Genomic DNA, 57671 nt, shown 5'->3' on the forward strand with positions numbered 1-57671 from the left:
CTGGGCGGCCGCCGTGGCGGATCCCCAGAGGAAGCCCTCGGGCCACTCGTAGGTGTTCGGATCGAGTGCTGCCATCAGCCCTTCACTGCTCCCTGCATGATTCCGGAGATCAGCTGCTTGCCGGCCGCGATGAACAGCAGGAGCAGCGGAATGGTGGCGAGCACGGCGCCCGCCAGCACGATCGAGTAGTTGATGTAGTAGCCGGACTGCAGCTGGCTGAGCGCCGTCTGCAGCGTCGGGTTCGTCGGGTTGAGCACGATCAGCGGCCACAGGTAGTCGGTCCACGCGGCCATGAAGGTGAAGAGCCCGAGGATCGCCATGGCCGGACGGGCGGCCGGCAGCGCCACGTTGAGAAACGTGCGGAACTGGTTGGCGCCGTCGACCCGGGCCGCCTCGATGAGCTCGTCCGGGATGACCTCGACGAGGTACTGGCGCATGAAGAACACGCCGAACGCGGTCACGAGCGACGGGACGATCACCGCGCCGAGCTCGCCGGTCCAGCCGAACTGCCGCATGAGGATGAACAGCGGGATGATGCCGAGCTGCGTCGGGATCGCCATCGTCGCGATGACGAAGATCATGAGCCCGTCCCGGCCGCGGAAGCGGAGCTTCGCGAAGGCGTAGCCGGCCAGCGTCGAGAACAGCACCACCGAGATCGTGATGATGCTGGAGACCACGAAGCTGTTCCAGAGCGCCAGCCAGAACGGGATGGCGTCCATCGCCTCGGCGGCGTTCGCCCAGAAGTTGCCGCCCGGGATGAGCGGCAGCGTCTCGCCGCGTGTGGCGTTCGTGCCGCTCGCGACCACGAACGACCACCACAGCGGGTAGGCGAAGCCGAGCAGGGTCGCGACGAGGAGGCCGTAGGCGAGGAACCCGGGACGGGAGCCGACGCCGGTGTTCGGCCGGTTCCGGCGCCCGCGCGCCGGCTGCAGCGGGAACGCCCGTGCATCGGTGGTGGACAGGCTCATGCCGATACTCCTTCTCGCTTCGCGAGCATACGAGCGGTCTTCTTGTTGAGGGCCCTGCCCTCGGCGGAGGCGATCTGCTTCGAGATGAGGAAGTTGATGAGGCCGATGCCGACGATCAGCAGGAAGAGCAGCCACGCGATCGCGGAGGCCCGCCCGAAGTCCTGGCGGAAGAAGGCCATCTCCCACAGGTAGAGCACGGTGGTCTGGAACTGGCGGTCGGAGCCGCCGACGCCGCCCGCGGTCGAGACGTCGAACAGGCGCGGCTCGGCGAAGATCTGCAGGCCGCCGATCGTCGCGGTGATGATGACGAAGATGAGCGTCGGCCGGATGCTCGGGATGGTGATCGAGAAGAACCGGCGGATGCCGCCCGCGCCGTCGATCGCGGCCGACTCATGGAGGTCGCGCGGAACCGCCTGCATCGCGGCGAGCAGGATCAGTGCGTTGTACCCGGTCCAGCGCCAGTTCACCATCGTGGCGATCGCGACGTGGCTCGCCCAGGTCTCGCGCTTCCACTCGATCGGCTCGATGCCGAAGACGCCGAGCAGGTTGTTCGCGAGCCCGGACTGCTCCTGGAAGATGTTGGAGAAGATGAGCGCGACCGCGACCGGGGTCACGACGTAGGGCAGCAGCACGCTCATCCGCCAGAACGTCTTGCCCTTGAGGTTGTGGTCGAGGATCGCCGCGAGGATCACGGCCATCGTGATCTGCGGGACCGTCGACAGCACGAAGATGCTGAGGGTGTTGAAGATCGAGTTCCAGAAGAACCGGTCCTGCAGCGTCGTGGCGAAGTTCTCGAGGCCGATGAAGTCGCCCTGACCCTGCAGCAGCTCCCACTCGTGCAGCGACACGACGAACGTGTAGACGAGCGGGAAGAGACCGAGGAGCCCGAAGAGGAGAAAGAACGGGGAGATGTAGGCGTACGGCGACGCCTTGACGTCGAACCAGCTGAGCCGCTGGCCGAACGTCAGCTTGGGCCGGACGATCTCGCGGCCGGCTGCGTCGCCGGCCGACGCCGCGTCAGCCGCCTTGATGGTGGAGGTCATGTCAGATCCCGGTACGGAGTCAGGGGAGGCGCTGGGTGTGGGGGTTGGGGGTGCGGCCCCCGGACGGTCGCCCGGGGGCCGCACCTGCTGGGAGAAGGACGACTAGCCGACGAGGTCGTTCAGCAGCGTCAGCGCCTCCTGCCAGGCCTGCTCCTCGGTCGCCTCGCCCCGCTCGAGCTTCTGCAGCGGCGGGCCGAAGACGTTCTCCTGGATGAGCGAGTCGTCCGGTCCCTTGAACTGCGCGACGACGCCCTGCGAGCGGTCGACGAGGATCTCGCCGATCGGCGCGTCGTTGAAGACCGGGTTCGGCGTGGGGTTCGCGGCGAGCTCCTCCTGCGCCTCGGTCGTGCTCGGGAACGCGCCGGCGGCCTCGAAGGCCGCGAGCTGCTGCTCCGGCTGGGTGAGCCACGACGCGAGCGCGGCCGCCTCCTCCGGGTGCTCGGAGGTGGTCGGAACCGTCAGCCACGACCCGCCCCAGTTGACCGAGCCGCCGGGGAACACGTCGGCGAAGTCCCAGCCGGTCTCGGGTCCGCCGCCGCCGGCCTCGAGCTGCCCCTGGACCACACCGAGCATCCAGCCCGGGCAGACGAAGGTCGCGAAGGTCTGGTCGGTGAACGCCTGGCCGCCGTTCCAGTCCCATGCGGTCTGCGCGGCGGAGAGGCCGTCGGCCGAGGCGTCGGCGATCCAGCCGAAGCGCTCCTGGAGCTCCGCGTTGTCCTCGACGTTCAGCTCGCCGTCCGCGGTGTAGTAGCCCTCCTCGAGCTGGTTCACCATCGAGTTCCACACGAAGCCGTTGTGGTCGTACCAGGCCTTGCCGGTGGCCTGCTTGTACTGGCGGCCGATCTCGAAGAAGCGCTCCCAGCTCGCGTCGTCGCCGCCGAGCAGCTCGGCGACGGCCGCGCGGTCGGTGGGCAGGCCGGCGGCCTGGAAGGCCGGAGCGTTGTAGCAGAGGCCCGCGGGGCCGATGTCGGTGCCGTAGCCGATGATGCGGCCGTCGGGGTCGGTGACCTGCTCGACCTTCCAGTCGAGCCAGTCGCCCTGGCGCTCCTCCATGTCGAAGTCGCGCAGGTCGCTGAACTGGTCGGAGACCTCCATGATCGACCCGAGCCACCCCTCCTCGATCGCGACGACGTCAGAGAGGCCGGAGCCGGCGGCGAGCTTGGTGAACGTGTCGGTCCGCGCGTTGCCGCCGGTGTCGATGTTGTTCGCCTCGATGGTGATGTTCGGGTTCTCGGACTCGTACTGCTCGTACAGCTCCTCGAAGCCCATGGTGCCGAACGTGGTCACGGTCAGGGTGATGTCCCCGCCGCTCTCACCGCCCGTGCCTCCTCCACCGCCGGACGAGCATCCGGTCGCGAGGAGGGCGAATGCAACTGCGCCGGCGACGGCCGTAGCAGCTCTGGTACGTCGTGAAGGAATCACGAATCACTCCCTTGTGTGCGCGGGTGACGGCCCGAGAGCGCTCCCATGGGAGCGCTCCCAAGCTTTGCCCGGTCAAACTACGTGCCGACCGGCGGGGTGTCAAGTCAGTGGGGGGCGTCGAGCTCCGCGACGCGCTCAGCGGACGAGGATCAGGGGGTCGCGGCTCGATCGAGCCGCGTGAGATCCACCGCGTGACGCAGGCCGGAGCCGGACGTCAAGCGCCGCAGCTCGTCGATCATCAGGTCGGCCATCCGGTGGCACTCCGGCCCGAGCGACCCAGCGATGTGCGGCGTGAGGACCACGTTGGGCAGGCTCCGCAGCGGCGAGTCGGCGGGCAGCGGCTCGGGCTCGGTGACGTCGAGCACCGCCTGCAGGTCCGGTCGCGCGGCGAGCACCTCCGCGAGGGCCGTGTGATCCACGATGCCGCCGCGGGCCGTGTTGATGAGCGTCGCCCGCTGCCTCATCGAGGCGAGCAGGGTCCTGCCCACGAGGTGGCGGGTCTCCTCGACCAGGGGGGCGTGGATGCTCACGACGTCGGCGGTGAAGAGCTCGGGCAGATCGACGAGGCGCACCCCGAGCTCGGCGGCCTCCTCCGCGGTCGCGTACGGGTCGTACGCGAGGACCCGCACGTCGGTCGAGCGGAGCCGCTCGGCGACGAGGCGGCCGATCATGCCCAGCGCGAGGAGCCCCACCGTCGAGCGGTACGTTCCCGGGACCGCGTCGAGATCCGCGGTCGCGGATGCGGGGAGGCGGAGGAACCGCCAGCCCCGCTTGAGCGAGAAGAGGATGGTCGCGAGCGTGTATTCCGCCACGGGAATGGCATTCGCGGCCGCCGCGCTCGCCACGGCGATCCCCCGTCGCTCGAGCGCCGGGGTCACGAACCCCCGCACCGCGCCGGCCGCGTACAGCACGGCGCGGAGGCGGGGCGCCCGAGCGCAGAACTCCTCGTCCATGACGGGCGCTCCCCATCCGGACAGGAGGACCTCGACGTCCGCCAGTCGGGCGTCGCCCGCGCTCGCGCGATCGCTCGGCACGAAGGGCGGCTCCTCGCCGCAGAGCTCGGCGATCGCCGCGCGCTGCTCCGGGCCGTAGATCCGGTCGTAGCCCTCCTCACCGAGGACGTACGCGGCGCGGAGCGTCATGCGGCATACGTCACGAGCTTGGGCCGGAGGAACGCCGCGACGGCCTCCGGTCCGCCCTCGGAGCCGTAGCCGCTCTCCTTGACCCCGCCGAAGAAGGTGTCGACGCCGCCGAGGTTGCACGCGTTCACCGACACCATCCCGGCCTCGATCAGTGCGGGGAGCCGGAGCGCTCGCGGCAGCGAGGAGGTGAACAGGTAGGACCCCAGCCCGTACGGCAGCCGGTTCGCGCGCTCGACGACCTCCTCCTCGGTGCTGAAGCGGGAGATGGCCGCGACGGGCCCGAACGGCTCCTCGTTCATGATCACCGCGTCCTCGGGGACGTCGGCGAGGGCGGTCGGCTGCCACCAGTACCCGTCGCCCGGGACGGCCTCGCCGCCCGCGACGATCCGCGCCCCGTGCTCGACGGCGTCCTGGATCAGGTGCTCCATGGCCCGGATGCGCCGGTCCGAGATCAGGGGACCGAGCTGGGTCGACTCCTCCATGGGATCGCCGACGCGGATGCGGGAGGTGAGCTCGGCGAAGCGCTCCACGAACCGGTCGTAGATCGCGTCCTGCACATAGAACCGGCACGGCGATCCGCAGGACTGGCCGTTGTTGTGGAACTTGCTGCCCACGAGCTGCGCGACCACCGCGTCGACGTCCACGTCGTCGAAGACCAGGACCGGAGCGTGACCGCCGAGTTCGAGCATGCAGGGCTTCGCCCCGGCCGCGGCGAGGGAGGCGATGTGCTTCCCGACGCCCGTCGACCCGGTGAAGGACACCATGCGGATCTGCGGGGACGTGATGAGCCGCTCCGAGATGTGGGCGGGGTCGCCGAAGACCACGTTGAGGACCCCAGCCGGAAGCCCCGCGTCGACGAGGGCGCGCGCCACCGCGAGTCCGCTCGTCGGAGCCTCCTCTGCGGGCTTGATGACCATCGTGCAGCCGGCCGCCAGCGCCGCCGCGATCTTCCGGGTGGGCACGGTGAGCGGGTAGTTCCACGGGCTGAACGCCGCCACGGGGCCGACGGGCTCGGAGAGGACGAGCGTCGCCCCGCCGGGCACCGCGCCGGGAACGACCTTGCCGGAGGTCTGCATCGCCTCGCCGGCCAGGAAGTCCATGATCCCGGCGGTGAACAGCACCTCGCCCCGGGACTCGCGGATCGGCTTGCCCTCCTCGAGCGTCATCGGCCGTGCGATCTCCTCCACACGCTCGCGCAGCAGCGCCGCGGCGCGGTGCAGGATGTTCGCCCGGTGCTCGGGAGCGGTGCCGCGCCAGACCGGGAAGGCCCGGGTGGCGGCCGCGACAGCCGCGTCGAGGTCCTCCGTCGTCGCCACCGGCAGGCGCCCGATCTCGCGACCGGTCGACGGGTTGATCACGGGCCGCGACTGCCGGCCCTCCGTCCCGTGCCACTGGCCGTCGATGAGGAGCTCCAATCCGCCGTAGGCGGATTCGGACGAGGCGGGAGCGGGAGACGTCGCGATGCTCACAGGAGTCCTTCCGGGGGTGCCGCACCGGCGAGGGATCTCGGCGTCGGTGCCGTGGGAGCGCTACCACGGCGAGTTTACCGGGCTCGCGCCGTGGGCACACCCCTCCCTTTGGTGCCCCCGCCCGTATCCTTTCCCGGTGCCCCGCCGCCTCGCCGTGCTCGCGATCCTCGGGGCGCTCCTCGCTCCGCTCGCCGGGTGCGCGGCCGGGCCTGCTCCTGCCACACCGACCCGGAGCACCGCTCCGGCAGCGACGCCCACGCCGAGCGCTTCCTCCCACATCCCCGTCGCGACCCCGACCATGGTCCCGCCGCCTCCCGCGTTCGACCGCGCGGCGCTCTCCGTCGACGACCCGTCGAGCCTCTGGGTGGTCGTGAACAAGGCCCGCCCGGTGAGCCCCTTGGACTTCGCGCCGCCGGATCTCGTCGAGGTCCCGGTCGCGCACACGTTCGTCCCCCGGCTGCGCCGGGAGGCGGCCGACGCGGTGGTGCGGCTGTTCCAGGCTGCGAGCGACGAGGCCGGCCTCGCTCTCGCCTCCAACAGCGCCTACCGCTCCTATGAGGCCCAGCAGAGGGTGTACGACTCCTCCGTCGCCTCGAACGGCCAGGCCTTCACGGACCGGCGCACCGCCCGGCCGGGGCACAGCGAGCATCAGACGGGCCTCGCGATCGACATCGGAGCCGTCTCCGGACGGTGCTCCCTTGACCCGTGCTTCGGCACCACCCCCGAGGGGCTGTGGCTGGCCGCCAACGCCTGGCGGTTCGGGTTCCTCCTCCGCTACCCGGCGGACCAGGTGGCCGTCACGGGCTACGACTACGAGCCGTGGCACTTCCGGTACGTGGGCACGCCGCTCGCGGCCGAGCTGCACACCACGGGCACGGCCACCCTCGAGGAGTTCTTCGGGCTTCCCCCGGCTCCCGGCTACCCCTGATGCGGCGCGCTGCCGGGCTTCCCTCCAGGCGGGGCGGGTACCCTGCATGCCCGTGGCCCGCGTCCTCCGCTCCGTTCTCGCCGCCGCCCTCCTGATCCCCGCGCTCGCCGCGTGCTCAGCGGGCGGCACGGCGATTGATTCCGGCAGCGCGCCCGCGGCCCCGGCGGCGTCCTCCGCGTCCCCCGAGGTCAGCGTGGCCGGGGTCTCCCCGCTCGCGGGCCCGGTCTCCGGCGGTACGGCCGTCACGGTGTCGGGGGCAGGACTCGACGCGCTGGCCTCCGTGCGCATCGGTGAGGCGGAGGTTCCGCTCGAGCCGGGCGCGGACGGCACCACCGCAACGTTCACCACCCCGGCGGCCGTCGACTTCGCTCCCGGCGCTCAGCAGCTGGCGCTCCTCGGCCCCGGCGGGAGCCCGGTCCACGAGGCGACGTTCGACTACCAGGTCTCCACACCGGTGGACCGGCAGCTGTCCTACGTGCTCGCGCACTGGCAGAGCTACAACACGGCCGAGTACCAGACGCTCGAGGGCAACGACTGCGTCAACTTCACGAGCCAGAGCCTCGTCGCCCGTGGCTGGACCCAGGACGGCGAGTGGTTCTACGACCCGTCCTCGGTCTACTCGTCCGGCGCGCCGTGGCGCAGCTCCACCGCCTTCCGCGACTGGCTCCGCGATCGTCCCGAGCTCGCCGTCCCCCTCGACGACACCCAGCGGAACCAGGTGGTGCCCGGCGACATCGCGCAGTTCGACTGGGACAACAGCGGCGACCGCGACCACACGGGCGTCGTGACCCGCGTCGAGCACACCGACGCCGGAACGAAGATCTACTTCGCGGGCCACACCCTCGACTCCGACTACCGGGACGTCGACCAGGCGATCACGGTCGACCACCCGGGCGGCACGGCGTACTACTGGCATATCGTCGGCTAGCCGGCCCGCGACCGGCTACTCCTCGCCGACGTCGCCGGTCCGGAACTCCTCGGGTGCGAGCGCGGTGTAGACGACGCCGGTGGACGAGATGCGGGAGTCGACGAGACGGTAGGAGCGCGGCGGTGCGTCCTCGCCGAAGAGGCGCTTCCCCGCGCCCACGGTGACCGGGAACGTGAGCAGCCGGTACTCGTCGATCAGGCCGGCCTCGTGGAGGGTGCGCGCCAGCTGGGCGCTCCCGTGCACCTGCAGCTCGCCGCCCGGCCGCTCCTTCAGTGCGCGGACCTCCTCCACCGGATCGCCGGAGAGCACGGTCGTGTCTCCCCAGTCCGGATCGGTCAGCGTGCGGGAGACGACGAACTTGGGACCCGCATTGAGCGCGGCGGCGACCGCGTCGTCCTCGACCGGCACCTGCGGCCAGTAGCTCCGCATCAGCTCGAACGTCGTGCGGCCGAGCAGCACGGCGTCGCACCGCTGGAACCAGCCGTCGACGACCTCGCCGAACACCTCGTCGACGAACGGCGGAAGCCAGCCGCCCCGCTCGAAGCCGCCCGTCGTGTCCTCGGTCGGTCCGCCCGGAGCCTGCATCACTCCGTCGAGCGTCATGAAGGTGTGGATCGTGAGCCGCATGTCTTCCTCTCCTGTCCGAGCCGGTTCCGGCCCTCACCATCTCGTCGATTCGGAGAGGAGGATTTCGACATCACCCGAGCGCCGTGTCGACGATCCGCTTCGCCTCCGCCTGGACCTCCCGCAGGTGGTCCACTCCCTTGAACGACTCCGCGTAGATCTTGTAGACGTCCTCCGTGCCGCTCGGCCGCGCGGCGAACCACGCGTTCTCGCTGACCACCTTCACCCCGCCGATCGCCGCGCCGTTGCCGGGCGCCGCGCTCAGCTTGGCCACGATCGGCTCGCCCGCGAGCTCCATCGCCGTGATGGCGTCGCCGTCGAGCTTCCCCAGCCGCGCCTTCTGGTCCTTCGTGGCGGCGGCGTCGACGCGCTCGTAGGCGGGAGCGCCGAACTGCTCCGTCAGCTCCGCGTACAGCCGGCTGGGCGTCTTGCCGGTCTTCGCAAGGATCTCGCTCGCGAGCAGCGCGAGGATGATGCCGTCCTTGTCCGTCGTCCACACGGTGCCGTCGAAGCGGAGGAAGCTCGCGCCCGCGGACTCCTCGCCGCCGAACGCGACGGAGCCGTCGACGAGTCCCGGCACGAACCACTTGAACCCGACGGGGACCTCCCAGAGCCTGCGCCCGAGGGATTCCGCGACCCGGTCGATCATCGACGAGGACACGAGCGTCTTGCCGATCGCGGCATCGCTGCGCCAGCCCGGACGGTTGCCGTAGAGGTACTGGATGGCGACGGCCAGGTAGTGGTTCGGGTTCATCAGGCCGGCGTCCGGGGTCACGATGCCGTGCCGGTCGGCGTCCGCGTCGTTACCCGTGAGGATGTCGTAGTCGCCGCTGCGCGCCACGACCGACGCCATGGCCGAGGCGGAGGACGGGTCCATCCGGATCTTCTCGTCCCAGTCCAGGGTCATGAAGCGCCAGGTGGGGTCGATGTTCGGGTTTACGACCTCGAGGTCGATCCCGTAGCGCTCGGCGATCCGCTCCCAGTAGGCGAGGCTCGCTCCGCCGAGCGGGTCGGCCCCGATGCGGATGCCGGACGACTTGATCGCGTCCATGTCGATGATGTTCGCGAGGTCGTCGACGTAGGTGCCGAGGTAGTCGTACGCGCCGACGCCGCTCGGCTCCGCCCGCTTCACGTCGCGCAGCCCGTTCTCGATGATCTCGTTGGCGCGACGGGCGATCCAGCTCGTCGCGTCGCTGTCCGCGGGGCCGCCGTGCGGCGGGTTGTACTTGAAGCCGCCGTCGCGGGGCGGGTTGTGGCTCGGCGTGACCACGATGCCGTCGGCCTGGTCCGAGTTGCCCGCGCGGTTGTAGCGCAGGATCGCGTGCGAGATCGCCGGGGTCGGCGTGTAGCCGTCGTCGGCCGCCGACTTCACCTCGATCTGGTTGCCGACGAGCACCTGGAGCGCGGTCGTCTCGGCCGGGCGGCTGAGCCCATGGGTGTCGCGGCCGATGAAGAGCGGGCCGGTGATGCCCTGCGCTGCTCGGTACTCGACGATCGCCTGCGTCGTCGCCGCGATGTGGTCCTCGTTGAATGCGGTGTCGAAGGAGCTGCCGCGGTGTCCGGACGTGCCGAACACCACGCGCTGCTCCGGCACGGACACGTCGGGGTGCTTCTCGTAGTACGCCTCGACGAGCGACGTCACATCGATGAGGTCGGTTTCCTGGGCCGGGGTGCCCGCACGGTCGGTCATGCCCCAATCCTGGCCGGAGGCTCCCGGTAACCTCTACCCATGCCCCGGCCCCTTGACGCCGCCGCCTCGAGCTACAGCTTCCTCGGCCCGGCGGGAACCTTCACCGAGGCCGCGCTCGCCCAGGTGCCCGAGGCCAAGGGGAAGCACTGGCGGCCGGTCAACAACGTCGGCGAGGCGCTCGAGGACGTCGTGAGCGGCCGCAGCGTCGCCGCGATGATCGCCATCGAGAACTCGGTCGAGGGGGGCGTGACCGCGGCGCAGGACGCGCTCGCGAGCATCCCGGACCTCCGGATCATCGGCGAGTACCTGGTTCCGGTGAAGTTCTCGCTCGTCGCGCTGCCCGGCACGACGCTCGGCGACGTCCGCACCGTGGCCGCGCACCCGGTCGCCTACGCGCAGTGCCGGCGCTGGCTCGAGCAGCGGCTTCCCGCGCACTCGCACCTGCCGGCGACGTCGAACGTGCAGGCCGCCGCGGAGCTGCTCGGCGAGGGTCCGGCGCTCGCCGACGCCGCGATCGCCCCGCCGACGATCGTGAACCACTACCGGGTCGACGTGCTCGGCGACGACATCGGCGACAACGCCAACGCGGTCACCCGGTTCGTGCTCGTCAGCAGCACCCGCCGCATCCCGGAGCGCACCGGCGCCGACAAGACGAGCCTGATCGCGGAGCTGCCGGAGGACCGCTCCGGCGCACTGCTCGAGCTGCTCGAGCAGTTCTCCACGCGCGGCATCAACCTCAGCCTGCTCCAGTCGCGTCCGATCGGTGACGCGCTCGGCCGGTACCGCTTCGTCGTCGACCTCGACGGCCACATCCACGACGAGCGCGTCGCCGACGCCCTCCTCGGCCTGCGCCGGTTCAGCCCCAACGTCATCTTCCTCGGCTCCTACCCGCGGGCCGACAAGGTGAGGACGGAGTACGTGTCGCGCTACGACGACGAGACGTTCATCGAGGCGCGCGACTGGCTCCGGGGGATCCTGTCGGGCGAGCCCGCCGACGGCGAGGAGTAGGCGACAGGCCACGTCCGGCGGCAGTACGCCGGCGTTGCCCGCACGTGCCGGTCAGCCGCCGAGGCCCGACCGCCGGGTCAGGCGGCGTCCGGATCCTCCTCCGGCGGCACTCCGACGGGAGTGCCGATCTGCTCCTCGGGCACCACGGCGTCCGCCGGATCGATCGCGGTGACCTCCGGCGGCAGGACGGCCTGCTCGGCAGCGGTCGCGCCCATCTCGGTGCGCTCGGAGGCGGGGAGCCGGTCGGCCTCGGCCTGCGGGATCTTGACGGTGAGGGCGAGCGGGTCGACGAAGGCCTTCAGCGCCGCCGCCTCGCCGAACGTGTCGCCGTCGAGCTCGAAGACGACGGGCCGCTCCGGGCGCAGGATGATCTCCTTGCCCTTCAGGTAGCTGAGGGCACGCACTTCCCGGCTCAGGTTGTTGAGCAGCTTCCGGCCCACCGTGCTGCGGCGCAGGACGCCGTTCTCCCAGACGATCTTCACCCAGATCTGGATCCAGCCGAAGAGTCCCTGCGGGCGGAGGGCGACGATGTCGAAGAGGCCGTCGTCGACCGCCGCCTCCGGGAGCAGCAGGATGTTGGCGGGCAGGGATCCGCAGTTGCCGATCATCAGGGTGTGCACGCGGAGGTTGCGCGGCGGTGCACCGTCGAGCTGGAAGCGGAGCCGGGTGTTGTTGTCGCCCTTGAGGGACTTCCGGATGGCGTCGACGTAGGCGAGCCAGCCCACCTTCTTCTTCAGCTCGGTGTCGGTGTTCTCGATCATCTGGGCGTCGAGACCGATGCCGGCCATGACGAGGAAGACCAGGCGGTCGCGGGATCCGTCCGGTCGCCGCACCTCGACGACGCCGAGGTCGATCTCGCGGTCGGTGCCCTCGAAGCCGGTCGCGACGGCGTCGTCCAGGTTGCCGAGCGTGAGGTTCAGGTTGCGGGCCAGCAGGTTGCCCGTGCCGGAGGGCAGCAGGGCGATGGGCACGCCCGAGTCGCGGAGGCCCTCGGCCACCGCGCGCACGGTCCCGTCACCGCCCGCTGCGAGCACCACGTCGGCGCCGTCCCGGACGGCCTGCTCGGTCTGGCCCTTCCCCGGGTCCTCTTCGCTGGTCTCGTACCAGCGCGACTCGCCCCACCCGGCCGCCGCTGCGGCGGCGTCGACGGACGCGCGGAGCGTCGGGAGGTCGACCTTGATCGGGTTGTAGACGACGGCGGCCGCCTTCGTCCGGGTCCCTGCGTCGGCGGTTCCCGTCGCGCTGCCTGCCGTGTCGGTCGCGCTGCCATCCATCGGGCCAATGTAGCGAACCGGCCCGTGAATCCGCCGGGGTTGACGGTGCGAAGGGCCCTCCGATGCCGCGATTAGGCTGGTCCGCGTGATCGACCCCCAGCTTCTGCGCGAAGATCCCGACACGATCCGCCGCTCGCAGGAGGCCCGGGGCGCGTCCGTCGGCATCGTCGACCAGGCGATCGAGGCGGAGGCCGCGCGCCGCTCCGCGATCAGCGAGTTCGAGCGCCTCAGGGCCGAGCAGAACGCCCTCGGGAAGCGGGTGGCGTCGGCGCCCAAGGAGGAGAAGGCCGCGCTGGTCGCCCAGGCGCAGGATCTCGCGGCGGGAGTCAAGGCAGCGCAGCAGGCGGCGGGCGACGCGGAGCGGCACTTCACCGACCTCACCCGGTCCATCGCGAACGTCGTCCTGGACGGCGTTCCCGCCGGCGGCGAGGACGACTTCGTGGTGCTCCGCGAGGTGGGGGAGAAGCCCGAGTTCGGCTTCGAGGCGAAGGACCACCTCGTGATCGGGGAGGGCCTCGACGCGATCGACATGGCGCGCGGCGCGAAGGTGTCCGGCGCCCGCTTCTACTTCCTGAAGGGCGTCGGCGCCCGGCTGGAGCTCGCGCTCATGTCGCTGGGTCTCGACCGGGCGCTCGAAGCCGGCTTCACCCCCGTGATCCCGCCGACCCTCGTCAAGCCGGAGATCATGGAGGGCACCGGGTTCCTCGGCGAGCACGCCGAGGAGGTCTACTACCTCCCCGCGGACGAGCTGTACCTCGTCGGCACCAGCGAGGTCCCTCTGGCCGGACTGCACTCGAACGAGATCGTCGACCTCTCGGCCGGCCCCCTCCGCTACGCGGGCTGGTCGACCTGCTACCGCCGCGAGGCCGGGTCCTACGGCAAGGACACCCGCGGCATCATCCGCGTGCACCAGTTCAACAAGCTCGAGATGTTCGTCTACACGACCCCGGAGGACGCCGAGGCGGAGCACGAGCGGCTCGTCGGCTGGCAGGAGGGAATGCTCCAGGCGCTCGGCCTCAGCTACCGGGTGATCGACGTGGCCGCGGGGGACCTCGGCACGAGCGCGGCCCGGAAGTTCGACGTCGAGGCCTGGGTGCCCACGCAGAACGCGTACCGCGAGCTGACGTCCACCTCGAACTGCACGACGTTCCAGGCGCGCCGGCTCGGCATCCGGAGCCGCGGCGAGGGCGGCACCCGCCCGGTCGCGACCCTCAACGGCACGCTCGCGACGACGCGGTGGATCGTGGCGCTGCTCGAGACGCACCAGCAGGAGGACGGCTCCGTCGTCGTCCCGGAGGCGCTGCGTCCCTACCTCGGCGGGCTGGACGTCCTGCGGCCCGTGACCGGCCGATGAGCGCTCGCCGGGCCGCGTGGCCGTCGGGGAAGCTGCTCGTCGCGCTCGACATCGACGGCACCCTCCTGCACGAGAGCGGCGTGGTGAGCGACGCGGTCTCGCGCGAGGTGCGGCGTGTGGTCGAGGCGGGCCATGAGGTGATGCTCGCCACGGGCCGATCGGTCGCGAGCACGCTGCCGGTCCTCGAGCAGCTCGACATCGCGCCCGAGTACGTCGTGTGCTGCAACGGGGCGATCACGCTCCGTCGCGACCCGGCGGCGCCCTCCGGCTACCGGCGGGAGTACGTGGAGACCTTCAACCCGACCAACGTGCTGACGACGATCCGGTCGCACCTCTCCGGCGGCCGGTACGCCGTCGAGGACGAGACCGGCTTCTACCGCTACCACGGCGACTTCCCCGAGCGAGCGCTCGGCAACGCGAGCCAGCACGTGGAGTTCGAGGACCTGCTGCACACCCGGGCGACGCGGGTCGTGGTCATCTCGCCCGACCACGACGTCGAGGACTTCCTCCAGGTGGTCGAGCGCATGGGGCTGCACCGCGTGAGCTACACCGTCGGCTGGACGGCGTGGCTCGACATCGCACCGGACGGCGTGAACAAGGCCACGGCGCTCGAGCGGGTCCGCCAGACGCTCGGCGTCCCTCGCCACAGCGTGATGGCGGTCGGCGACGGACGCAACGACATCGACATGCTGCACTGGGCCGCGGAGGCGGGCCGCGGCGTCGCGATGGGCCAGGCCCCGCCCGAGGTGCAGGAGGCGGCGTCGGAGCTCACCGGCCCCGTGGCCGAGGACGGCCTGCGCCACGTGCTGTCGACCATCGTCTGAGCGGATCCCTCGACCACGCGCTGCCGCTTCCCGGGCGCCGCTGGAAACGGCAACGCCAACGACGATCGGCAACCCGGCACGGTTGCCCCTTGTCGCGGGCGTTGCCGATCCCCTGGCCGCCGGCCGAGACGCCCTCGGTAGACTCGGCCGGGTCCGGCCCGTGCGGCTGGGCGAGGAGGGCTGTCCGAGCGGCCGATGGAGCTGGTCTTGAAAACCAGTGGGCAGCGATGTCCCGTGGGTTCGAATCCCACGCCCTCCGCACGATGGCTCAGAACGCGCGCGCCGTGCTGGTCCAGACTCCCTGCGGGTCCCAGTAGCCGAACGGGCCGCTCGGCTCCTCCAGGCCCTCCTCGACGGTCCAGTGCCAGCGGTAGTGGGTCTGCAGTCTGCCCAGCTCGACCGCGGCCGCGCAGCGGGTGCACGAGCGCAGATCGCTCCCTCTCATCGTCACGGCCCGAGACTATCGACGGGGTCGGGGCTCGGCGGGAGGCGCTGAGACAGCATCGGGCCCGGGGCGTCAATCCCGTGCAGGGCGGCGGAGCGCCTGCTTACCGTTGCGCTGAGCCCCCGATCCGAGGGCCCCGGATGCGGAGCGATCGTCAGCCACCCCTGGGGCCCTCCTAGTTCGCGGGCTCCGCCGTCACTCCGTCGCGCGGAGCGCCCAGGCTGCCGGGCGCCAGTCGTCCGGAACCGCATGGCCGTTGACGTGTCCGCACCGGTCGCAGGTGTAGCTCACGCTCGGGCTGATGAGGCGGACCTTCGTCACAGACGGGCGCCCTGAAGAGCGCGTCACCTCGTAGCGCTCCTGGCGAGCTGGGCTGAAGTCCTGATAGCTCAGGTACTCGTCCGTCTTGCATCGAGGACACGTCGGCATCATGGGCCAGGAGAGTAGCCACACGGGTCACGGCGCCGCGAGGCGGCACGCGCATCGTCACACCGAGTTAACGCAACCGCGAAGACGACGCGGTCCGGAGGCACAAAAGTGAGAGGGTGCTCGGGATTGGGGCGCGTGCCGGAGGAGGAAACCCGTTACCCTCGTTCTGGGCGTCGCCGGAGGTCGGATCTCGGGTGGCTCGATCTCCGCTGCCGGCGCCCCGTCCCTGCCGCGTCCGGATCTTCGGGGGAAGTCCGGTGCCGCGGGCGGGAGTTCCGCTGCCGAGTGCAGATGGAGAGCCCCAGGTCGCAATCGGGGGGAGATGCGGCCTGGGGCTCTCTGGAAGTGGACGGGCCGGCTGGGGGGTTCCGGTGGGGGTCCCGTCCGCTTCGGGGCTTACTGGTCCAGGTTAGGGGCCCTGCCCCACCTGCAGTGGGGGCTACGCTTTCCGCACCGCTTCCGCTATAGTCCCGCCGCGTTTCGCCGCCACCGCGACGGATCGCGTCGTCCGGACTTGCGATGCCGTGCGTGCGGACCCGAGCTCCGCGTGCCCCACCGGACCGCGGATCTCCGAGTAGCGTCGGTGCGTGGCCGTTCCGCTCCCCTCCGCATCCCCCAGCAGCCAGGGCGTCGACGCCCGCGGCATCGAGGCGTTCCTCGACGCGCTCGAGTCGGACCCGCGCATCGAGCCGCACAGCATCATGCTGCTCCGGCACGGACGCGTGGTCGCGTCCGGCTGGTGGTCGCCGTTCACCGAGGACCGCCCGCACCTGCTGTACTCCCTCAGCAAGACGTTCACCGCCACGGCCCTCGGCTTCGCGGTCGCGGAGGGACTGGTCACCCTCGACGACCTCGTCGTGGACCACTTCCCCGAGTTCGCCGACGAAATCACCACCCCGCGAGCGCGCGCGATCCGCATCCGTCACCTCGCCGCGATGGCGAGCGGCCACACGCAGGACATGGTGGGCCCCGCGACGGAGACGGACCCGGACGAGCCCGTCCGCGGCTTCCTCCTGCACGAGCCGGAGCAGGAGCCGGGCACGGTCTTCGCCTACAACCAGCCGGCCACCTACACGGTCGCCGCGATCATCCAGCGAAGGGCTGGGACCGATCTGGTCGGCTACCTGCGCCCGCGCCTGCTCGACCCGCTGGGCATCGATCCCGTGAGCTGGCAGGAGCACCCGAAGGGCCGCTCGCTCGGCTTCACGGGGCTGTTCGCCAGCACGGACGCCGTTGCGAAGCTCGGCCAGCTATACCTCGACGAGGGGCGCTGGAAGGGCGAGCAGCTGCTGCCCGAGGGGTGGGCGGAGGAGGTGCGCACCCGACGCGTGGACACCGACTGGGACGCCGACCCGGACTGGCGCCGCGGCTATGGATTCCAGGTCTGGCACGCCCGCCACGGCTACCGGGGAGACGGGGCCTTCGGCCAGTTCTGCGTGATCCTGCCCGAGCAGGACGCCGTGCTCGCCACCACCGCGTCGACCCAGGCGATGCAGGCCGTGCTCGACGCGGCGTGGGAGCACCTGCTGCCGGCGCTGGGGAACGGAGGGGACCCCGACGCCGATGCCCGGCTGGTGGACCGACTGGCGGGCCTCCGCCTCCCTGCGCCCGGCGGATCCGACGACCAGCCGGGAGACGACGCGGTGGGACGCTACGCCCCGGTGACCCCTGCGGAGGGACCGAGCCTCGAGTCGGTCGAGCTGCTGCGCAGCGGCGGGGTGTGGAGCATCGAGCTGAACGACGGCTACGGCGGGACGGTGGCCGCCCCCGTCGCGGGTGACGGCTGGACGGTCAGCGAGGAGGACGGGCATCCCGTCGTCGCAGTGGCGGGCAGGTGGCAGAACGGGCGGATGGCGGTGTCCGTGCTCTTCCTCGAGTCGCCGCACCGTCTCGAGCTCGACCTCGACCCCTCCCGCCGCACGGCGGGCCTGCGATGGGTCCCGGCGCCGCTTGTCGCGCTCGGGCGGCCCGGCTTCACGAGCGTGCGGGCGCCGCGTCCCCTGCGCTGAGGCCCGGACCCCGGCGCGTCAGCGCAGGGGACGGGCCGGGCCAGCTAGGCGGCGGCTGCGGGTCTAGCGTCCTGACACGGGAGGCACCACCACTCGCCTTCGAGCGCGAGCATCGGTTCGGAGCAGGTGGGGCAGTCCCGGATCGCCAGGTCCGTGGCCTCGTTCATGCGAGAAGCCTGAGCGATGCGAGGCCTGTGGAATAGTGCTTGACCGGGAGCGATCCCATGTGATGGCCAGGCGGTGGTGCCGAGCGGTGCGCCGGCGGATCCAGGATCTTCCGTACGCGGTCCGAGAACGGCGGTGCGGTTGCCGGTGTTCGGGGAGCCGGGTACCGTACCCTTCCCTTTCAGGAGGAATCAAGCCGGCTCCTCCATGATCCGTGTCCGCGGGGGCGTCGCACGGGTCTGGAGCAGGTGTCGCCGCACCGAACCCGAGCCCGAGGGGAGTTCAGTGAGCGGATCACGCCGCAGCGCGCACGCCGCTGGAGTCCGCCCTGTCGCCCGCCACGGTCGCCTCCGCAAGCCCAGCATCGCCATGCGGCTCGTCAAGTTCTTCGGGATCGCGGTCACGGTGGTGGTGGTGAGCGCTCTCGCCGTCGGCGGCATCGCCGCCTGGGACATCGGCCGCCAGGTCCGCACCGTCCACCTCGACAACGAGGACGCCGTCGGCGACCTCCCCGAGATCAGCGCCATCGACGGCGGCGTGAACCTGCTCCTCATCGGCAGCGACAGCCGCGCGAACTCGACCTACTCCTACGGCGAGGATCCGGAGAGCGAGCTCAACGACGTCAACATCTTGCTCCACATCTCGCAGGACCACTCGAACGCCGTGGCGATCAGCTTCCCCCGGGACCTCTACGTCGAGATCCCGGAGTGCGACGACGGCGACGGCGGCACGAACGGGCCCGTGCGCAGCGCCCGGATCAACACGGCCCTGCTGACCGGGGGAGGATCCGCGAAGGCGGGCCTCGCCTGCGCCGTGAAGACGGTCGAGAACCTCACCGGGCTGACGATCCCGTTCGCCGCGGAGATCAGCTTCGACGGCGTCATCGAGATGTCGAACGCGATCGGAGGCGTCCCCGTCTGCGTCGCCCAGCCCATCGAGGACGAGCACACCGAGCTCTTCCTCCCTGCCGGCACCCACGAGCTGGAGGGCATGGACGCCCTCAAGTTCCTCCGGACCCGGTACGGAGTCGGCGACGGCAGCGACATCACGCGCATCAGCTCGCAGCAGGTCTTCCTGTCGTCCCTCGTGCGCAAGGTGAAGAGCTCGTCCACGCTCACCGACGTGACCAAGCTCTACGGGCTGGCGGGCGCAGCGGTCCGCAACATGACCTTCTCGGAGTCCCTCAACAGCGTCGACACGATGGTGCAGATCGCGAAGGCTCTGGCCCCGATCGACCTCGACAAGATCGTGTTCGTCCAGTACCCGACCTACTACGCCTCCGACGGCGTCGGACTCCTCCCCAACGAGGGGCCGGCGACCGCTCTGATGACCGCGGTGCTCAACGACCAGGCGATCGTCCTGAGCCCGCCCAGCGGGGACCAGCGCAGCGGCTCCGTCGCGGCGCCCGGCTCGGAAGCGCCTGCCCCCGTGGAGACGGCGCCGCCTGCCGAGGAGACCCCGGCCGCGCCCGGCGAGACCGCCCCCGTGCCGACGCCCACCGAGACGCCCGTCGCCCAGCTTCCCGGGGAGGTGCTCGGTCAGTCCGCCGCTCAGGAGACCTGCTCGGTCGGGCGCACGCTCGCCGACCAGTAGCGGTGACGGGAGCCGTCCGGGAGAGGCGGTCACGGAGGGCCCGGGTAGCGGCTATGCTTGCTGAGGCCACTGGAGACGTCGCATAGTCCGGTCGAGTGCACCACCCTGCTAAGGTGGAGAGGGGTTTGACCCCTCCGTGGGTTCAAATCCCACCGTCTCCGCGATCGTCGCAGTTCCCCAGGAACATGCGCCCGTAGCTCAACGGATAGAGCATCTGACTACGGATCAGAAGGTTGGGGGTTCGAGTCCCTCCGGGCGCGCAGAAGGAAAGAGAGCGGTACCGACAGGTGCCGCTCTCTTTTCGTTTCCTCGCTCGCCATTTCCTGCCGCGCTCCCGCCCTCCGACCGGTGGGTACTGCGAGTACGTGCATCGAGAGGACTCTGCGCTCGGGGCGTCTGTGCACTTGCGGTGCAGTATCGTGCACTGGGTGGACGCAACGACCTCAGCACTTGCCGCGGCGATCGGCGCTCGCGTGCGGCAGGAGCGGCAGACCCGGCGCTGGACGCTCGACCAGCTCGCGCACGCCGCCGGAGTGAGCCGGCGCATGCTCGTGAATGTCGAGCAGGGAGCCGCGAACCCCAGCGTCGGCACTCTGCTTCGGATCGCCGACGCCCTCGGCCTGGCGCTGCCGGCGCTCGTTGAGCGGCCGCAGCCGCGGCCGGTGCAGGTGACGCGGTCCGGGGAGGGCGCCGTGCTGTGGAGCAGCGATCCCGGCGGGCGCGGGGTGCTCGTGGCGAGCGCGGAGACCCCGGACGTCGTCGAGCTGTGGGACTGGACCCTCGCACCCGGCGACGTGCATCCGGGCGACCCTCACGCATCCGGGACTCGCGAGCTCCTGCAGGTCCTGTCCGGCACGCTCATCGTCGAGGCAGCCGGCCAGTCGGTCACCCTCGAGGCGGGAGACGCGCTGGCCTTTGCGGGCGACGTCCCCCACTCCTACGGGAATCCGGGCTCGCAGCCCGTCCGCTTCTCCCTCGCCGTGTTCGAGCCGGCGGTCGGCTCCTCGAGCCGCTCGGGAGGATCCGATGCCTGACCTCGACCTGTCGGCGGAGTTCCTCGCCGGCGCCCACGTCGACCCTGCAGTGTTCGCGCTGCGGCCCGACTACCGTGCGATGCTCATAGCCGTCGACGGGATCCGGCCGGGGCCGAGCGACTCGGGGAGCGATGCCCTGCTCACGGCGGCCGAGGCCGCGGCTCGCGATGCGCTCCGGGAGGTGCCGGTGGAGGAGCTCCCGCACGTCGCGGCGTGGCGGGAGGCGTATCGGGCGTTCGGCGCGAAGCCGCAGCGCACGCGGAACAGCCTCGAGGCGCTCCTGCGCCGCGCGGCCACCGGGCTGCCGCGCGTTAACCGGCTGACGGACATCTACAACGCGGTGTCGGTGGTGCACCGGGTGCCGCTCGGCGGGGAGGACCTCGCACGCTACGCCGGGTTCCCGCGGCTGATCCGCGCCGCCGGGCAGGAGCCGTTCGCGGTGGGCGACGGGATGGACGTGGTCGAGCATCCGGATCCTGGCGAGGTCGTGTGGTGCGACGACGCCGGCGTCACCTGTCGACGGTGGAACTGGCGCCAGTCGCGCCGCACGCAACTCCGCGACGAGACGACCGCGGCCCTGTTCATCCTGGACGCGCTCGAACCCCTCACCGACCACGCGCTCGACGCGGCTGCCGAGGACCTGACCGCGCACGTGATGCGCCTCGGCCCGGACGTCACGGTCGAGCGCCGCCTCCTTCGAGGGGAGGAGCGATGACGGCCCCGGCCCGCGTCGCCGTTCCGCCCTGGGCGCTGGCGGTCGCCGCGATGCTGTCGGTGCAGCTGGGATCCGCGCTGTCCGTCGGACTCATCTCCTCGGTGGGCCCTGCCGGCACCGCCTGGCTCCGTCTCACGATGGGGGCGCTCCTCTTCCTGGTCCTCGCACGGCCACCGCTGCGCTCCATCCGTCGGCACGACGTGCCCGTGCTGCTCGGCCTCGGCGTCACCACCGGCGTGATGACCATCTCCTTCCTCTCGGCGCTCGAGCGCATCCCGCTCGGGACCGCGGTCGCCATCGAGTTCCTCGGTCCCCTGACCGTCGCTGCGGTTCGCAGCCACTCCGTCCGGGCGCTCGCCTGGCCGGCGCTCGCGCTCGGCGGTGTCGTGCTGCTCACGGAGCCCTGGCAGGGCGCCATCGACCTCGTCGGCATCGGGTTCGCGGCGCTCGGGGCGCTGTGCTGGGCCGTCTACATCCTCCTGACACAGAGAGTGGGCGACCGCTTCACCGGCATCGGCGCGCTCGCGCTGACGATCCCGGTCGCGGCCGCCACCACCGCGATCGTCGGGCTGCCGCAGGCCGCCGGACACGTGACGCCCGGCATCCTCGCAGCCGCCGCGGGACTCGCGATCCTGCTTCCCGTCCTGCCGTTCGCGCTGGAGATGCTCGCGCTGCGGCGCATGACGCCCACCGCGTTCGGAACCCTCATGGCCCTGGAGCCCGCGATCGGGGTGCTCCTCGGCCTGATCGTGCTGCGGCAGACGCCGTCGATCCTGCAGCTCGCGGGCATCCTTCTGGTCGTCCTCGCCGGGGCGGCCGCGCAGCGCGGCGGCCGTCGTGCTCCAGCGAGCGAGCGCGGCGGAGCGCTCGCCCAGGTCGACCTCACCGGCTAGGTCAAGCGGGCTCCTCGAGCCGGAAGCCCACCTTCATCGTCACCTGGAAGTGGGCGACCTCCCCGCCCTCGATCGCCCCGCGCTGCGAGATCACCTCGTACCAGTCGAGATGGCGGATCGTCTCCGACGCCCGCTGAATGGCGTTCCGGATGGCGGCATCGGTGCTCTCGGGCGACGTGCCGACGATCTCGGTGACTCGGTACGTGTGGTTGACCATGACCGCCCCTTCGGATCGGAGGCGGCCGGTGCCGCCGGAACCGACGGTAGTGCGCCGCTGCGCCGCCGTGAAGAGGCGCTGCGGCCTCGCCGCCTCAGTCGGCGTGCTCGCCGAGGCGCACGGTGGTGCTCAGCCGGCGGATGGCGAAGTTCCGTCCGCAGCCCGCGCTGTTCACCATCGTGCGGGAATACCACCTGACCAGCACCGCCGGGTAGCGGGCGGGCGCCCGCGGGCCCCGGGACCGACGGTTCCGGGGCCCTCGCGCGTACGCTCGACCGGTGCACGTTCCCGCCGAGCCGAAGCCGGAGGCACGCCGGCTCCTCGCCCTCGTCACCGACTACATGCTCGAGCACGGGGTCGGCGCGACGACCCTGAGCGGGATGGCCCGTGCGATCGGCTCGAACAACCGGATGCTCCTCTACTACTTCGGCTCGAAGGAGGCCCTGCTCGGGCTCGCCATGGTGGAGGCCTACGGGCGCTTCCCCTCTCTGAGCGGGCTCATGGCGGGCCTGCGGGAGGGCGAGGACATTGAGGAGCGACTGCGGTGGGGGTGGCGGAAGATCGCCGACGAGGAGAACCGGCCGTTCCTGAGGCTCCTGTTCGAGCTCTACGGAGTCGCCGCGCGGATGCCGCAGCGGCACCGCGAGTTCTTCGAGCAGGTCTCGCGGGAGTGGCCGCCGGAGCTCGCGGCCGTGCTGCGGCAGCGCGGCTTCGACGCGGGGCGGGCCGAGTCCCTCGCCGTGCAGATCCTGGCCCTGTGGCGTGGTCTGCAGCTCGCGCTCCTCGCCGGCGAGCCGCCCGCGACGCTCGCGCACGCGCACGACTCCGCGGTGGCGGCGCTTCTCTCCGGCGCTCGGGACTGACCGACCGCACGGCTCCAGGAGGCGAAACACGATCCGTACGGCGGTGAAACCGTGAGGAAACAACCCGTCCGTACGGTGTGAATCGAGCGGTTCAAAGGGGATCTGCGATCCGTCCCCTACGAGAGGCGCCGTCCATGACCTCCACCGCTGTCCGCTCCCCGCAGCGTCTCCCCATCGACCGGCCTGCCCCGGTTACGGGAAGCGGCATTGCCCTCCGGGGCGTGAGCAAGGAGTACCCGCTCAAGCGGAAGACCTCGCTCCGCGCCCTCGACGGTCTCGACCTGGAGGTCGCCCCCGGCGAGTTCGTCGCCCTGCTCGGCCCCTCGGGGTGCGGCAAGTCCACCGTCCTCCGGCTCGTGGCCGGCCTCGAGGAGGCGTCCGCGGGTGCGGTCGACGTCGAGGGCCGGCCCCCTGCGCAGCTGGCGCGGGAGCACCGCCTCGGCGTCGCGTTCCAGGAGCACGCGCTGCTGCCCTGGGCGTCCATCCGCAGCAACGTGGCGCTGCCCTTCCAGGTCGCCGGTCGCCCGGTCGACGACCGGCGGGTGGACGACCTGCTGCGGCTCGTCGGGCTCGGCGGCTTCGAGAACGCCCGCCCGAAGCAGCTGTCGGGAGGGATGCGCCAGCGCGCCGCGATCGCCCGGGCGCTCGCCCTCGATCCCGATGTGCTGCTCCTCGACGAGCCCTTCGGCGCGCTCGACGCCGTCACCCGGCGCCGGATGAACGCGGAGCTCGCGCGGATCTGGTCCGAGCAGCAGATCACCACGCTGCTCGTCACCCACGACGTCGACGAGGCGGTGCTGCTCGCCGACCGCATCGTCGTCATGACGGGACGCCCCGGCCGGGTGCGATACACCTGCACCGTCGACATCCCGCGTCCCCGCGGCGCCGACGTCACGCGCACCCCGGAGTTCCACGGCCTCGTCGACACCCTCACCGCCATGCTGGACTCCGCGGACGAGACGGCATGAGAGGCAGCGCTCTGCGGCGCCTCTACCCGGTGCTCGGCGTCATCGCCCTCGTCGTCCTCGTCGAGGTCGTCGGACGGTTCGAGCTCGCGGGCAAGAGCTGGCCGCCGCTCACCGAGGTCCTCGCCTCGCTGGGACAGCCCGGACGACTGGATCTCGTCCTCCGGTCCCTCGGCGCCACGGCCGTGGCAGCCGCCGCCGGTCTCGTCCTCGGAACCGTCCTCGCGACCGCGGGGGCGGCGCTGGGACTGCTCGTGCCGGTCGCTCGGCCCGGGATGGACCGTCTCGCGGCGATCCTCAACGCCGTCCCCCTCATCGCGCTGGCGCCGCTGCTCATCATGACCGTCGGGCGCGAGGGCACTCCCACCGTGATCGCCGCGCTCGGCGTCGGCTTCGTCATGTTCGTCGCCCTCAGCTCCGGACTGCTCGCCGCCTCGCGGACGCACCAGGACGTCTTCACGGTGCTGGGCGCGGCCCGCCTGACCCGGCTGCGGCGCCTCCAGTTCCCGGCCGCCCTCCCCTACTTCCTCGACGGACTCGCCCTCGCCGGCCCGACCGCCGTGCTGGGAGCCACGATCGGCGAGTGGTTCGGGGCCCCCTCCGGCCTCGGCGTGCTGATCGTGAGCGCGATGCAGAACTTCCAGATCCCGCTGCTGTGGTCCGCCGCGCTGTCGGCGACCCTCCTCTCGCTCCTCGCGTACGTCCTGTTCTCCCGCGTCCAGGTCCTCGCCGCCCGGAGGTTCGCATGACCGCCGCCCGCTCCGTCCTCACCGGGCTCCTGCACTACTGGCCGCTCGCCCTGATCGTCGTGCTCTGGGACCTCTGGGTCGTGGTGAACGGCTACACCGAGACCGTCGCTCCTCGCCCGTGGGCGGTCTTCGCCGACGTAGGAGCCAATGTCGGGGAGTACGTGCCGGATCTGGCATACACGCTCGTCATGTCGCTCGCGGGCCTCGGCCTCGGCACCCTGGCGGCGCTCATCGCCGGGATCGGCGTCTGGCGCAGCGCGGCGATCTCGGGGGTCGTCACGCCCGCCGCGCTCGTCCTGCGGTCGGTGCCCGTCACCGCGATGATCCCGGTGATCGCGCGGCTGCTGGGCTACAACGACTCGACCGTGCTCGCCATCACCGCGATCATCTGCTTCTTCCCCGTGTTCGTGTTCACGGTGTCCGGGCTGGCCTCGGCCTCGCAGAGCGGGAGGGACCTGTTCGCGGTGCTCGGCGCGAGCACCGCGACGACGCTCCGCCGCCTCCACCTGCTGACCGCGGTCCCCAGCATCATGGTCGCGATCCGGATCACCGCTCCGACCGCGGTGCTCGCCGCGATGCTCGCGGAGTTCCTCATCGGCGCCCACGGGCTCGGCCACCTGTTCAGCACCGCGCGCAGCTACATGGAGATGGACCGGGCCTGGGGTACCGCCGTGGTCGCCACCGCCCTCTCGGTCCTCACCTTCGTCGGCGCGCGCGCCCTCGAACGCGCCGTCGTCGCCCGGGTGACCTGACCTCCCGTCCTTCCGACCCACCGCCGCGCCATCCGGAGCGGCCGGTGCCCCCTGCCCCGCACCTCCCCAACACCGAAGGAGACACCTTGACTCACCGATCCCGATCCGTCCGCAGGATGGCCGCAGCCGGCGCCGCGCTCGCCCTCGCCGGCGGACTCTCCGCCTGCTCCTCCGCCTCCACCTCCGCGAGCGACGCCTCGGGCGAGGAGCTGACCACCCTGCGGGTCGCCCTCGGCTGGATCACGAACGTCGAGTGGGCGGGCTTCTGGATCGCCGACGACGCCGGCTACTACGCAGAGGAGGGCCTCGAGATCGAGTGGCTCGCCGGCGGACCCAACGCGCCCACCACCATGGCGAGCGTCGCGGCCGGCGACGCCGACCTCGGCGTCGAGCCGTCGATGCAGAACTGGCTGCAGTCCATTCCGCAGGGCAACGACTTCGTCGGCGTGGGCACGGTGTACCAGGACACGCCCTCCGCCCTGCTCTCCCTGGCCGAGGACCCGGTCGAGTCCGTCGAGGACATGAAGGGCGCGACCATCCTGGGTCAGGAGGGCACCCAGCCGCTCATCGACGCGATGTTCCGGGTCGGCGGCGACGAGCCCGACTACGAGTTCGTCCCGGTCGGCTTCGACGTGGCGCCGCTCGTCGAGGGACAGGGCAAGGCGTACACCGCGTACGCGACCAACCAGCCGATCATGCTCGAGGAGACCTACGGCATGAGCGCCGACGACTACGTCACGCTCACCTATGCCGAGCTCGGGCTGCCGCAGTACGGCAACGTCATCTACGGCGACAGCAGCACCATCGAGGAGCAGTCGGAGGCGATCGAGGGCTTCCTCCGGGCGAGCATCCGCGGCTGGCTGGAGAACGAGGAGGACCCGGACCTCGGCGCGCAGCTGGCGGTCGAGAAGTACGGCGCCGACCTCGGCCTCGACCTCACCCAGCAGACCCGCGAGAACGAGCTGCAGATCCCGTTCCTGCAGAGCGAGCTCACCGAGGAGAAGGGCCTGTTCTGGATCGACCCGGAGCGCCTCGCCGGCCCCATGTACGAGGGGCTGGAAGCCGCCGGCGTGACCGACCTGCCCGAGGTGGAGGACATCCTCGACCTCAGCCTGCTCGAGAAGGTCTACGCGGACGGGCCGCTGTCCTGATGCTCGACGGAAGGAACACCACCATGACCGATACCGCGATCCAGGCCCCCACGGTCACGCGGGACCTCACCGCGCTGCCGAAGGCGCACCTGCACCTGCACCTCGAGGCCGCGATGCGTCCGGCGACCCTGATCGAGCTCTGCACCGAGATGGGCATCGAGCCGCCGGAGATCTCCGGATTCACCGAGTTCACCGGCTTCGGGCAGGCCTACATGCGCCTGCTGACGGTGCTGTCCGTTCCGGCGAACCTGCGCCGCCTGATCGAGGAGGCCGTCGAGGACGCCGCCCGCGACGGCGTAGTGTACGTCGAGTTCGGGGTGAGCCCCGTGTTCTACGCGGAGTCCTTCGGCTCGGCGGAGGCAGCGCTCGAGGCGATGACCGAGCAGGGCGAGGAGTCCGGGCGGCGCCACGGGGTCGCCGTGGGCCTGATGGTCACGGTCGACCGGACGACCGGGTACGAGCCCTCGATCGAGGCGGCGAAGCTCGCCGCGCGGTACGCGGGCCGCGGGGTCGTCGGGCTCGGCCTCGCCAACGAGGAGCGCGGCTACCCGGCGGAGGACTTCGCGGACGCGTTCGCCATCGCCAAGGAGGCGGGCCTGCTCTCGACTCCGCACGCGGGCGAGCTCGTCGGTCCCGAGTCGGTCTGGAACGCGCTCCGGGTGCTCCAGGCGGACCGCATCCAGCACGGCGTGCGCGCCCTCGAGGATCCCGCGCTCATCCAGGAGCTGGTGGAGAGCCAGGTCTGCCTCGACGTCTGCCCGACCTCGAACGTCCTTCTCGCGGTCGTGCCCGAGATCACGGCCCACCCGCTGCCCGCCCTGCTGGCGGCCGGGGTGCGGTGCTCCATCAACGCGGACGATCCGATCCTGTTCGGTCCCGGTGTGCTCGAGGAGTACGAGGTGTGCCGCAGCGCGCTCGGCCTGACCGACGAGCAGCTGGCGGGGTGCGCCCTCGCGTCGATCGAGAGCTCGGGAGCGCCCGACGCGGTGAAGGAGAGCGCGCGCGAGGGCATCCGCGCCTGGCTGGCCGGCGAGGAGCCGGCGGGGGACCGGGAGGGACGACGATGACGCCGCTGCACTTCGGGGTGTTCGAGGTGATGGGGCCGCAGGTCGGCGGGACGTACAGCTGGGCGCACCCGCTCAGCTCGTCGATCGACTACGCGGACCCGGAGCACTGGATCCGCATCGCGCGCCTGCTCGACGAGGCCGGCTTCGACTTCCTGTTCTTCGCGGACGGGTACGGGTACCCGATCGTGGGCGACGACATCTCGGAGGTCGCCATCCGGAAGGGGATCAACTTCTCCGGCCTCGACCCGATGCTCACGATCCCGCTGCTCGCGCGCGCCACGGAGCGGCTCGGCTTCGTCGTGACCTCCGCGACCGGGCTGGGGCATCCGGTGCAGACCGCCCGCCGGTTCGGCACGCTCGACCACCTCACCCAGGGGCGCATCGGCTGGAACATCGTCACGGGGTCGTCGCAGAACGCGGTGGCCGAGCTGTTCGGGCACCGGCAGATGACGCCGCACGACACCCGGTACGCGATCGCCGAGGAGTACGTGTCCCTCGCCGGCCGCTACTGGGAGCAGGGCTGGGACGACGACGCACTGCTCGCGGATCGCGACCGGGGCGAGTACGCGGACCCGTCGGGCATCCACCGGATCGAGGCGGACGGCGAGCACTACCGGACCTCGGGGTACTTCACGGTGCCGCCGTCGCCCCAGCGCACCCCGGTCCTGTTCCAGGCGGGCACCTCCGGGAAGGGGAAGGAGTTCGCGGGTCGGTACGCCGAGTGCGTCTTCGTCCAGGGCACGACGCCCGAGCTCACCGCGAGGAGCGTGGCCGACATCCGGCGCCAGGCCGAGAGCGAGGGCCGCGACCCGTCCGCGCTGAAGCTCATGGCCGGGCTCACGGTGTCCGTCGCCGCCACCGCGGCGGAGGCGGAGCACCTCCGTGCCGAGTACGAGCGGATGCAGACCGACGAGATCGCGGCGACCCTCTACGCGGGCAACACCGGCATCGACCTCCTCACCCTCGACCCGGACCGCTCGCTGGAGCAGCTGGTCGAGGACGGCCGGGTGGGGCAGATGGGCCAGAGCAACATCGACCGGTTCCGCGGCAGGGGGGACGCTCCGGCCCCCACCGTGCGGGAGATCCTTGCGCAGCTGCGGCCGCGGGGGACCCGGGGATTCCAGGTGGTGGGCGACGGGGAGTCCGTGGCCGACCAGATCGAGGACCTCGCTGCCCGCACCGGCCTCGACGGGTTCCTCATCGAGCCGATCTTCGATCCGCACGACCTGCAGGCCTTCGCGAGCCTGGTCATGCCGGTGCTGAGGGAGCGCGGGCGCATCCCCGAGTCCCCGCGGACCGGAACGCTGCGCGAGCAGCTGGGTCAGGCGTCGCCGCGTCTGGACGAGCGCCATCCCCTGCACCCGGCGGGCCGGGAGAGCCGGCGCGAGAGCGCGACCGAGCGGCGGCTCCGCGTCTCGTAGGCCTGCACGACATCGAGGAGGGGCGTCATCTGCGGATGGCGTCCCTTCGTCGTGCAATGCGCCGCGCGGATGACGGCGGTAGTGTGAATAGTCAGCATCGATTGGATATTCATGCACTCTCCCTTCGTCAGCCCAGCACCTTCTCCCGCGCCTCGAGTGGGGCTCTCGAACGGAGCGCGGCCGTGAACGCCGGCTCGACGCCGCCCGTGGACCTCCGGCCGCTCGGCGGGACCGGCATCGACGTGAGCCCGATCACGGTCGGCACGAGCTTCCTCGGCGCCGGCACGGAGCCGGGCAGCGCGGGCGAGGAGAGGGCCGTGGCGCTCGCGACGGCGATGCTGCAGGGGCCGTACGCGCTCGTGGACACGTCCAACAACTACGCCGCGGGACGGAGCGAGGCCGTGCTGGGCCGGGCGCTCCCCGCAGCCGCTCCCGGCCGATTCGTCGTCACGAAGACGGACCGCGACGCGACCGGCCGCTTCGACCGGGATCGGGTGCGACGGTCCTTCGACGAGAGCTGCGAGCGGCTGGGGGTCGACCGTGTCCCGCTGCTGCACCTGCACGACCCCTTCTCGATCACCTTCGAGGAGGCCATGGCGCCGGGCGGCGCCGTTCAGGGCATGCTCGAGCTGCGCGACGAGGGACTCGCGGGCGCTATCGGCATCGCCGCCGGGCCGCTGGAGATGGTGCGCCGGTACGTCGAGACCGGCTGCTTCGACGCGATGCTCACCCACAACCGCTTCACCCTCGTCGACCGCTCGGCGGTCCCGCTCATCGAGACCGCGCGGGAGCGCGGCATGGGGGTCTTCAACGCCGCGCCGTTCGGCGGCGGTCTGCTCGCGCGCGGCGCCGCGAGCGGCGGGACGTACGCCTACCTCCCGAGCCCTCCTGAGCTGCTCGACTGGGTGGCTCGGGCGGAGCAGGTGTGCGCGCGGCACGGCGTCGACCTGCGGACCGCGGCGCTGCACTTCTCGCTCCGGTCGCCCCTGATCGACTCGACCGTCGTCGGCGTGGGCAGCATCGAGCACTTCGCCGCCCTCGAAGTCATGCGCACCGTCCGGGTTCCGGAGGAGCTCTGGGCGGACCTCGACGGCCTCGGCCCCGCGCCCTCGACGACGACCGACTGACAGCGGGCCGTCGATGCCGGGGTACTGGGAGGAGTTCGCGCCCGGGTGGGGCCGCCGGGAGCCGCGCGCCGACGCGGTCACGAGCGCCCGCACGCTGAGCCTCAACGGCACGTGGCGCTTCCGCCTCAGCGCCACCGCCGTGGGGACGGGGCAGGCGTTCACCGAGCCGGAGTTCGACGACTCGGGGTGGGACTCGATCCGGGTGCCGTCGCACTGGGTGCTCGAGAAGGTGACGCCCCCCACCGGAGGTCCCGCCCGATCGCTGCGCGGCACCGCCGACGGGCCGCTGTACACGAACACGGCGCTGCCGATCCCGATCGATCCGCCCCGGGTGACCACCGAGAACCCGACCGGCGACTACCGCCTCGTCTTCGAGGTGCCCGCGGATTGGGGCGCTGCGGTCCTCCGGTTCCAGGGCGTGGACTCGTGCGCGAAGGTGTGGCTCAACGGACGGGAGCTCGGCTGGTCCACCGGCAGCCGCCTGCCGTTCGAGTTCGACGCCCCGGTGGTGCCCGGCGAGAACGTGCTCGCGGTCCGGGTGCACCGCTGGTCGAGCGGCACCTACCTGGAGGACCAGGACATGTGGTGGCTGCCCGGCATCTTCCGGGACGTCGAGCTCATCGAGCGGCCGCCGGGGGCGATCGACGACCACTTCGTGCACGCCGACTACGACCCGATCACGGGACAGGGGACCCTGCGGATCGACGCGACGGCGCCGGCGCTCGTCGAGGTGCCCGAGCTCGGCATCCGGATGCCGTCCGGCGAGTCCGTCACCGTTCCGGTCGAGCCGTGGAGCGCCGAGTCGCCGCGGCTCTACCGCGGCACGCTCCGCTCGTTCGACGGCGGCGAGGTCGTCGAGCTCGCTCTCGGGTTCCGCCGCGTCGAGATCACGGACGGCGTGCTGCGCGTGAACGGCCGGAGGGTCTTCTTCCGGGGCGTCAACCGGCACGAGCACCACCCGGACACCGGCCGCGCGCTCGACCGCGACACCATGCGGCGCGACATCCTGCTGATGAAGCAGCACAACCTCAACGCCGTCCGCACGAGCCACTATCCCCCGCACCCGGAGTTCCTGCGGCTGTGCGACGAGCTGGGCCTCTGGGTGGTCGAGGAGGGCGACCTCGAGACGCACGGCTTCATCTACTCGGGGTGGGAGGGCAACCCGCCGGCGGACCCGCGCTGGCGGGACGCCATGCTCGACCGGACCCGACGGATGGTGGAGCGCGACAAGAACCGGCCGAGCGTCGTCGTGTGGTCGCTCGCGAACGAGAGTTGGGTCGGGGAGAACTTCGACGTGCTCGAGCAGTGGGTCCGCGAGCGCGATCCGTCCCGGCCGATCCACTACGAGCGCGACCCGAGCTACCGGAACTCGGACTTCGCCTCGCTGATGTACCCGTCGCAGAAGCTGCTCGAGCAGATCGGGCGGCGCGCGGATCCCCGTCCCGACGGTGTCACGGATGAGGAGGACGCCCGACGGCGGACCCTGCCGTTCCTGCTCTGCGAGTACGCGCACGCCATGGGCAACGGCCCCGGCTCCCTCGCGGACTACCACCGCATCCTGCGCTCGCACGAGCGCTTCTGCGGCGGGTTCGTGTGGGAATGGATCGACCACGGCTTCACGCACCGGGATGCGGACGGCCGCGAGTTCGTCATGCACGGGGGCGATGTCGCCTACCGCCCGAACGGCGGCCGGTACTGCCTCGACGGGCTCGTGTTCGCCGACCGGACGCCGTCGCCGGGGCTCGCGGAGCTGAGGCGGGCGGTGCAGCCGGTCGAGCTCGAGGTGGGGCACGCGATCGTCGTGCGAAACGGCTACGACTCCATCGACCTCGGCCACCTCGCGTTCTCGTGGCGGCTCGAGCTCGACGGCGACGTGCGCGAGCGCGGCCGGCTCGAGGTCCCGCCGCTCGCCCCGGGGGAGTCGGTGACGCTGCCGAGTCCCGCATCGCCGGGGAGCGACGCGGGGGAGTGGTGGCTCACGGTCGAGGCGGCGCTCGAGCGCGACGAGCCGTGGGCGCCGGCGGGGCACGTCGTGGCCCAGGCGCAGGGTCTGCTGGCGCACCGGCCGGGTCCGGATCGAGGTCGGCGCCGGACGGTGCGGCCGACCCGCGAGGCAGGCTCGATCGGGCTGGGTCCCGCGCAGTTCGACGCCGCGTCGGGGCGTCTGACACGCCTCGGCGGGCTCGAGCTCGGCGGCCCTCGCCTCGACGTCGTGCGCGCGCCCGTCGAGAACGACCGGGGTCAGGGCGGCAGAAACGACCTGGCGGCGGTGTGGCTCGCGGTCGGCATGGACCGGATGCTCGACCGGGTGGACGCGGTCGAGGTGGGGAACGACGAGCTGGCCGTGACCGGGCGGCTCGCCGCTGCCACCCACCCGCACGCGCTCGTCTACCGGATGCGGTGGACCGCCGACGAGGACGGGGTCGTGCTCGATGCCGCCGTTGAGTTCACCGGACCCTGGGCCGACACCCCGTACCGGCACCGCGACGTCGTGCTGCCCCGGCTCGGGCTGCGCCTCGGCCTGCCCGGGGCGTACCGAGACGCGGCGTGGTTCGGGCGCGGGCCGGGGGAGTCCTACGCCGACTCGAAGGACGCCGCCGCGGTCGGCAGGTATGCGGCCCCCATCGACGCGCTGCAGGTGGGCTACCCGGTCCCGCAGGAGAACGGCAACCATGTCGAGACCCGCTGGCTCGAGCTGCGCGGTCCCGGTCTGCCGCTCCTGCGGGTCGAGGGCGCGCCGGTCTTCGACTTCACCGCCCGGCGCTGGACGTCGGAGGATCTCGAGCGCGCCCGGCATCCCCACGACCTGGTCGACTCGGGACGGGTCTGGCTCAATGTCGACCACGCGCAGCTCGGCCTCGGCTCGGCGTCCGTGGGCCCCGCGCTGCCCGAGCGGTACCGCATCCCCCGCCGGCCGACGAGCTGGACCGTCCGCTTCTCCGCCCGCTGACGTCTGCGCGGATCAGGGGATCAGCGCTGCAGCACGGCGTGTTCTCCTGAACCGCGTGCGGATCCGGCGGTGGGTCCTGATCCGGGTGGAATCTCCTGATCCGCGCAGGTGGGCGAGCCGCGGAGGAGGGGCGGTCAGTCGCCGAGGGTGCGGACGAGCTCGAAGAGGTCCGCGGGGCCGACCTGGCCGCCCTTGAGCAGCATCTCGGCGCCGTCGAGCCAGCCCGCCGCGGCGGCGACCCGGCAGAGCACGACGTTGCCGACGGGGTTGGCAGCGATGGAGAGCGACTCGGCGCCCAGCAGGCCGACCACCCGGCTCGACGTGTCGCCACCGCAGACGATGACGCGGCGGGTGCCGGCCGTGAGCGCGGACCGCACGAGCTCGGAGAGGTGGCGGGCGATGGTGGCGACGAGGTCCGGCCCGCCCTCCGCGCCCGCTGTTTCGCCCGCCACCGCATCGCCAGTGGTGACGGCCACACTGCGTCCCGAGGCCAGCTCCGCGAGCACGCGCTCGCGGACCCCGCCGACCGGGTCGGCGGCGCCGAGCGACAGGGGGATCACGGTCCAGCCGGCCTCTCGTGCCGCCTCGATCTGGCGCGCGGTCTGAGGCGATCGGCTGCCCGAGACGGCCAGCACCGGCCCCGGCGGGTTGAGCGGAACCGCGGACGGACCGGCGCCGTCGCCCGGACGCCGCAGAGCGCGGCCGAGGCCTGCGCTGAGGCCGCCGGACCCGAGGGCGAAGCGCGGCGTGCCGGGAGGGGAGCCCGCCGCGATCGCCTCGGCGACGAGGTCGACGTGCGCGTCGCTCAGCGCATCGAGCACCAGTGCGGCCTCCGTCGCCTCCTCCAGCCGTCGGGCGACGGCGCCGGCGTGGGCGTATTCCGGGAACGGCACGTGCCCGAGGGGAAGGTCCGTCTGGCGGGACAGGTGCACGGCGAGATCCGACTCGTGCATCGGCGTGACGGGGTGGTGCGACATCGTCGGCTGCCGGTCGAGGCGGTGGACCACGCCGCCCTCCGCGGCGAAGTGGTGCCCGAACACGGTGAACCGCCCGAAGTCGGGCTGGGCGAACAGCACCGGCACGGTCGCGGGGCCGAACACGTCCCGGGCGATCTCCAGAACGCGGCCGAGGCTCCCGATCGACGGCGACGAGTCCGCCGTGGAGCAGGCCTTGTACTGGACGATGCGGGGACCCAGAGCGCGGAGGGCCTCCAGCGCGGGCCGGACCTCGGCTTCGAGCGCCTCGGTGGGCAGCGACCGCGCGATCCCCGCGATCCCTACGGCGTCGACGTCCGCAGCGGCACGGACCAGCCGGTCCGCGTCGGGCAGCCCGAGCAGCAGGCGGCTCCGCCAGCCGGCGCGGGTCAGCTGCAGGAGCACGTCGACGCTGCCCGTGAAGTCGTCGCCGTAGAACGCGACGCGGAGGTCAGGCACGCGGCGCCCCGAACACCTCCGCCGCCCGCCGGAACGCGGGGGAGGCGGCCAGGGCCGCCTCAACCGGCTCGCCGCGCTCGGCGGACGCCCATGCCTCGCGCATCGCCGCGACTCCCGCACCGGGGCCGTCCGGGTGGCCGTGGATGCCGCCGCCCGCGAGGACGAGCAGGTCCGTCGTGCGGGTCGCGGCATAGGTCGCGTGCGCGAGGCCCGCCCACTGCCCGGACGAGAGCACGGGGACGGTCGGCCGCTGCCCGAGCAGCGGCTCCCGGACGGCGTCGATCGAGTCGAGCACCTGCGCGTCGCTCTCGTAGAACTTGTTGCTGATCCCGTTCGTGTGCAGGTGGTCGACGCCCGCCAGCCGCACGAGCTTCTGCCACGCCCGGAACGAGAAACCGAGCTGCTCCGACCGGCTGATCGCGCCGAACATCGCGCGATGGCCGTGGATCGGGACCGTCGCCCGGCGGCGGAGGAACTCGACCCCGGCGATCCCGATGAGGTTGATGCACGCCATCACGCAGGTCCCGCCGGCCTCGACCACGAGGTCGTGGTTGCGCTCCAGGCGGTCCAGGTCGTCCGAGATGTTGAACGCGTACATCGGCTTCACACCGGTCCGGTCGGCGTGACGCTCCAAGACGGGCATCACGGCCTTCACCCGGGCCTCGAGGGGCGCGGAGGGCCCGTTCCCCTGCAGCTCGTCGTCCTTGATGAAGTCGATGCCCGCCGCCGCCAGCTCCCCGACCACCTCCGCGAGCTCCTCCGGGGAGAGCCCGATGCTGGGCTTCACGATCGTCCCGATCATGGCGCCGCTCGGCCGTGACATGAGCCGGCGCGTGCCCTCCACGCCGAAGCCGGGCCCGGGGTAGCGCTCGGCGAAGGCGGCGGGGAGATCGAGGTCGACGAGCTTGATCGCGGCGAGCTCCTTGATCTCGAACAGATTGCCGGCCACTGCGGCCTGCAGGTTCGGCAGAGAGGGGCCGAAGTTCGAGAGGGGGAAGCGCAGCTGCAGTCGCGCTCGCCGGCGCTTGGCGGGGTCGCCGACCGACCCGGGGAGCGGGGATGCTCCGGTGAGCGGGAGCTCCTCCAGCGACTCGACCTGAGCGGCGAAGCGGGCGCGGACGTCGTCCGACTCCCTGGCCACACGGATGAAGGTGCCCGTCGACTGCTCGCCGGCGAGCACCTCCGCGGCATGCTGCAGGTCGAGCGAGGTCTCGATCTCGTATGTGGCGAGGACGTGCTCGACGGGTGGGGCGACGCTCGCCCGCCGGCCCGCGGCCGGCTCTGCTGCGGTGGTCTCGGTCATCGTCATCCCCAGACCAGCGGCAGCCAGACCGACATCTCGCTCGGGCCGCGGTTGCCCCACGCGAAGTAGGGGATGAGCCGGACGGGCACCGTGCGGAGGCCGGCGCCCTCGACGTCGGGGTACAGGTCCTCGTCCTCCTCGGTCGGCAGGACGACGGCCTCGCCGTCCAGGGCGACGAGGCGCTGACCCTCGAGCTCGATGTCGACCGGCGTGAAAGTGGCCCCCCGGCGCAGCGCGACCTGCTCCAAGCGCACTCCCTCCGGCAGCTCGTGGCTCTCGAGTGCGTACACGACCGGGCCGCGGGTGACGGCGACCTGGCCGGCGAGCTCCTCGGCGAGACGGTGCCCCCGGCGCAGCCGGACGCGCAGGGGGAGGGTGAGCTCGACCGTGTCGCCGGCCTGCCAGTCGCGGTCGACAGGCGCGTAGGCTCCGGCGACGGCCGGCTCGGGCGTGCCGCCGTTCACCTCCACCGTGGCGCCCTCCGCCCAGGCGGGGATGCGCAGCCGGAGCGGGACGCCGCCGCTGGCGGCCTCGGTCACGGTGATCCTCACGCGCTCGTCCCACGGCTGCTCGCTCTCGATCCGCAGGCGGGCGCTGCGGCCGTCCTCGAGCGAGACGTCGGCCTCCGCGTCCCCGTAGAGGTGCACCCAGAGCGCATCGCCCGAGGTGGACATCGCCAGCTCGTGCGAGCGGGCGAGGGTGCGGGCGATGTTGGGCGGGCAGCAGAACACGCTCATGTAGGAGGCCCGGAGCCGCTCGTCCGACGGCGGGGGCTCGGGCGTCGGCCGCTCTGCCGTCTCCCCCGGCATGCGCAGCGGGTAGGGGAGGTCCCGGACCTGCCGGAGGGGGTTCGTGTAGAAGTACTTGGTCCCGTCGAGGCTGATGCCGGCGAGCAGGCTGTTGACGGCGACCTGCTCAATCACATCCGCGTACTCCGCGGAGCCCGTGAGGGCGAGCATGCGCTCGCTCCACAGGATCATGCCGATGTTCGCGCACGACTCGTTGTGGGCTGTCGTGTGGGGCAGCTGGTACGCGCGGCCGTACGCCTGGTGCACGCGGCTGATCTCGCGCTGCCACGGATAGCCGTCCGGCGAGGCCCCGTCGTAGAGCGCGCCGCAGCCGCCGGTGATGTAGAGCTTCGTGTCGACCACGTCGTGCCAGAGGTTCTCGAGCACGCCGCGCAGGTCCGCATCGCCCGTCTCGGCGACCAGGTCGGCGAGGCCGGCGTAGAGGTAGTTGGCGCGGACCGCGTGCCCGGCGACCGTCTTCTGCTCCCGGACCGGGATCCTGTCCTGGTTGTCGTCGCCGCCGTGGAAGTCGTCGCGCACCTGCACGAACGCCTCCGCCAGCCGCAGGTACCGGTCCTCTCCGGTGACCCGGTACAGGTCCATGACGGCCATGTAGTGCGACGGGCAGATCGCGCTCTCCGCCAGCTGGAGGCGGTGGTTCTCGGCGAGGCCCTCGAGGAAGCCGGCGGCCTTGCGGGCGACGTCGAGCAGCACGTTCGAGCCGGTCAGCCGGTGGTGACGGACGCCGGCCGTGATGAGGTGGCCCAGGTTGTAGGTTTCGAAGTTGAACCGGTCCGCGAGCGCGACCGCCTCCTGGCGGCGGCGGGCCGCGATGATCGTCGGCGTGTGGACGTAGCCGTCCTCGCGCTGCACCTCGGCCACCAGTGCGGCGACCTCGTCGACCACGCGCTCGAGCTCGGGATCCGGGCCGGTCTCGAGCAGGAGGATCGCCGCCTCGAGCCACTTGTAGAGGTCGCCGTCGAGGAAGGGAGGGCCCTCGTGCTCTCCGTCCGCGCGGCCGGCCGCGATGAGGAAGTTGCGCCAGCCGGGGCTCACCTCGGGCGTGCTCAGCGAGCCCCAGATGGAGGGAACGGTGACGGACCGGGTCTGCTCGAGCCGGCCTCCCCAGAACCCACCGCTCCAGCGGACGTTCGCCGCACCGAGCGGGGTCAGGGTCGTATGCGGGCTCGCCGACGTCGTCGTGGTCATGCTCGAGTCTCTCCTTCCGCGACCGAGCGGGAGGACGCCCTCGTCGGCCAGTGACTATTCTCGCACCGTTGCATCGATATTCACAACCGGCCCGTCGTGTGCTACTGTCGCCACGAGCCAAGGCCTTGCATATTCACTCAGATGTGAATTGGGCGCCAGCCCGCCACCGGTTCTGACAATCGACACGGCAGTCGTCAAGGAGGACGCCATGAGAAAGACACGTAGCCGCAGATTCATCCCGGCGACCGCCCTCGCCCTGGCCGCGATCACCTCCCTCGCCGCGTGCAGCGGTGGCGGCGGCGGTGGCGGCGAGCAGGGCGGCGGAAGCGGAAGCGGGAGCGGCGCCGCGAGCGGCACCGACCCCGACAAGTTCACGGTCATGACCGCGAACGAGAACCCCACGCTCGAGAGCCTGCTCACGCAGCTGTCCGAGGACCAGTGCGCCGCCGAGAACGAGGCTCTGCCGATCGAGCACCAGAAGGTCGCGCAGGCCGACGTCGTGCAGAAGATCACGCTGCTGGCGAGCCAGGACGCCATGCCGGCCCACACCATCGCGGGCACGGCGCTCATCCGCCCCGACGGCGACCTCGGCGCGGCCGGCCTCGTGCAGGACCTCCAGGCCGCGCTCGAGGACTCCGGCGGCTGGGAGAACGTGCTGCCGGCCGCCGCCTCCACCGAGGAGAACGTGTACGGCGGCTTCGTCTCGATGCCGTACCAGTACAACATCGAGGGCTTCTGGTACAACAAGCAGATCTTCGAGGAGCAGGGCATCGAGGTCCCGACGACCTGGGAGGACCTCCTCGCGGCCGCCGACACGCTGCAGCAGGCGGGCGTCCAGCCGATGACCACCGCCGGCGCGCAGGGCTTCCCGCTCACCCGCCTGATGGGCATGTACATCTTCCGCAACGTGGGCCCCGACGCGATGGAGGCCATCCGTGACGGCGACGCGAAGCTCACCGACGAGGAGTACGTCGCCGGCGCCCAGGCGCTCGCCGACCTCGCCGCGACGGGTTACTTCGGCGAGGGCTTCACCACCCGCGACGGCGACACCTCCACCAACCTGTTCCTCACCGGCACGGCCGCGATGACCTACGACGGAAGCTGGATCCTGGGCGCCGTCAACGACCCGGAGCGCAACCAGATCGGCGGCGAGAACGTCGGCTTCTTCCCCTTCCCCGAGGTCGAGGGCGGCGAGGGCTCGATCGAGCAGTACCCGGCCAACGCGGGTGCGCCGATGATCATCTCGGCCAAGACCTACGGTCCCAAGGTCGCCGACTGGGTGAGCTGCATCGCCGAGAACTACGGCGGGCTCGCGCTCAACGAGGCCGGCGTGATCTCGGGCTTCACCGTCAACGAGGAGGTCACGGACATCTCCCCGAACACGGCGGAGATCCAGGAGCTCATCAGCGGCATCGATGAGGAGACCGTGCTCTGGTTCGAGGCCCTCTTCGACCCCAAGAGCAACTCGCTCGCCTCGACGAACGCCACCCTGCTCACCACCGGTCAGATGACCGCGGAGGACTACATGGCGGCCCTCCAGGAGAGCATCGACGCCAACAAGTGATCGGGGCGCCCGACTCCCCTGGGGCCTAACCTCGGGGAGTCGGGCGCACTGGTGGAAGGAGGACGACGGTGCAGTCGATCTTCGGGGATCGCAAGACGATCTTCATCCTGCTGGGCCCCGCCCTGCTGCTGTACACCCTGCTGAAGGTCGCCCCGGTCGCCTGGTCCTTCGGCCTCTCGTTCTTCGAGGGGAACACGCTCCGCGGCTTCGAGTGGGTCGGCGTCGACAACTTCGCGACGTTCCTCAACGACGACGCCGCCCTTCAGGCGGTGTGGGTCAGCGTGGTCTTCGCGGTCGCGGCCACCGTCGGGCAGGTGACCCTCGGCTACCTGCTGGCCCTCCTCTACGTGTTCGTGCTCCGCAAGGGCTCGTCCCTCGTGCGCACCATCGTCTTCTTCCCGACGATCCTGCCCACCGTCGCCGTGGCGCTGCTCTTCAAGAGCTTCGTCGCGGTGGGCGACAACCAGGGCCCCGTCAACGACATCATCAACTTCTTCGGCGGCGAGAGCGTCGAGGTCCTCGCCTCCACCTACGGCACGATGCTCACGGCGATCGTCATGACGCTGTGGAGCTCGATGGGCTTCTACGCTGTGCTGCTCTACGCGGGTCTGCTCGACATCCCCGAGGACGTGGTCGAGTCGGCCCGCATCGACGGGGCGAGCGGCCTCCGGCTCGTGCGGCACATCATCCTGCCGCTGTCGCTGCCGATCCTTCTCTCGTCGATCATCTTCAGCTTCAATTCCACGCTCAAGGTGTTCGACAGCCTCCTCGCCCTGAACAACGGCGGGCCCGGCACGTCCACCTCCCCGCTCACCCTCTTCATGTACCGCACAGCCTTCGAGTACGCGGAGTACGGCTACGGCTCGACCATCGCGCTCGTGCTGACGCTGCTGTGCCTCGTGTTCACCCTGGCCGTCTTCCGGTCGACCCGACGCAAGGTGGAGGACTGACATGGCTCTCGACATCTCCGCGCCTCCTGCCCCCACCCCGGCCCCTCCGCGTGCGACCGCCTCACCGGGCCGTCGCCGTGCTCCGGGCTGGCGGTCGACGAAGCGCGTCCTCCGCCGGATCCCGGTCTGGATCCTCGTCGCGGCCCTCATGGTCGTGGTGCTCTACCCGCAGGTCTGGATGGTCCTCGGCTCGTTCAAGACGCAGTCCGAGTTCCTCTCCAATCCGGCCCTGTCCCTGCCGGAGACCTGGCAGTTCGACAACTACATCACGGCGCTGACGAACGGGAACGTCGGGCGCAACTACCTGAACAGCGTTCTCGTCACCATCCCGTCGGTGATCCTGATCGTGTTCATCGGCGTCGCGGCCGGCTACGCACTCGAGGTGATGATCTGGAAGGGGCAGCGCGGAACGCTGCTCTACATCCTCGCGGGCATCATGGTGCCGGGGCAGATGATCCTCGTGCCCCTGTTCATCGTGTACTTCCGGGCCGGCCTGACGAACTCGCTCCTGCCGCTCATCATCACCTACACGGTCATGGGACTGCCGCTCACGACGTTCCTCATGGCGACCTACTTCCGGGCGGTGCCGCGGGAGATCTTCGAAGCCGCCACCATGGACGGCTCGAGCCCGCTGCGCAACTTCTTCGTGATCGGCGTGCCGATGATGAGGAACGCGATCCTGACCGTCGGTCTCGTGCAGTTCTTCAGCGTCTGGAACGACCTGCTCATCGCGCTGACGTTCACCACCCGGCCCGACCTCGCGACCATCCAGGTCGGCCTGCTGAGCCTCAGCGACGAGTACGGCTCGACCCAGTACGGGCCGCTGTTCGCGGCCGTGAGCATCAACATCGTGGTGCTGCTCGTCGTGTTCCTCGCGCTCAACAAGAAGATCATGGCCGGCATGGCCGGCGGCGCCGTCAAGGGCTGAGCCGCCCCGAACAGGAAGGAACGCATGTCCCACCCCACGCGCATCGCGCTGCTGCACACGGGCGCGGTCGTCATCCCGATGGCGGCGGAGTACGTCAAGCGGGAGCTCCCGGACGTGACCCCGATCAACTACCTCGACGACCGGATCGTGGCGGACCTCGGCGACCCCGAGACCGCGCGGTCGGTTCCCGGCAGGGTGGGCGAGCTGGCGCGTGCCGCGGTGGACGCGGGTGCGGATGCGATCCTCCTCACCTGCTCGTCGATCTCCGAGCTCGCCGCGGACACGGCCGAGAAGGTCGGCGTCCCGATCCTGCGCATCGACGAGGCGATGGCCGATGAGGCGGTGGCCACGGGCGATCGGATCGCCGTGCTCGCCACCCTCGCCACGACGTGCGGTCCTACGACGAGGCTCATCGAGGAGAGGGCGAAGCGAGCCGGGCGCACCCCCGCGATCACGAGCGTGGTCGTCGACGGCGCCTTCGAGGCCGTCTCCTCCGGCGACCGCCCGACGCACGACCGCCTGGTGGCGGCGGCGATCGAGCGCGCAGCCGCCAACGCGGACGTCGTCGTGCTGGCTCAGGCCTCCATGGCGAGTGCAGCGAAAGCGGCGGAGGTCGACGTGCCCGTGCTCACGAGCCTGGAGTCGGGCGTCAGGCGGATGCGGTCGCTCGTGGAGTCGCTGCCTGCTCGGGCCTGACCCCGCCATCGCCGCCGACGAGGGCCTGGGCGGTGAGCAGATCAGTGATCAGGACGTTGACCCACCCACCCGCGAGGGCGCCGAGGATGGGCTCGTGCTTGCGCTGGCCCCCGGCGATCCCGATGCGGCGCGGGATTGCGCGGTAGTCCTCGACCGGGATCGCGATGATGCGCTCGCCGATGTCGCCCGTCACGTCCGTGCCGTCGACGGTGAAGACGTGGTGGCAGATGTCGCCGACGGCGCCCCGCTCGAGCAGCCGGCCGCGGTCGTCGGCCGGGAAGGCGTTGCCGGAGACGGCGAGGAGGTCGCTCGGCTCGATGCTGCCGATGCCGACGATCGCCATGGTGAGCTCGCGCCAGCGCCGCGTGACCTCGTTGAGAGCGGCGTCCTGGAGCAGGGCGTCCCGGATCGTGCGGTCCGCGACGAGGCCGGGAGCCTGCACGTACACGGCCTCGGCCGCCAGAACCCGGGCGAGGTCGCCCGCCAGCCGCTGCGCCTGGTGCTGGACGTCGGGGACGCCGATGCCGCCGAGCAGCTGCACGACCTCGGTGGCTCCGCGAGTGGCGAAGGGGCGCATGCGGTCGACCATGGCGAGCAGGGTCTGACTCCAGGACGAGATGCCGATCCGGTCGTTGCCGGAGAGGGTCGCCTCGAGATAGCTGGCGGCCGCGGCCCCGATGGCCGAGAACACGGCGGACTCGTCGTCGTCGTCGGCGACGTCGACGACCACGGCGTCGAGGAGGCCGTAGCGGGCCTGCAGCTCGTCCTCGAGCGCGGTGTGCACGCCCGGCGCGACCATGACGGTGGTGCGGACGATCCCGAGCTCGAAGGCCCGCTTCAGCAGCCGCGACACCTTGGCCTGCGAGATGTTGAGAGCGGTCGCGATGTCCGCCTGGCGGATGCCCCGCTCGTGATACATGCGGGCGACCTTGGTGAGGAGGCGTACCTGCCCGTCAACGGGAGGGATGCTCCGGCTGGAGGACTGCACGAGGGGTGCTCCCATCGACTCCGTTGTTCCGCTGGCGGAAACCTACCGCAACCCTGCCTGACCGCGGCCGACGCTCGGCGAGCTCGTCGCTAGAGGGTATCATCATTCGGAGCCGAAAGATTATGCAAGGGAGCGTCGTGAGCCAGGTCGTCACCCCGTCGTCGCCGTCGGGGACGGCGGTCCGCTCCCGTGTGCCCACAGGCGAGGAGTGGCTGCGATCGGCGCTCGCCGGCGCCATGGAGGCCTGGCCCGGCGACGTTTCGGTGGAGCGGTTCGACCGGGTCGTCGCGGCCGTCAACGCGAGCCACTTCCTGCTGACGCCCCGCGCTGTCGCCACGGCACGATCGGCCGAGCAGGTCGCGGCGGCCTTCCGGTTCGCCCGCGAGCACGGGCGCCACATCACGCTCCGCTCGGGCGGCACCAGCCTCTCCGGCCAGGCGTCCGCTCCCGACCTCCTGCTCGACACCCGAGAGGCCTTCCGCCGCATCCGGGTCGAGGGGAACGGCGAGCGGGTGCGCGTGCAGCCCGGCGCGACGGTCCGCCAGGTGAACGCCCGGCTCCTCCGTCACGGACGGAAGCTCGGCCCCGACCCGGCCAGCGAGATCGCGGCGACGATCGGCGGCGTCGTCGCGAACAACTCGAGCGGGATGGCCTGCGGCACGCAGCACAACTCCTATCGGACCCTGCGCTCGATGCGGTTCGTGCTGCCGAGCGGCACGGTCGTCGACACCGCGCAGCCGGACTCGGACGAGCGGCTCGCTGCGGCGGAGCCCGAGCTCCATGCCGGCATCGCGCGCCTGCGCGCGGAGCTGCTGGCGGAGCCCGACCTCGTCGCCGAGGTGGGGCGGCAGTACCGGGGCAAGAACACGATGGGGTACGGCCTCAACTCGCTCCTCGACTTCGACTCGCCCGCCGAGATCCTGGCCCACCTGCTCGTCGGCAGCGAGGGGTCGCTGGGTTTCGTGGCCGAGGTGGAGTTGGACACCGTGCCGATCGCGCCGGCGGCCGCGACCGCGCTCCTGTTCTTCGACGACCTGGACGCGGCGACCCGCATCCTCCCGGTGCTCGTGGAGACCGGCGCCGCCACCATCGAGCTGATGGACGCCGCGTCCCTGAGGGTCGTGCAGGCGGACCCCGCGTCCGCCGACCTCGTCGAGCACCTGACCATCGCGGACCACGCGGCGCTCCTGATCGAGTACCACGGCACCGACGCCGCGGAGCTGGACGAGCGCCTGGCCCTCGCGGGGGCCGCGCTCGCCGCCGCAGGGGCGCCTCGCCTGCAGCCGACTCGCGATGCGGCGGAGCGCGCGCACCTGTGGCATGTGCGGAAGGGCCTGTACGCGGCGATCGCCGGCGCCCGGCCCTCCGGCACGACCGCGCTGCTCGAGGACATCGCCGTTCCGGTCCCCGAGCTCGCGGCGACGTGCCAGGCGCTGCAGGACCTCTTCGCCGCACACGGCTACGGCGACGCCGTGATCTTCGGTCACGCCAAGGACGGCAACATCCACTTCCTCATCACCGAGGACTTCACGCAGCAGGGTGCCGTCGAGCGGCAGCAGGCCTTCACGGAGGACCTCGTGGAGCTCGTGCTGGGCGCCGGCGGCACGCTGAAGGCGGAGCACGGGACCGGGCGCATCATGGCGCCCTTCGTCGAGCGCCAGTTCGGCCCGCGCCTCTACGGCATGATGCGGGAGATCAAGCGCCTCTGCGACCCCGCCGGGATCCTGAACCCCGGGGTGCTCCTCTCCTCGGATCCCACCGCCCACCTGCAGGACCTCAAGCTCACACCCCCCGTGGAGGTCGAGGTCGACCGCTGCGTCGAGTGCGGCTACTGCGAGCCGGTGTGCCCGAGCAGGGATCTGACCACGACTCCCCGGCAGCGCATCGCCGTGCGCCGGGCGAGGGTGGCCGCCGTGGCGGAGGGGGACGCCGCGCTCGACCAGGAGCTGGCCCGGGCCGAGGAGTACGGCTCGGTCGAGACGTGTGCCGTGGACGGCATGTGCCAGACCGCGTGCCCGGTGCAGATCAACACCGGCGACCTGGTCCGCCGTCTCCGAGCGGCCGATGCTCCCAGAGTCGCCGCACTGGGCGGCCGGGCCGCGGCCGCCGCGTGGGCCCCCGTCACCCGTGCCGCGGCGACCGCGCTGACCGTCGCCCACGTCGTGCCGGCGCCCCTCGTCCGAGGAGCGACCGGAGTCGGGCGCGCCCTCCTCGGCGCGGACGTGGTGCCCCAGTGGAGCGCCGACCTGCCGTCGGGGGGCGCCAAGCGGGCCCCGCGACGTCCCCGGAGCACGGAACAGCGGGAGAACGAGCGCGCGCCCGAGCTCGTCTTCTTCGCCGCCTGCGTCGGCTCGATGTTCGGCCCCTCGGCGGGCGGCGTCGGGGCCGCGGAGGCGTTCCGCCGGCTGTGCGAGCGGGCGGGAGTGGGCGTGCGAACCCCGGAGGGCGCGGACGCACTGTGCTGCGGCACACCGTGGAAGTCGAAGGGGCTCGCCGACGGCTACTCCACGATGGCCGCGCGCACCGTGCGGCGGCTCCTCGCGGCGTCGGACGGAGGTCGGCTGCCGATCGTCAGCGACAACTCCTCGTGCACCGAGGGGCTCGTGCACGCGCTCGAGAAGGTGCGGGAGGTCGACGGCCGGGCAGTGCGGCTGCGCATCGTCGACTCGGTGGACTTCGCGGCGACCGAGCTCCTGCCGCGCCTCACGATGCCGGAGCCGATCGGGTCGCTCGCGCTCCACCCCACGTGCTCGAGCACGAGGCTGGGCTCGAACACGAGCCTCGCCACGCTCGCCGCCGCGCTCTCCAGCCGTCCCGTCGTTCCGGATGCCTGGGGCTGCTGCGGCTTCGCGGGAGATCGCGGCATGCTCCACCCCGAGCTGACGGCGTCCGCGACGGCCGCAGAGGCGGCCGAGGTCGCGGCCGGCGCATTCGACGCCCACGCCTCCTGCAACCGGACCTGCGAGATCGGGATGACCCGCGCCACCGGGGCGGAGTACCGGCACATCCTCGAGCTGCTCGAGGAGCGCACCAGGCCCTCCACCGCCGTCTAGAAGAACGGATCCCTCGCGTGAACCCTGACACCGCGCTGCGCGTCGCCGTCACGGGCAGCTCCGGCAAGCTCGGCCGGGCGACGGTCGAGCGGCTCCGCTCCGACGGCCACGAGGTCCTCGGACTCGACCTCGCGGGCACACCGGGGAAGGGGTTCACGAGGGTCGACCTGGCCGACTACGGGCAGACCCTTGACAGCCTGCTCGGCGTGACCGCCCGGCACGAGGGCCTCGACGCGGTCGTCCACCTGGCGGCCCTTCCCGTCAACGGCCTCGTCCCCGATGCGGCGACGTTCCAGAACAACATCCTGGTGAGCTTCAACGTGGTCCACGCGGCGATGCGGGCAGGCATCCGGACGATCGTCACCGCCTCGAGCATCACCGCGATGGGCTTCCCGTTCGAGACCGCGCCCGAGGCGCTCCCCGTCGACGAGGGCACCGTCGAGGCGAACAACACGTACGGGCTCGGCAAGGTGGCCGAGGAGGCCATGTGGGCTCAGCTCGTGCGCTGGGCACCGGGGCTCAGCATCACCGCGCTGCGGTTCACGAACGTCGTCGGCGAGGGCGAGTACGGCACGTTCGCCCGGGCGGCGGACCCCGGGTACCGCCGCGACCTCCTCTTCAGCTACATCGACGCCCGCGACGGCGCCACGGCCGTGTCGCTCGCGCTGCGGCATGCCGCGCCAGGCTTCGAGGTCTACGACATCGCGGCACCGGACACGGGCAGCGCGATCCCCACCGCCGAGCTCGCCGCGCGGCACTTCCCCGGCACGCCCGTGCGGGACGGCCTCGGCGACTTCGAGACGCTCGTGTCGGTGGACAAGGCCCGGGAGCGCCTCGGGTTCGTCGCCGAGCACCGCTGGCGCGAGGAGTTCGCCGCGCATCAGGCCGCGCAGGGCGGCTGAGCCGGCGCGCGTGCGCGCATCAGAGGGGCGGGTCGGCGACCTGGCCCCTCTCGGCGGCCCCCACACCGGTCCCGAACTCCGGCGTGCGGAAGCCTCTCGAGTCAGGCCCGGGCAACCTCGTCCTGCGGCCACGCCGCCTCGAAGGTGTGCGTCCCGCTCGTCACCTCCACGGGTGCTCCGCCCGGCAGCTGCACCGTCGCGTCCGTCCCGGTCGGCACGGTCACCTCGAGCCGCAGGATCGAGTCCTCGATGCGCCACGAGATCGCGGCCCGGCCGTAGGGCGTCTCGTGCTCGGCCGACGCGGAGGTGAGGCCGCCTCCCGGACGGGGCGCGAAGCGGATGCTGCGGTAGCCCGGAGCGGCGGGCGCGAGACCCGCGACCGTCCGGTGCAGCCAGTCCGCGACCGCGCCGAGCGCATAGTGGTTGAAGGAGGTCATCTTCCCCGGGTTGACCGTGCCGTCGGGGAGCATGCTGTCCCAGCGCTCCCAGATGGTCGTGCCCCCCTGCCGCACGGCGTACAGCCACGACGGGGCGTCCTCCTGCAGGAGGAGCGCGTAGGCCGGATCCGGGTGGCCCGTCACCGTGAGCGCATCGCACACGAGCGGCGTGCCGACGAATCCCGTCGCGATGCGGTGCCCCGCCTCCTCGACGAGCTCGCCGAGACGTCGTCCGGCCGCGTCCCGCTCCGCGCCGTCGACGAGGTCGAAGGCGATCGCGAGCGAGTACGCCGTCTGGGCGTCGCTCGTCATGCGGCCGTCGGGCCCGATGTAGCGGCGACGGAACGCGTCGCGGACCTCGGCGGCGAGCTGCGCGAAGCGGGCCGCGTCCCCCGGACGCCCGAGCACCTCGGCCATGCGTGCGACCCGATCCGCGGAACGGGCGAAGTAGGCCGTGGCGACGAGGTAGCGGTCCGTCCGGGCGTCGGCGGGGTCGTCCGGCGGCGCCGCCGGGTCGAGCCAGTCGCCCAGCTGGAATCCCTCGTCCCAGAGCCGGTCCGGACCGGCGAGCCGCTCCACGAGCTCGACCCAGCTCACCGCGCTCTCGTACTGCTGCTCCAGGATCCGCACGTCGCCGAAGCGCTCGTAGAGGTCCCACGGTGTGAGGGCGGCCGCATCGCCCCAGGCCGCACCCGGCCGGATCGGCGTCCACATGCGATGGGCGGGGATCACGGGCACGTACCAGGGGACCGTGCCGTCGGGCAGCTGCTCGATGGCCAGGTCCTTGAGCCAGGATCCCAGCATCCCGGAGACGTCGTAGAGGAACGACGCGGTGGGCGCGAACACCTGGATGTCACCGGTCCAGCCCACCCGCTCGTCACGCTGGGGGCAGTCGGTGGGGATGTCGAGGAAGTTGCCGCGCATGCTCCACACGACGTTCTCGTGCAGCCGCTCGACCTGCGGATCCGAGCACGAGAACCACCCCGTCCGCTCCATGTCCGTGTGGTAGACCCGGGCGACGAGATCGCCGTCCGCCACCGCGGCGTCGAGGTCCCCCGGCCAGCCGGTCACCTCCGCGTACCGGAAGCCGTGGAACGTGAACCGCGGCTCCCACTCCTCGGGGCCGCCGCCGGCGAGGACGTACTCGTCCGTCGACTTCGCAGTGCGCAGGGGGCGGGTGTAAATCTCGCCGTCCTGCAGCACCTCGGCGGTCCGGAGGGTGACCCGGTCCCCGGAGGCCCCGGAGACGCGGATGCGCACCCGGCCCACGAGGTTCTGGCCGAAGTCGAGAACGCGGGCGCCGCTCGGCGTCGTCAGCACCGCGACCGGCGCGACCTCCTGCGTGCAGCGCACGGGCGGGCCCTCCGGAGCGACGAGGGTGGCCGGGTCGCGATGCGCGGCGACGACCCGGTGCCACGCGCTGTCGTCGTAGCCGGGGCGCGACCAAGCGCCGAGCCGGGCCGCGATCCCGGCGTCGTAGAGCTCGCCGTCGTAGTTGCCGGTACGGACGATGGGTCCGGGGGTGGCGCGCCACGAGCCGTCGGTCGCGACGACCTCGGTCGAGCCGTCGGCGTAGCGGACCTCGAGCTGGGCGATCAGCGAGAGGTCGTGCCCGTAGAGGTTGCGGAAGCCGTGATACCAGCCGAGGCGGCCCCGGTACCAGCCGTCGCCGAGCCAGGCGCCGATCGCGTTGGAGCCCTCGGCGAGGTGCCCGGTGACGTCATAGGTGTAGTAGCGCAGGCGGCTGCGGTAGGGCGTCCAGCCGGGGGACATCGCGTCGTCGCCCACGCGCTTCCCGTTGATCTCGACCTCGTACAGGCCGTGCGCCGTGACGTAGAGCCGGGCCGCGAGCACCTCACCGCGGACGCGGAACTCGCGCCGGAGGACCGAGGGGTGCCTCTCGTCGGACGCCGGATCCTCCTCCCAGGACCCGCCGACGGGCATGGCGACCCAGTCGGAGGGAGACAGCAGTCCCGCCTCCACGACGGCCGGCTCGCTCCACTCCGACCTGGTGCCGTCCGCGCCGGTCACGCGGACCTGCACCGACGCGCTCTCCCGGGAGGTCAGCGGCTCCGCGGGCCAGGGCACGAGGACCGACTCCCCGCTCGCGACGGCGGGGACGTCCCGGCTCTGGGCTCCACCGCCCCGCTGGATCCGCAGCTCGTAGGAGGCCTGCGTCCAGCCCGAGGGCGCGGTCGTCTTCCAGGACAGCCGGGGAGCGGCGACGCCGATCCCGAGCGCGTCCCGCCGGTGTTCGAAGGTGGGGGCGGTCACCGTGATGCTCACGAGGGTCTCCAGATCGGTGCGGGGATATCGCCGGGCGTCAGCGCCGGGGCGAGGCGGTCGTGGTGCGGATGCGGTACAGGCTCGTGGAGGCGGTGATGAACAGCTCGTCCCCGTTCCGCCCCCCGAAGGTCACATTGGAGACCCGCTCGGGGACGGGGAGGTGGCCGACGAGCGTCGCGTCCGGCTCGTAGACGTACACGCCGTCGCCGGCGGACGTCCAGACGCGCCCCTCCCGGTCCACCGTGAGGCCGTCGGAGGCGCCCACGGGCGGTGCGGCGAAGTAGGAGCCCGGCCCCGTCCTGACCCCGTCGACCGGGTATACCTGGATGTGCCGGGCGTCAGGGCGATCGCCGTAGAAGCCGGTGTCGGACACATAGAGGCGGAGCCCGTCGGGCGAGAAGGCGATCCCGTTGGGGTGGACGAGGTCGGTGATGACCGGCCGAGCCTCTCGGGTCGCGGGGTCCCAGCGGAAGACGAAGCAGCCTCCGTACTCCTGCACCCCCGGCCGGCCCTCGCGACCGCTCGGATGCAGGCCGTACGGCGGATCGGTGAACCAGAGCGAGCCGTCGGGGGCGACCGTGACGTCGTTGGGCGAGTTGTACCGTCCGCCCTCCCACCGGTCGGTCAGCACGAGGGGGCCGTCGGCGGCCTCGCGCTCGATCGCGCGGCGGCCGTGGCTGCACTGCACCACCCTGCCCTCGAGGTCGAGCGCGCGTCCGTTGGGAAACTCCGCGCGCGTCCGGAAGACGGACAGCTCACCGGTCGCCTCATCCCACTCGAGGATCCTGTCGTTCGGGATGTCGCTCCACCGCACCCGCTTCGTGTGCGGAAGCCAGACCGGCCCCTCGCTCCACTCGGCGCCCGTCGCGAGGCGCTCGAGCGATGCTCCCGGCGCGAGCAGGGAGGCGGGCAGGGGGGTGCTCCTCACCGTGTCCTCCTCGTCGCCGTCGCCGACTCTTGCATAGCCATTCACCGTAGACAATACATTCAGTAGGGTGGTCGTCCGGGTCTTCCCGGCCCCATCGAGGAACGGAAAGACCGATGTTGCACCCCTGCTTCGAGGTGATCGAGCTCGTCCTCTCGGGCCCCGCCGAGCCGATTCCGGCCGATCGCACGCCGCTCACCGTCGAGTTCGCCCACGACTCGGGACGCTCGTGGCAGGTGCCCGGCTTCTGGGACGGCGGCGACCGCTACCTGGTCCGGTTCGCGCCGGAGCTTCAGGGGGCATGGACCTGGACGAGCCGCAGCCAGGAGGCGAACGAGCTGACGGGGCTGAGCGGCCGGTTCGAGGTCGGCCCCGCGGTGCCCGGCGAGCACGGTCCCGTGCGCGTCGCCGGCACATTCCACTTCTCGCATGCTGACGGCACCCCCTTCCGGCCTCTCGGCGGGACCGTCTACAACTGGCTCCATCAGGACGAGCGCCTCTATTCGAGCACCGTCGCGTCCCTCGCCGAGGCCGCATTCAACAAGCTCCGCTTCCTCGTCTTCCCTCAGGCGGGCGGCTACGTCGAGCACTTCCCGGAGCTGCTCCCCTTCGAGCACTCGCCCGACGGGCGCTGGGATGTCACGAGGCCCGTGATCCCGTTCTTCCGCCGCCTCGACGAGTCGGTCCGTCTGCTGCGCGAGCACGGCATCCAGGCCGACGTCCTCCTCCTCAACGCGTACGACAACGGCCGCTTCGGACTCGACACCCTCACGGAGGACGAGGACGCGGCCTATCTCCGCTACGTGGTCGCCAGGCTGTCCGCCTATCCGAACGTGTGGTGGTCGCTCTGCAACGAGTTCGACATCCTGGACCGGCCGACCGACCGGTGGACGCGGGCCGGCGAGCTGATCGCCGCGACAGATCCGCATCGGCACCTGCGGTCGATCCACAACTGGGTGCGGCTGTACGACCACAATCAGCCCTGGGTGACGCACGCCTCCATCCAGCTCGGACAGGCGACCGAGGACTTCGGGCGCGGGTCGCTCTTCCGCGATGCGTACCGGAAGCCCGTCGTCCTCGACGAGATCAAGTACGAGGGGGACGTGCCGCTGCGCTGGGGACGGCTCTCTGCGCAGCAGCTCGTGCACCAGTTCTGGATCGCGACCGTGTCGGGCTGCTACGCGTCCCACGGGGAGAGCTTCGAGAACGCCGGCGGAAGTCTGCACATCGTCGAGGGAGGGACGCTGCAGGGCGAGAGCCCCGCGCGGCTCGCGTTCCTGCGGCGTCTGCTCGACGAGGTCGACGGCCCCGGCCTCGACCCCGTCGACAACTGGTGGGACCCGGCCTTCGTCGCCGGGGTGCCGCGGAAGCTCTACCTGCAGTACCTCGGACGGTCCGCCCCCGACGCGTGGACCTTCCGGCTGCCGCAGGGGCAGCACGGTGACCGGCTGGAGGTCGGCGACCGCTTCGAGGTCGACGTCATCGACACGTGGAACATGACCGTCACGACCGTCCCGCGGGTGTTCGAGCTCGGCGAGGTGCAGCGCAACGACGCCTTCGCATCCGATCCCGACCCGGTGCGGCTGCCGGCAGGGGAGGCCATCGCCCTCCGCGTCCGCCGGGTCGGGTAGCTCGTCCGGGAACCTCAGCCGAGGAGGGTCTCGACCGGGCCGCGCGCGAAGTAGACGACGAAGCCGGCCGCGACGACCCAGAGCAGGGGACTGATCGCGCGGGCCCGTCCGGACAGCGACTGCACGACGACCCAGCTGATGAACCCCGCGCCGATGCCGTTCGCGATCGAGTAGGTGAGCGGCATCACGATGATCGTGAGGAACACCGGCAGCAGCACGCCGAAGTCGTTCATGTCGATGTGCCGGATCTGCGCCATCATCAGCGCGCCCACGATGACGAGGGACGCGGAGGCCACCTCCGTGGGCACGATCGTCGTGATCGGGGTGAAGAACATCGCGAGGAGGAAGAGTCCTCCCGTCACGATGTTCGCGAGGCCGGTCCGCGCCCCTTCGCCGATGCCGGCGCCGGACTCGATGAAGACGGTGTTCGAGGAGGAGGACGTCGCTCCGCCCGCGACCGCGCCGAGGCCCTCGACGACCAGGGCCGACTTCAGGCGGGGGAAATCACCTCGCGAATCGGCGAGTCCGGCTTCCCGGGAGAGGCCGGTGAAGGTGCCCATGGCGTCGAAGAAGTTCGTGAAGAGCAGCGTGAAGACGAGCATCGTCGCCGCGAGTGCTCCGATGCGCTCGAACGAGCCGAGGCTCACCTGGCCGACGAGGCCCAGGTCGGGGATGCTCACGAGGCTGGACGGCAGCTCGGGAACCGTGAGTCCCCACCCCTGAGGGTCGATCGCCTCGTCCTCGACCCGAGGGCCGAGGTCCCAGATCGCCTCGACGAGGATGGCGAGCACCGTCCCGGCCGCCAGGCCGATGAGGATCGCCCCCCGCACCTTCCGCACGAGCAGCACGGCCGTCAGCAGGAGGGTGACGACGAAGAGCAGCGTCGGGACGGTCGCCACGGAGCCGCCCGTGCCGAGCCCGACCGGAGGCGATCCGGTGCCGGTCGCGGTCACGAACCGCGCGTCGACGAGGCCGATGAACGCGATGAAGAGCCCGATGCCGACGGTGATCGCCGTCTTCAGCTGCAGCGGGACCGCGTCGAAGACCAGCTTGCGCAGCCCGGTCGCGGCGAGGAGGACGATCAGAAGACCGTTGACGAGGACCAGGCCCATCGCCTCCGGCCAGGTCACGTCGCCCACGACGCTGACGGCGAGGTAGGAGTTGATGCCGAGGCCCGCCGCGAAGGCGAAGGGCAGGCGGGTGACGAGGCCGAACAGGATCGTCATCACGCCCGCGGTCAGGGCGGTGACCGCCGCGACCTGGCCGAACGGCAACGTCCCGCCCTCGACGTCCGTCCCGCTCGACAGGATGATCGGGTTCAGGATGACGATGTAGGCCATCGCGACGAACGTGACGAGCCCGCCCCGGATCTCGGCGCCGACGGTCGACCCCCGCGCGCTGATCTCGAAGAAGCGGTCGAGACGGCTCGCGGGCCGCGTCTCGGTGCCGGATGGCTGGACGGTCATTCGGTCTCCTCCCCCGTCCGACCGTAGCCGCACGCGGACGGAACGACGGCGGCCGGGGGCGCCGCTGCCGCTGATGGACTCCGTCCGGGTCAGAAGCCCTCGGGAGCCCGTGGAGTGTAGGGGCCCTCCAGGGCGTTCAGCTCCTCGGCCGTCAGCTCGAGGTCGAGCGACGCGAGGGCGTCCTCGAGGTGCACCGGCTTCGTCGCGCCGACGATCGGAGCGGTGACGGCCTCCTGCTGCCGGACCCAGGCGAGCGCGACCTGGGCCCGGGACACTCCTCGGGCCTCCGCCACAGCTGCGACCGCGGATACGATGCGCCGGTTCGACTCCTCCTGCTCGCGGTACAGGGTCGCGCCGAACCGGTCCGTCTCGGAGCGCTCGGTCCGGTCGTCCCAGTCCCGGGTGAGGCGTCCGCGGGCGAGCGGCGACCACGGCAGCACCCCCACGTGAAGGTCGCGGCAGAGCGGGTGCATCTCGCGCTCCTCCTCGCGCTGCAGGAGGTTGTACTGGTCCTGCATCGCGACGAACGGCGTCCACCGGTTCTCCCGCGCCACGTGCTGGGCCTTCGCGAACTGCCAGGCCCACATCGAGGAGGCGCCGAGGTAGCGGACCTTGCCGGCCCGCACGAGGTCGTGCAGGGCCTCCATCGTCTCCTCGATGGGGGTCTCCGGGTCCCAGCGGTGGATCTGGTACAGGTCGACGTAGTCCGTGCCGAGGCGCCGGAGGCTGTCGTCGATCGCGGAGAGGATGTGCGCCCGCGACAGTCCGGCGTCGTTCGGTCCCGGTCCCATCCGGCCGTGCACCTTGGTCGCGATCACCACCTCGTCGCGGCGCGCGTACTCGGCGAGCGCGCGACCGACGATCTCCTCGCTCGTGCCGGCCGAGTAGACGTCCGCGGTGTCGAAGGTCGTGATCCCCGCCTCGACCGCCCGCCGGAGGAAGGGGCGGCTCTCCTCCTCGGGCAGCGTCCACTCGTGCGGCCCGCGATCGGGCGCGCCGTAGCTCATGCAGCCCAGGACGATCTCGGACACCTTCAGGCCGGACCCGCCGACGTTCACATATCTCATCGCGTCCTTCCTACCGTCCCCTGCCGTGTCGAGGGTGGGGAGACGGAGCCCGGATCCGCCATCCGACGTCTCGGCCGGCGCCGGCTCGTCCTAGAGCGGATGCGTCAGGCGCTGCACGAAGCGCCGCGTGCGCTCCTCGCGCGGGCTCCCGAGCACCTGCGCGGGCGCGCCGCGCTCGACGATCACGCCGCCGTCCATGAACACGACCTGGTTCGCGACCTCGCGGGCGAACTGCAGCTCGTGCGTCGCCACGACCATGGTCCAGCCCTCCCCGGCGAGCTGCTTCATCAGCGAGAGCACCTCGCCGACCAGCTCGGGGTCGAGCGCGGACGTCGGCTCGTCGAACAGCAGCAGCTTCGGCTTCAAAGCGAGGGCGCGGACGATGCCCACCCGCTGCTGCTGCCCGCCGGACAGTGAGAACGGGTAGTCGTCGCGCTTCTCCGCGAGACCGACGCGCTCGAGGAGCGCCGTCGCCTCCGCGATCGCCTCCGCGCGCGGCCGCCGGTGGACGACGACCGGGCCCTCGATCACGTTCTCGAGCACCGTCATGTGCGGGAACAGGTTGTAGTGCTGGAACACCATGGCGGAGCGGTCGCGCAGCTCGCCGAGCGCCCGCTTCGAGACGGGGGCTCCGAAGTCGATGCTCGGTCCCCCGGCGACCGCGACCGTGCCGGCGTCCGGCACCTCGAGGCCGTTCAGGCAGCGCAGCAGGGTCGTCTTCCCCGATCCGGACGGCCCGATGAGCGTCGTCACCGTCCCGGCCGGCACGTCGAGGTCGACGGAGCGCAGCACCTGATTCGCGCCGAAGCTCTTGGCGAGCGACCGGACCGTGAGGAGCGGGTCAGTGCGCGACATAGCGGTCCAATCGCCTCTCGATCCGGTTCTGGCCTCCGGAGAGCACCAGGCAGATGACCCAGTACACCAGCGCGGCCTCGACGTAGAGGAGCATGAACTCCCCGCTGAACGCCGCGATCTCCTGCGTCTGCCGGAACAGGTCGGTGACGAGGATGAGGGAGGCCAGCGAGGTGTCCTTGACCAGGCTGATGAACGTGTTCGACAGCGGCGGCACCGAGACGCGCGCGGCCTGGGGCAGGATGATGCGGCGCAGCGCGAGCGGGGGCGACATCCCGATCACGTGGGCGGCCTCCCACTGCCCCTTGGGCACGGAGAGGATCGCGGCGCGCACGATCTCGGCGGCGTAGCCGCCGACGTTGATCGAGAACGCGGCGATCGCGCTCGGCCAGGGGTCGACGGTGAGGCCGATCGAGGGCAGCCCGTAGAAGATCACGAAGAGCTGCACGAGCAGCGGCGTCCCGCGGACCGCCGAGATGTAGAAGCGGGCGATCCCGGAGACGACGCGCACCTTCGACAGTCGCATGAGCGCGACGACGACCGCGATCACGAGCCCCAGCGCGAACGAGATCAGCGCGAGCGGGATGGTGCCGGTGATCGCGCCGAGCACGATCGGCCCGAGCGACTCCAGGACGAGGGAGAGGTCCTCTCCCGTCACGCGTGCGTCCCCGCGCTCCCCGCACGTACCCCGACCCGCGCGCGTGCGCTCGTCGAGATGCCACCTGGTGTCCTCATCCGGGCGTTGTGAGGAGTACAGGTGGCATTTCGACGGACCCTCCCCCCCGCCCGGCGGGAGGGGACGGGACTACTGGGTGACATCGTCCCCGAAGTACTTCTGGCTGATCTCGGCGAGGGTGCCGTCCTCGCGCAGCTCCGCGAGGGCCTCGTCGACCGCCTCCACGAGCGTCTCGCTGCCCTTGGCGAAGGCGAAGGCCTGCTGAGAGGCGTCCTCGGTCTCGGCGGCGACCTTCAGGCCGTTCGCGCCCTCGGTGGTGCGGTAGTCGAGCCAGGTGAGCTCGTCGTTGATGGTCGCGTCGACCCGGCCCTGCGTGACGAGGGCGACGGCCTGGGCCCACCCCTCGACGGCCTCGACCTGGGCACCGCTCTCCTGGGCCAGCTCGTACCAGTTGCTGGTCAGCGACTGGGCCGTGGTCTTGCCGGCGAGGTCCTCGAAGGAGGCGATGTCGGTGTTGCTCTCGAGGGTCACGATGACGCCCTGCGAGACGGTGTACGGCTCGGAGAAGAGGTAGTCCTCCTCGCGTTCCGGAGAGATGGACACCTGGTTGGCGATCGCGTCGAAGCGTCCGGCCTCGAGGCCCGCGAAGATCGCGTCCCACTGGGTCTCCTCGAAGCGCGCCTCCACGCCGAGCTTCTCGGCGACGGCCTCGGCGATCTCGACGTCGTAGCCCACGAGGTCCCCGGAGCCGTCCTCGTGGAACGAGAACGGGCGGTAGGTGCCCTCGGTGCCGAAGACGATCTCCCCGGCCTCCTGGATCTGGGCGAGCGCGTCGCCCTCCGTCTCGGCGCTCGAGCCGCCCGAGGTCGAGCAGCCCGCAAGCGCGAGGGTGCCGACGGCGAGGAGGGCGATGGCGGACAGGCGGTGCTTCACGGGATGTGCTCCAAAGAGTGGCTGCGGCGTGCTCGGCCCCGAGATGGGGCCCGAAGGGATTCGAACACAGCAGGGGGCGGTCGCATTCCGCGGGGGCGTCACGAGCGGTAACGCTCGTCGGGGTCAGCGGCGCCGGGCCGGGACGACGGTGCCAGGCGAGGAGAAGGGGGTGTGGCGGTATCCCCCCGGACCCGCCACACCCCGGGCAGGGCGGCAGCGCTACCCGACACGCTGCTCGCCCGCCTGGGGGTGCGCCAGGACCCGAACCCGGCGCACCCCGGCGGTCACGACGGCACCCGAAGCCGCCGTATCCGCCGCGCGGATGGCTGCAGCTAGCTCATCCGCATCCGCACGGCCAGAGCCGT

At 71.6% G+C, this 57671-nt stretch carries 49 protein-coding genes, 3 tRNA genes and 1 pseudogene (2 of these 53 only partly in view); 29 read left to right on the forward strand and 24 right to left on the reverse strand.

Features of this window, described 5'->3' with window-relative positions:
* The 6 genes from J3P30_RS06185 to J3P30_RS06210 form a co-directional block, all read right to left on the reverse strand.
* Positions 1-75 carry the start of a GH1 family beta-glucosidase gene (locus J3P30_RS06185; protein ID WP_210480069.1) on the reverse strand. It extends 1344 nt beyond the left edge of the window, so the window shows 75 of its 1419 coding nt (coding positions 1-75); the start codon lies at positions 73-75; its stop codon lies beyond the left edge, outside the window.
* Positions 75-968: a carbohydrate ABC transporter permease gene (locus J3P30_RS06190; RefSeq protein ID WP_210480070.1), complete on the reverse strand. Its 894-nt coding sequence runs from the start codon at positions 966-968 to the stop codon at positions 75-77. Before J3P30_RS06190 ends, J3P30_RS06185 begins: the two co-directional genes overlap by 1 nt.
* Positions 965-2011, reverse strand: coding sequence for a carbohydrate ABC transporter permease (locus J3P30_RS06195; protein ID WP_210480071.1), 1047 nt, complete (start codon positions 2009-2011; stop codon positions 965-967). Before J3P30_RS06195 ends, J3P30_RS06190 begins: the two co-directional genes overlap by 4 nt.
* A gap of 102 nt (positions 2012-2113) precedes the next feature.
* Complete coding sequence (locus tag J3P30_RS06200) at positions 2114-3430, reverse strand: ABC transporter substrate-binding protein (protein ID WP_374058565.1); 1317 nt, start codon at positions 3428-3430, stop codon at positions 2114-2116.
* A gap of 152 nt (positions 3431-3582) precedes the next feature.
* The gene (locus tag J3P30_RS06205; protein WP_210480073.1) at positions 3583-4575 is read right to left on the reverse strand and encodes a hydroxyacid dehydrogenase; all 993 of its coding nucleotides are present in this window, start codon (positions 4573-4575) and stop codon (positions 3583-3585) included.
* Entirely contained in the window at positions 4572-6044 is a 1473-nt protein-coding gene (locus J3P30_RS06210) for an NAD-dependent succinate-semialdehyde dehydrogenase (RefSeq protein ID WP_210480074.1), read from the reverse strand. The genes J3P30_RS06205 and J3P30_RS06210 overlap by 4 nt, the downstream gene beginning before the upstream one ends.
* Before the next feature lie 136 nt (positions 6045-6180).
* Here J3P30_RS06210 and J3P30_RS06215 point away from each other — a divergent pair, with 136 nt between their 5' ends.
* Complete coding sequence (locus J3P30_RS06215) at positions 6181-6972, forward strand: M15 family metallopeptidase (protein ID WP_307807418.1); 792 nt, start codon at positions 6181-6183, stop codon at positions 6970-6972.
* Positions 6973-7024: 52 nt separating this feature from the next.
* Positions 7025-7900 (forward strand): amidase domain-containing protein, encoded by an 876-nt coding sequence (locus tag J3P30_RS06220; protein WP_210480076.1) that lies wholly within the window; start codon positions 7025-7027, stop codon positions 7898-7900.
* 15 nt (positions 7901-7915) lie between these two features.
* On the opposite strand, the gene J3P30_RS06225 is transcribed toward J3P30_RS06220, so the two are convergent.
* Together J3P30_RS06225 and pgm are read right to left on the reverse strand one after the other, a co-directional pair.
* Complete coding sequence (locus J3P30_RS06225; protein ID WP_210480077.1) at positions 7916-8527, reverse strand: dihydrofolate reductase family protein; 612 nt, start codon at positions 8525-8527, stop codon at positions 7916-7918.
* A 70-nt stretch (positions 8528-8597) separates the two neighbouring features.
* Positions 8598-10214, reverse strand: coding sequence for a phosphoglucomutase (alpha-D-glucose-1,6-bisphosphate-dependent) (gene pgm / locus J3P30_RS06230; protein WP_210480078.1), 1617 nt, complete (start codon positions 10212-10214; stop codon positions 8598-8600).
* Positions 10215-10253: 39 nt separating this feature from the next.
* Here pgm and pheA point away from each other — a divergent pair, with 39 nt between their 5' ends.
* Complete coding sequence (gene pheA, locus J3P30_RS06235; protein ID WP_210480079.1) at positions 10254-11222, forward strand: prephenate dehydratase; 969 nt, start codon at positions 10254-10256, stop codon at positions 11220-11222.
* Between the two features lie 77 nt (positions 11223-11299).
* Here pheA and J3P30_RS06240 read toward each other — a convergent pair whose 3' ends face one another.
* On the reverse strand, positions 11300-12496 hold the full coding sequence (locus tag J3P30_RS06240) for a diacylglycerol kinase family protein (RefSeq protein ID WP_210480080.1): 1197 nt from the start codon (positions 12494-12496) through the stop codon (positions 11300-11302).
* 85 nt (positions 12497-12581) lie between these two features.
* Here J3P30_RS06240 and serS point away from each other — a divergent pair, with 85 nt between their 5' ends.
* The 3 genes from serS (at position 12582) to J3P30_RS06255 (ending at position 14933) form a co-directional block, all read left to right on the forward strand.
* Complete coding sequence (gene serS, locus J3P30_RS06245; RefSeq protein ID WP_210480081.1) at positions 12582-13850, forward strand: serine--tRNA ligase; 1269 nt, start codon at positions 12582-12584, stop codon at positions 13848-13850.
* On the forward strand, positions 13847-14674 hold the full coding sequence (locus tag J3P30_RS06250; protein ID WP_210480082.1) for an HAD family hydrolase: 828 nt from the start codon (positions 13847-13849) through the stop codon (positions 14672-14674). Before serS ends, J3P30_RS06250 begins: the two co-directional genes overlap by 4 nt.
* A gap of 174 nt (positions 14675-14848) precedes the next feature.
* Positions 14849-14933 (forward strand) — tRNA-Ser (locus J3P30_RS06255).
* A gap of 9 nt (positions 14934-14942) precedes the next feature.
* On the opposite strand, the gene J3P30_RS06260 is transcribed toward J3P30_RS06255, so the two are convergent.
* Together J3P30_RS06260 and J3P30_RS15385 are read right to left on the reverse strand one after the other, a co-directional pair.
* Positions 14943-15125, reverse strand: coding sequence for a hypothetical protein (locus J3P30_RS06260; protein WP_210480083.1), 183 nt, complete (start codon positions 15123-15125; stop codon positions 14943-14945).
* Between the two features lie 189 nt (positions 15126-15314).
* Entirely contained in the window at positions 15315-15440 is a 126-nt protein-coding gene (locus J3P30_RS15385) for a hypothetical protein (RefSeq protein WP_282593726.1), read from the reverse strand.
* A gap of 695 nt (positions 15441-16135) precedes the next feature.
* Here J3P30_RS15385 and J3P30_RS06265 point away from each other — a divergent pair.
* The 7 genes from J3P30_RS06265 to J3P30_RS06295 all read left to right on the forward strand — a co-directional run bounded on the left by J3P30_RS06265 (position 16136) and on the right by J3P30_RS06295 (position 21957).
* Complete coding sequence (locus J3P30_RS06265; RefSeq protein ID WP_210480084.1) at positions 16136-17557, forward strand: serine hydrolase; 1422 nt, start codon at positions 16136-16138, stop codon at positions 17555-17557.
* A 450-nt stretch (positions 17558-18007) separates the two neighbouring features.
* Positions 18008-19315 (forward strand): LCP family protein, encoded by a 1308-nt coding sequence (locus J3P30_RS06270; protein ID WP_307807419.1) that lies wholly within the window; start codon positions 18008-18010, stop codon positions 19313-19315.
* Positions 19316-19386: 71 nt separating this feature from the next.
* A tRNA-Ser gene (locus J3P30_RS06275) sits at positions 19387-19476 on the forward strand.
* A 26-nt stretch (positions 19477-19502) separates the two neighbouring features.
* Positions 19503-19575, forward strand: a tRNA-Arg gene (locus J3P30_RS06280).
* A 168-nt stretch (positions 19576-19743) separates the two neighbouring features.
* Positions 19744-20349, forward strand: a complete 606-nt coding sequence (locus J3P30_RS06285) for a helix-turn-helix domain-containing protein (protein ID WP_210480086.1) — start codon at positions 19744-19746, stop codon at positions 20347-20349.
* Positions 20342-21064: a B3/4 domain-containing protein gene (locus J3P30_RS06290; RefSeq protein ID WP_210480087.1), complete on the forward strand. Its 723-nt coding sequence runs from the start codon at positions 20342-20344 to the stop codon at positions 21062-21064. The genes J3P30_RS06285 and J3P30_RS06290 overlap by 8 nt, the downstream gene beginning before the upstream one ends.
* A complete protein-coding gene (locus tag J3P30_RS06295) occupies positions 21061-21957 on the forward strand; it encodes a DMT family transporter (protein ID WP_246852724.1) in 897 nt (298 codons plus the stop codon). The genes J3P30_RS06290 and J3P30_RS06295 overlap by 4 nt, the downstream gene beginning before the upstream one ends.
* A gap of 1 nt (position 21958) precedes the next feature.
* Here the strand turns inward: J3P30_RS06295 and J3P30_RS06300 are convergent, their stop codons facing one another.
* Positions 21959-22174 (reverse strand): dodecin, encoded by a 216-nt coding sequence (locus tag J3P30_RS06300; RefSeq protein WP_210480088.1) that lies wholly within the window; start codon positions 22172-22174, stop codon positions 21959-21961.
* Positions 22175-22452: 278 nt separating this feature from the next.
* Between J3P30_RS06300 and J3P30_RS06305 the strand changes: the two genes are divergently transcribed.
* From J3P30_RS06305 to J3P30_RS06345, 9 genes are all read left to right on the forward strand, one after another.
* Positions 22453-23037, forward strand: a complete 585-nt coding sequence (locus J3P30_RS06305; protein ID WP_210480089.1) for a TetR/AcrR family transcriptional regulator — start codon at positions 22453-22455, stop codon at positions 23035-23037.
* Positions 23038-23258: 221 nt separating this feature from the next.
* Positions 23259-24005 carry an ABC transporter ATP-binding protein gene (locus J3P30_RS06310; protein WP_307807420.1) on the forward strand — a complete coding sequence of 249 codons (747 nt, stop codon included), beginning with the start codon at positions 23259-23261 and terminating at the stop codon, positions 24003-24005.
* Positions 24002-24751: an ABC transporter permease gene (locus J3P30_RS06315; RefSeq protein WP_210480091.1), complete on the forward strand. Its 750-nt coding sequence runs from the start codon at positions 24002-24004 to the stop codon at positions 24749-24751. The genes J3P30_RS06310 and J3P30_RS06315 overlap by 4 nt, the downstream gene beginning before the upstream one ends.
* The gene (locus J3P30_RS06320) at positions 24748-25503 is read left to right on the forward strand and encodes an ABC transporter permease (RefSeq protein ID WP_210480092.1); all 756 of its coding nucleotides are present in this window, start codon (positions 24748-24750) and stop codon (positions 25501-25503) included. Before J3P30_RS06315 ends, J3P30_RS06320 begins: the two co-directional genes overlap by 4 nt.
* Before the next feature lie 86 nt (positions 25504-25589).
* Positions 25590-26654: an ABC transporter substrate-binding protein gene (locus J3P30_RS06325; RefSeq protein WP_210480093.1), complete on the forward strand. Its 1065-nt coding sequence runs from the start codon at positions 25590-25592 to the stop codon at positions 26652-26654.
* A gap of 23 nt (positions 26655-26677) precedes the next feature.
* Entirely contained in the window at positions 26678-27721 is a 1044-nt protein-coding gene (gene add / locus J3P30_RS06330) for an adenosine deaminase (RefSeq protein ID WP_210480094.1), read from the forward strand.
* On the forward strand, positions 27718-29142 hold the full coding sequence (locus tag J3P30_RS06335) for an NtaA/DmoA family FMN-dependent monooxygenase (RefSeq protein ID WP_210480095.1): 1425 nt from the start codon (positions 27718-27720) through the stop codon (positions 29140-29142). The genes add and J3P30_RS06335 overlap by 4 nt, the downstream gene beginning before the upstream one ends.
* 182 nt (positions 29143-29324) lie before the next feature.
* Positions 29325-30269 (forward strand): aldo/keto reductase, encoded by a 945-nt coding sequence (locus J3P30_RS06340; RefSeq protein ID WP_307807421.1) that lies wholly within the window; start codon positions 29325-29327, stop codon positions 30267-30269.
* Positions 30270-30282: 13 nt separating this feature from the next.
* On the forward strand, positions 30283-33219 hold the full coding sequence (locus J3P30_RS06345) for a glycoside hydrolase family 2 TIM barrel-domain containing protein (RefSeq protein WP_210480097.1): 2937 nt from the start codon (positions 30283-30285) through the stop codon (positions 33217-33219).
* Between the two features lie 134 nt (positions 33220-33353).
* Here the strand turns inward: J3P30_RS06345 and J3P30_RS06350 are convergent, their stop codons facing one another.
* From J3P30_RS06350 to J3P30_RS06360, 3 genes are read right to left on the reverse strand one after another with little or no spacing between them, the layout of a single operon-like run.
* Positions 33354-34652: a four-carbon acid sugar kinase family protein gene (locus J3P30_RS06350; RefSeq protein ID WP_210480098.1), complete on the reverse strand. Its 1299-nt coding sequence runs from the start codon at positions 34650-34652 to the stop codon at positions 33354-33356.
* Entirely contained in the window at positions 34645-35955 is a 1311-nt protein-coding gene (locus J3P30_RS06355) for a RuBisCO large subunit C-terminal-like domain-containing protein (RefSeq protein WP_210480099.1), read from the reverse strand. Before J3P30_RS06355 ends, J3P30_RS06350 begins: the two co-directional genes overlap by 8 nt.
* A 2-nt stretch (positions 35956-35957) precedes the next feature.
* Positions 35958-37952: a glycoside hydrolase family 127 protein gene (locus J3P30_RS06360; RefSeq protein ID WP_210480100.1), complete on the reverse strand. Its 1995-nt coding sequence runs from the start codon at positions 37950-37952 to the stop codon at positions 35958-35960.
* A 208-nt stretch (positions 37953-38160) separates the two neighbouring features.
* Here J3P30_RS06360 and J3P30_RS06365 point away from each other — a divergent pair, with 208 nt between their 5' ends.
* From J3P30_RS06365 to J3P30_RS06380, 4 genes are all read left to right on the forward strand, one after another.
* Positions 38161-39516 (forward strand): ABC transporter substrate-binding protein, encoded by a 1356-nt coding sequence (locus J3P30_RS06365; protein ID WP_210480101.1) that lies wholly within the window; start codon positions 38161-38163, stop codon positions 39514-39516.
* A 68-nt stretch (positions 39517-39584) separates the two neighbouring features.
* Positions 39585-40466, forward strand: a complete 882-nt coding sequence (locus J3P30_RS06370; RefSeq protein ID WP_210480102.1) for a carbohydrate ABC transporter permease — start codon at positions 39585-39587, stop codon at positions 40464-40466.
* 1 nt (position 40467) lies between these two features.
* A complete protein-coding gene (locus tag J3P30_RS06375) occupies positions 40468-41394 on the forward strand; it encodes a carbohydrate ABC transporter permease (protein ID WP_246852726.1) in 927 nt (308 codons plus the stop codon).
* 24 nt (positions 41395-41418) lie between these two features.
* Complete coding sequence (locus tag J3P30_RS06380) at positions 41419-42090, forward strand: aspartate/glutamate racemase family protein (protein ID WP_210480103.1); 672 nt, start codon at positions 41419-41421, stop codon at positions 42088-42090.
* Here J3P30_RS06380 and J3P30_RS06385 read toward each other — a convergent pair.
* Positions 42044-43009, reverse strand: a complete 966-nt coding sequence (locus J3P30_RS06385) for a sugar-binding transcriptional regulator (protein WP_246852727.1) — start codon at positions 43007-43009, stop codon at positions 42044-42046. The genes J3P30_RS06380 and J3P30_RS06385 overlap by 47 nt on opposite strands.
* A gap of 305 nt (positions 43010-43314) precedes the next feature.
* On the opposite strand from J3P30_RS06385, the gene J3P30_RS06390 reads away from it, so the two are divergent.
* Complete coding sequence (locus J3P30_RS06390) at positions 43315-46131, forward strand: FAD-binding and (Fe-S)-binding domain-containing protein (RefSeq protein WP_210481893.1); 2817 nt, start codon at positions 43315-43317, stop codon at positions 46129-46131.
* A gap of 35 nt (positions 46132-46166) precedes the next feature.
* Complete coding sequence (locus J3P30_RS06395) at positions 46167-47033, forward strand: NAD(P)-dependent oxidoreductase (protein WP_210481894.1); 867 nt, start codon at positions 46167-46169, stop codon at positions 47031-47033.
* Between the two features lie 101 nt (positions 47034-47134).
* Here J3P30_RS06395 and J3P30_RS06400 read toward each other — a convergent pair whose 3' ends face one another.
* Both J3P30_RS06400 and J3P30_RS06405 read right to left on the reverse strand, forming a co-directional pair.
* Positions 47135-49756, reverse strand: coding sequence for a glycoside hydrolase family 78 protein (locus J3P30_RS06400; RefSeq protein ID WP_210480105.1), 2622 nt, complete (start codon positions 49754-49756; stop codon positions 47135-47137).
* 37 nt (positions 49757-49793) lie between these two features.
* Positions 49794-50684 (reverse strand): SMP-30/gluconolactonase/LRE family protein, encoded by an 891-nt coding sequence (locus J3P30_RS06405; RefSeq protein WP_307807423.1) that lies wholly within the window; start codon positions 50682-50684, stop codon positions 49794-49796.
* A 113-nt stretch (positions 50685-50797) separates the two neighbouring features.
* Here J3P30_RS06405 and J3P30_RS06410 point away from each other — a divergent pair, with 113 nt between their 5' ends.
* On the forward strand, positions 50798-52312 hold the full coding sequence (locus tag J3P30_RS06410; protein WP_210480106.1) for a DUF4038 domain-containing protein: 1515 nt from the start codon (positions 50798-50800) through the stop codon (positions 52310-52312).
* A gap of 14 nt (positions 52313-52326) precedes the next feature.
* On the opposite strand, the gene J3P30_RS06415 is transcribed toward J3P30_RS06410, so the two are convergent.
* From J3P30_RS06415 to J3P30_RS06440, 6 genes and pseudogenes are all read right to left on the reverse strand, one after another.
* A complete protein-coding gene (locus tag J3P30_RS06415; RefSeq protein WP_210480107.1) occupies positions 52327-53778 on the reverse strand; it encodes an NCS2 family permease in 1452 nt (483 codons plus the stop codon).
* Positions 53779-53867: 89 nt separating this feature from the next.
* The gene (locus J3P30_RS06420) at positions 53868-54845 is read right to left on the reverse strand and encodes an aldo/keto reductase (RefSeq protein WP_210480108.1); all 978 of its coding nucleotides are present in this window, start codon (positions 54843-54845) and stop codon (positions 53868-53870) included.
* 90 nt (positions 54846-54935) lie between these two features.
* Complete coding sequence (locus tag J3P30_RS06425; RefSeq protein WP_210480109.1) at positions 54936-55700, reverse strand: amino acid ABC transporter ATP-binding protein; 765 nt, start codon at positions 55698-55700, stop codon at positions 54936-54938.
* Positions 55687-56355 (reverse strand): amino acid ABC transporter permease, encoded by a 669-nt coding sequence (locus J3P30_RS06430; protein WP_210480110.1) that lies wholly within the window; start codon positions 56353-56355, stop codon positions 55687-55689. Before J3P30_RS06430 ends, J3P30_RS06425 begins: the two co-directional genes overlap by 14 nt.
* Positions 56356-56502: 147 nt before the next feature.
* Positions 56503-57306: an amino acid ABC transporter substrate-binding protein gene (locus J3P30_RS06435; protein WP_210480111.1), complete on the reverse strand. Its 804-nt coding sequence runs from the start codon at positions 57304-57306 to the stop codon at positions 56503-56505.
* A gap of 332 nt (positions 57307-57638) precedes the next feature.
* Positions 57639-57671: pseudogene (locus J3P30_RS06440) on the reverse strand (hypothetical protein) (its annotated part continues 666 nt past the right edge of the window); the annotation flags it as partial.

Origin of the sequence: Naasia sp. SYSU D00948, from assembly GCF_017916515.1 — a bacterium.
In the GTDB taxonomy this organism is placed as follows: Bacteria; Actinomycetota; Actinomycetes; order Actinomycetales; family Microbacteriaceae; genus Naasia.

Coding starts and splice junctions, on each gene's coding strand:
- J3P30_RS06365 (WP_210480101.1), top strand. CDS start 38,161: ATGAGAAAGACACGTAGCCGCAGATTCATCCCGGCGACCGCCCTCGCC.
- J3P30_RS06225 (WP_210480077.1), bottom strand. CDS start 8,527: ATGCGGCTCACGATCCACACCTTCATGACGCTCGACGGAGTGATGCAG.
- J3P30_RS06345 (WP_210480097.1), top strand. CDS start 30,283: ATGCCGGGGTACTGGGAGGAGTTCGCGCCCGGGTGGGGCCGCCGGGAG.
- J3P30_RS06375 (WP_246852726.1), top strand. CDS start 40,468: ATGGCTCTCGACATCTCCGCGCCTCCTGCCCCCACCCCGGCCCCTCCG.
- J3P30_RS06335 (WP_210480095.1), top strand. CDS start 27,718: ATGACGCCGCTGCACTTCGGGGTGTTCGAGGTGATGGGGCCGCAGGTC.
- J3P30_RS06320 (WP_210480092.1), top strand. CDS start 24,748: ATGACCGCCGCCCGCTCCGTCCTCACCGGGCTCCTGCACTACTGGCCG.
- J3P30_RS06425 (WP_210480109.1), bottom strand. CDS start 55,700: ATGTCGCGCACTGACCCGCTCCTCACGGTCCGGTCGCTCGCCAAGAGC.
- J3P30_RS06420 (WP_210480108.1), bottom strand. CDS start 54,845: ATGAGATATGTGAACGTCGGCGGGTCCGGCCTGAAGGTGTCCGAGATC.
- J3P30_RS06205 (WP_210480073.1), bottom strand. CDS start 4,575: ATGACGCTCCGCGCCGCGTACGTCCTCGGTGAGGAGGGCTACGACCGG.
- J3P30_RS06415 (WP_210480107.1), bottom strand. CDS start 53,778: ATGACCGTCCAGCCATCCGGCACCGAGACGCGGCCCGCGAGCCGTCTC.
- J3P30_RS06315 (WP_210480091.1), top strand. CDS start 24,002: ATGAGAGGCAGCGCTCTGCGGCGCCTCTACCCGGTGCTCGGCGTCATC.
- add (WP_210480094.1), top strand. CDS start 26,678: ATGACCGATACCGCGATCCAGGCCCCCACGGTCACGCGGGACCTCACC.
- J3P30_RS06190 (WP_210480070.1), bottom strand. CDS start 968: ATGAGCCTGTCCACCACCGATGCACGGGCGTTCCCGCTGCAGCCGGCG.
- J3P30_RS06290 (WP_210480087.1), top strand. CDS start 20,342: ATGCCTGACCTCGACCTGTCGGCGGAGTTCCTCGCCGGCGCCCACGTC.
- J3P30_RS06355 (WP_210480099.1), bottom strand. CDS start 35,955: ATGACCGAGACCACCGCAGCAGAGCCGGCCGCGGGCCGGCGGGCGAGC.
- J3P30_RS06385 (WP_246852727.1), bottom strand. CDS start 43,009: ATGTATCACGAGCGGGGCATCCGCCAGGCGGACATCGCGACCGCTCTC.
- J3P30_RS06295 (WP_246852724.1), top strand. CDS start 21,061: ATGACGGCCCCGGCCCGCGTCGCCGTTCCGCCCTGGGCGCTGGCGGTC.
- pheA (WP_210480079.1), top strand. CDS start 10,254: ATGCCCCGGCCCCTTGACGCCGCCGCCTCGAGCTACAGCTTCCTCGGC.
- J3P30_RS06380 (WP_210480103.1), top strand. CDS start 41,419: ATGTCCCACCCCACGCGCATCGCGCTGCTGCACACGGGCGCGGTCGTC.
- J3P30_RS06195 (WP_210480071.1), bottom strand. CDS start 2,011: ATGACCTCCACCATCAAGGCGGCTGACGCGGCGTCGGCCGGCGACGCA.
- J3P30_RS06410 (WP_210480106.1), top strand. CDS start 50,798: ATGTTGCACCCCTGCTTCGAGGTGATCGAGCTCGTCCTCTCGGGCCCC.
- J3P30_RS06250 (WP_210480082.1), top strand. CDS start 13,847: ATGAGCGCTCGCCGGGCCGCGTGGCCGTCGGGGAAGCTGCTCGTCGCG.
- pgm (WP_210480078.1), bottom strand. CDS start 10,214: ATGACCGACCGTGCGGGCACCCCGGCCCAGGAAACCGACCTCATCGAT.
- J3P30_RS06240 (WP_210480080.1), bottom strand. CDS start 12,496: ATGGATGGCAGCGCGACCGACACGGCAGGCAGCGCGACGGGAACCGCC.
- J3P30_RS06300 (WP_210480088.1), bottom strand. CDS start 22,174: ATGGTCAACCACACGTACCGAGTCACCGAGATCGTCGGCACGTCGCCC.
- J3P30_RS06390 (WP_210481893.1), top strand. CDS start 43,315: ATGGAGGCCTGGCCCGGCGACGTTTCGGTGGAGCGGTTCGACCGGGTC.
- J3P30_RS06360 (WP_210480100.1), bottom strand. CDS start 37,952: ATGACCACGACGACGTCGGCGAGCCCGCATACGACCCTGACCCCGCTC.